The following is a 57,671-nucleotide window of genomic DNA, read 5'->3' on the forward strand; positions in this document are numbered from 1 at the left end:
TCGCCGGGGTGTGCGACGGCACGCTGAGCGCGGGACGCATTCTGGACGCCATCGCCCAGCTCGTCGGCGAGGACCCGGTCGCGCTGCGGGACCGGACGCCCGCGCAGATCCGGCTCCTGGTGGAGCAGGGCTTCCTCGAACCGGCGAGCTGACGGGGGCTCGCCCTCGGGCGACGGCGGCCCGTCCGGTCCCGTGGGCGGCCGGTACGGCCGGCGTGCGGCGAACCGTTCCGGACGAGGACGTCACCGTCCCGTGGGCGCCCGGCATCGCCCCTCGCGGCGGCCCCCCCGGGCCTGCGCGCGTCCGGCGCCGCCCGCCCGGTGCGCCCTCCCGCCCTCCGCCGTGCCGGTGCACCGCTCCCGGCCGCCCCGTGTTCACCCCCGGTTCGCCCGTCCGCCGGTCCTCCGTCCTCCCCGCCTGTCAGCCTCGCCTCGCCGGGCCGGGTGGCCCGGCGGGCGCGGCCCGGACGTGGGCGGCGGGACGGCAGGGGAGCGGGGCATGGAGAGCGGACCGGCGGTGTTCGCGGGGACGGTGTTCGCTCTGTTCGGGAGCGGCCTGCTGAGCTGGACCGTCGTGCGGCGCAGACGTGGCGAGGCGATCGCCGACGGTGTGAGTCCCGTCGCATCCACGACCCTCGCGGTCCTCAGCGGAATCGGCGCGCTCGCGGCGGCGGCGTGGTGCCTCACGCGGTGGTGAGCGGTCCGGTGCCCGGTGCGGTGAGAGCGGCCCCGCTCGCGGTCCCGCGCCTCACGCGGTGGTGAGCCGACCGGCGCGCACCACGGCGTGCGTCCTTCCTGCGTACGCCGCCGTACGTACCACCGGCTACGCCACCGTGCGCATTGCCCCGAGCGCCGGGGGCGGGCTCCCTCGTCCGAGGGCCGGAAGGGCCCGGACAAGGGGCGCCGGGCAAGTGGGAAAGGCTGCTCCGCTTCGACCACGCCGGGCCGTCACCCACTCCGGGCGGCAGGAATAGCACGAGTCGGGTTACCGTTCGAGTGGCCGTTGCGGGCTTTTCCCGTTTGACACGGGGGCGGGAGGTACCGTCACACTCCGCAGCGTCACCATGACGACCCACCCCCCGGGCAGTGGCCCGGGAGATGGAGCCCCACTGCGCCGACCGGAGAGAAGAGCGAAGTTGTCCCCGACCAGCGAGACCGCACAGGGCGGCCGCCGACTCGTCATCGTCGAGTCGCCTGCCAAGGCGAAGACGATCAAGGGCTACCTGGGCCCCGGCTACACCGTCGAGGCGAGCGTCGGGCACATCCGCGACCTTCCCAACGGTGCCGCGGAGGTGCCGGAGAAGTACACCGGCGAGGTGCGCCGCCTCGGCGTGGACGTCGAGCACGACTTCCAGCCCGTCTACGTGGTCAACGCGGACAAGAAGCAGCAGGTCAAGAAGCTCAAGGAGCTGCTGCGCGAGTCCGACGAACTCTTCCTCGCCACCGATGAGGACCGCGAGGGCGAGGCCATCGCGTGGCACCTCCAGGAAGTGCTGAAGCCGAAGATCCCGGTGCACCGGATGGTCTTCCACGAGATCACCAAGGACGCGATCCAGCAGGCCGTGCGCACCCCGCGCGAGCTCAACCAGAAGCTGGTCGACGCCCAGGAGACCCGCCGCATCCTCGACCGCCTGTACGGCTACGAGGTCTCGCCGGTGCTGTGGAAGAAGGTCATGCCGCGGCTCTCGGCGGGCCGCGTCCAGTCCGTCGCCACCCGGCTCGTCGTCGAACGGGAACGCGAGCGGATCGCCTTCCGCTCCGCCGAGTACTGGGACCTGACGGGCACCTTCTCCACCGGCCGCGCCGGTGACCCCTCCGACCCGTCCTCGCTCGTGGCCCGCCTGGCCAGTGTCGACGGACGCCGGGTCGCGCAGGGCCGCGACTTCGACTCCCTGGGGCAGGTGAAGAGCGGGCAGGTCCTGCACCTGGACGAGGCGAACGCCCGCGCCCTGGCCGCCGCCCTGGAGAACACCCGCTTCGCCGTCCGCTCCGTCGAGTCCAAGCCCTACCGCCGCTCGCCGTACGCCCCGTTCCGTACGACGACGCTGCAGCAGGAGGCGAGCCGCAAGCTCGGCTTCGGCGCCAAGGCCACCATGCAGGTCGCGCAGAAGCTGTACGAGAACGGCTACATCACCTACATGCGTACGGACTCCACGACGCTGTCGGACACCGCCGTGGCCGCCGCCCGCGCCCAGGTCACCCAGCTCTACGGGGCCGACTACCTCCCGGAGCGCCCGCGCACGTACGCCGGCAAGGTCAAGAACGCCCAGGAGGCGCACGAGGCGATCCGTCCCTCGGGCGACCGCTTCCGCACGCCCGCCGAGACCGGCCTGAGCGGCGACCAGTTCCGCCTCTACGAGCTGATCTGGAAGCGGACCGTCGCCTCGCAGATGAAGGACGCGACGGGGAACAGCGTCACCGTGCGCATCGGCGGCACGGCCGCCGACGGGCGGGACGCCGAGTTCACCGCCTCCGGCAAGACGATCACTTTCCACGGCTTCCTCAAGGCGTACGTCGAGGGTGCCGACGACCCGAACGCCGAGCTGGACGACCGCGAGCGGCGGCTGCCGCAGGTCGCCGAGGGCGACGCGCTGGGCGCCGAGGAGATCACGGTCGACGGGCACGCGACGAAGCCCCCGGCCCGCTACACCGAGGCGAGCCTGGTCAAGGAGCTCGAAGAGCGCGAGATCGGCCGCCCGTCCACGTACGCGTCGATCATCGGGACCATCCTGGATCGCGGCTACGTCTTCAAGAAGGGCACGGCCCTGGTGCCGTCCTTCCTGTCGTTCGCCGTGGTCAACCTGCTGGAGAAGCACTTCGGCCGGCTGGTCGACTACGACTTCACCGCACGCATGGAGGACGACCTCGACCGCATCGCCCGCGGCGAGGCACGCGCGGTGCCGTGGCTGCGGCGCTTCTACTTCGGAGAAGTCGAGGACGGCGCGGAGGGTGCCGACAGCGCTGCCGGTGCCGCCAGCGCGGCCGCGGCGGGCAACGGCGACGGGGACCACCTCGGCGGCCTCAAGGAACTGGTGACCGACCTGGGCGCGATCGACGCCCGCGAGGTGTCCTCGTTCCCCATCGGCAACGGCATCGTGCTCCGGGTCGGCCGGTACGGCCCGTACATCGAGCGCGGCGAGAAGGACTCCGAGCAGTACCAGCACGCCGACATCCCCGACGATCTCGCACCCGACGAGCTCGACGTGGAGTACGCGGAGGAACTGCTCGCCAAGCCGAGCGGCGACTTCGAGCTGGGCACCGACCCGTCGACCGGCCGCCCGATCGTCGCCAAGGCAGGCCGCTACGGCCCCTACGTCACCGAGGTGCTCCCCGAGGGCACCCCGAAGACCGGCAAGAACGCCGTCAAGCCGCGCACGGCCTCGCTGTTCAAGTCGATGTCGCTGGACACCGTCACCCTGGACGACGCGCTGAAGCTGATGTCGCTGCCCCGGGTCGTCGGCACCGACGCCGAGGGCCAGGAGATCACCGCGCAGAACGGCCGCTACGGCCCGTACCTGAAGAAGGGCACCGACTCGCGCTCCCTGCAGGCCGAGGAGCAGCTCTTCACGATCACGCTGGAGGAGGCGCTGGCGATCTACGCCCAGCCCAAGCAGCGTGGCCGGGCCGCGGCGAAGCCGCCGCTGAAGGAGCTGGGCGAGGACCCGGTCAGCGGAAAGCCGGTCGTGGTCAAGGACGGCCGCTTCGGGCCCTACGTCACCGACGGGGAGACCAACGCGACGCTGCGCTCCGGCGACAGCGTCGAGGAGATCACTCCGGAGCGCGGGTACGAGCTGCTGGCGGAGAAGCGGGCGAAGGGGCCGGCCAAGAAGACCGCCAAGAAGGCGGCGAAGAAGGCACCCGCCAAGAAGGCCACCGCCAAGAAGACGGCCGCCAAGACGACGACGGCGAAGAAGACCGCCGCGAAGAAGACGACTGCGAAGAAGACGGCCCCGGCCGAGTAGGGCAGCCGAGCGGAACGGTGGAGGGGCCGGGCGATGCGCCCGGCCCCTTCTTCCTGTTCTTCCTGGCTCACCGGCTGTCGCTTCGGCCGTCGCCGGCGCGCGGGCCCGCCCCGGCGCCACGCCCGGGCGGATCTTCCGCGTGCGGTACGGAAGACGACCGACGTCTCGTCAGGAGCCGTGCCTCCGCTGGGCGTTCCTCGCATACGAAGGTATGTAAATGCGAAGGCCGTGCGTACGTTCGGGTGGTTGCTTCGAGGTGTCGGCGCCTGCCGATAGTCTGAACGCATGACGCGAGCCGAGCAGCCAACGGCCCCCCGTACGAATTCCCAGGCCCCTGGCAGCGTGGACGGTGCCGACGACGCCCTGGTCGCCGACTCCCGCGAGCGCGCCGTGCGGGCGCTCTTGCGCAGGCCCCAGCTCAGGCGGCTGTGGAGCGCGCAGCTCGTCGGCGGGGTCGGGGACGCCCTGGGGCTGCTCGTCCTGATCGTGCTGGTCTTCCAGGCGGCGGCCGTACGCGGCTCCCTCGGCGGCGGCTACCACGGGGTGGCCTTCGCCGTCGCCTGCGTCCTCGGCGCACGCGTCCTCGCGACGCTTCTCTTCGGCGCCGTACTGCTCGACCCGCTCGGCAAGCTCACCGCGCCGGACGGTCCGCTCGACCGCCGCTGGACCATGGTCGGCGCCGACGGGCTGCGGGCCGCGCTGCTGATCGTCGCCCCCCTGTGGATCGACTGGACCGCGGACAACGCGCTCCTGCTGCTCCTGGTGACCGCCTTCGTCACCGGGCTCGCCGAGCGGTTGTGGACGGTGTGCAGGGAGAGCGCGGCGCCCGCGCTGCTCCCGCCGCCCCCGCCGGAGGGCGCCTCGGTGCGCCCGCTGCCCGACCACATGGACGCGCTGCGCCGGTTGTCCCTGCGCACGGGCTTCGTGTCCGTGCCGGTGGCCGCGGCCACGCTGGTCCTCGCCGGGCTGCTCAACAACCTGCTGGGCGCGGGCATCGAATGGTTCGCCCAGCACCAGGCGGCGCTGGCCTCCTACGTCGCCGCGGGCCTGTTCGCGGCCGCGCTCTCCCTGCTGACCGCCCTGGAACTGCCGGACACCCGCACCCCGCGTCCCCGCTCGCCGCTGGAGGGGCTGCGCCGCCCGCGGGTGGCCGCGGGGCCCGACAACAGCGTGGTCCCCGACAAGGGCCGCACCGGCGTGCTGACGTTGCTCGTCCTGGCCTGCGCCTCCGTCGCGGGCGCGATCGCGGCCGCCGTCGGCGTGAGCGTGCTGCACGCCGCCGACCTCGGCGGCGGACCCGTGCTCTACGGGCTCCAGGTGCTCGCCGTGACCGGCGGTGTCGTGATCGGCATCCGTACCGCGCCCGGGCTGCTGCCCGCGCTGTCCCGGCGCCGTCTGCTCGCGCTGGCGATCGCCCTCACCGGGCTGGCGCTGCTGGCCGCCGGGCTGGTCCCGGACGACACCACGGTCCTGCTGCTCCTCGCCCTGGCCGGCACCGCCGCCGGCGTCGCCGCGAACACCGGGCACACCCTGCTCGACCAGGAGACCGAGGACCAGCGCCGAGCCCGTACGACCGAACACCTGCACGCCGTCGTCCGCGTTTTCCTCGCGCTGGGCGCGCTGCTCGGCCCGGTGGTCGCCGCCGGCATCGGCCCGCACCGGCTGGTCAACGGCAAGTTCGTCTTCGCGCACGGCGGCGCCGCCTTCACCCTGATGCTGGTCGGCGCCCTGCTGCTGCCGGTGGCCGCCCTGGTCCTCGCCAAGGTCGACGACCGCTCCGGGGTCCCCCTCCGGCTCGACCTGCGGGACGCCCTGCGCGGCGGGGACGACCCCGTGCAGGCCCCCGCGACGAACGGTTTCTTCCTCGCCCTGGAGGGCGGCGACGGCGCCGGGAAGTCGACGCAGGCGGAGGCGCTCGCCGAGTGGATCCGCGCCAAGGGCCACGAGGTGGTCCTCACCCACGAGCCGGGCGCGACCCCGGTCGGCAAGCGGCTGCGCTCGATCCTGCTGGACGTCTCCAGCGCCGGCCTCTCGCACCGCGCGGAGGCCCTGCTCTACGCGGCGGACCGCGCGGAGCACGTGGACACCGTCGTACGGCCCGCCCTGGAACGCGGCGCGGTCGTCATCTCCGACCGGTACATCGACTCCTCCGTCGCCTACCAGGGCGCGGGGCGCGACCTGTCCCCGACGGAGATCGCCCGCATCTCCCGCTGGGCGACCAACGGCCTCGTGCCGCACCTGACCGTGCTGCTCGACGTCGACCCGCAGGCCGCGCGCGAGCGGTTCACGGAGGCGCCCGACCGGCTGGAGTCCGAGCCCGCCGAGTTCCACGCCCGCGTGCGCGCCGGATTCCTCACGCTCGCCGCCGCCGACCCCGGGCGCTACCTGGTCGTCGACGGAGGCCAGGAGCCGGAGGCGGTCACCACGGCCGTCCGGCACCGGCTCGACCGGATGCTGCCGCTCTCCGAGGCCGAGGTGAAGGCCCGGGAGGAGGCGCGCCGCAAGGCCGAGGAGGAGGCCCGGCGCAAGGCGGAGGAAGAGGCGCGCCGCAAGGCGGAGGAGGAGCGTCTGGAGCGCGAGCGGCAGGAGCAGCTCGCCAAGCTCCGTGCCGAGGAGGAGGAGCGCAAGCGCCGGGAGCTGGAGGAGGCCCAGCGGCGCGAGGCCGAACGGCAGGCCGAGGAGGCCCGGCAGCGGGCCGAGGAGGCGCGCCGCAGGGCCGAGGAGGAGAAGGCCCGGCTGCTCGCGGAGGAGAAGGCGCGCGCCGAGGAGGAGGCCCGGCGCAAGGCCGAGGAGGAGCGGCTGCGCCGGGAGGCCGAGGAGGAGGCCCGGCTGCGCGCCGAGGCCGAGGAACGGCGCCTGGAGAAGCAGCGCAAGGCCGAGGCCGCGCTGCTGCGGGCGGAGGAGGCCCGCCGGGCCGCGGAGGCGGCGGCCGCCGCCGCGGCGGCCGAGACGGCGGCGAGGAACGCGCGGGCGGCGGAGGAGCGCGCCAGGGCGGCCGCGGCGACGGCCGCGTCGGCCCCGACGGCGAACCCGGCCGAGACCGCGGGCGACGCCGCGGACGAGACGGCGGTGCTCCCCCCGGTGACTCCCGAGGGTCCCGAGGGCTCAGCGGGTTCAGAGGGTCCCGACTCCGAGACGACCACGCAGATGCCCCGCCCGCAGATCCCGGAGACGGGCACCACGGACGACGCGGACGCCGACGAGACGACCGTCCTCCCGGCGGTGACGCCGGACGCGGACGAGACGGCGGTGCTGCCGCCGGTGCGGGACCTCGACGGTGACGACGGCGGTGACCGTGGTGATCACGGTGACCAGGACCCCGCGGACCGGGTCCCGCCCGGCTACTTCCGCGACGAGCCCGCCGCACCGCGCCCCGACGGCCTGGAGGACCGCACCCGCGAGCTCCCCCAGGTACCCGCCGAGGAACCGGCCCCCCGCCGGGGCCGCCGCAACCGACGCCGTCCGGACTGGGCCGAGGAGACCCCGCTCGACGACCTCCCCACCCTGGCCGACGAACTCCTCGGCCCGCGGGAGGACGAGGACAACGGCGGCGGCAGGCGCAGGTCGTGAGGGCGTAGGAGGCGGCCCGCGCGGCAGGCGGCCGGGGGCCGGTACGGGCTCCCCCCGCCTCCCGTTGTCGGTGCCCACCCGCACAATGGGAACCGACAGCCTCCGTACGACCCGAAAGGCGGCGGCCCGTGCCCGTATGGGACGACCTCGTCGGCCAGGAGCGGTTGAGCGCCCAGCTCGCCGCCGCCGCCCGCGACGCCGACGCGTTCGTCACCGCCGCGGCGACGGGCGCGCCGCCCCCCGAGGCGTCGAGCATGACGCACGCCTGGCTGTTCACCGGCCCGCCCGGCGCCGGCCGTAACCAGGCGGCCCGCGCCTTCGCCGCCGCCCTGCAGTGCGTCAGCCCCGACCGCGCGCTCGGCGGCACCCCCGGCTGCGGCTTCTGCGAGGGCTGCCACACCGCCCTGATCGGCACGCACGCCGACGTCAGCTCGGTGGCCGCCGTGGGCGCCCAGATCCGCGCCGCCGACATGCGCGACACCGTCCGCAAGTCGTTCACCTCACCGGCGAACGGCCGCTGGCAGGTGATCCTCGTCGAGGACGCCGAACGCCTGAACGAGCAGTCGGCCAACGCGGTCCTGAAGGCCGTCGAGGAGCCCGCCTCCCGCACGGTCTGGCTGCTCTGCGCGCCCTCCGTCGAGGACGTCCTGCCCACCATCCGCTCGCGCTGCCGCCACGTGAACCTGCGGACGCCCCCGGTGGAGGCCGTCGCGGACCTGCTGATCCGGCGGGACGGCGTCGAGCCGGAACTCGCCCATGCCGCCGCCCGCGCCACCCAGGGCCACGTGGACAACGCCCGCCGCCTCGCCACCGACGAGCGGGCCCGCGCCCGCCGCGCGACCGTGCTCAAACTGCCGCTCCGCCTCGGTGACGTCGGCGGCTGCCTCAGGGCGGCCCAGGAACTGGTCGACGCGGCCGCCGAGGACTCCAAGCAGCTCGCCGAGGAGCGCGAGGCCAAGGAGACCGAGGAGCTGAAGGCGGCGCTCGGCGCGGCCCAGGGCGGCCGGCTGCCGCGCGGCACCGCGGGCGTGATGAAGGAACTGGAGGACGACCAGAAGCGCCGCAGGAGACGCGTCCAGCGCGACAGCCTCGACGTCGCCCTGCTCGACCTCACCGGTTTCTACCGCGACGTCCTGGCCCTCCAGCTGGGCACCCGGCTCGCCCTGGCCAACACGGACGCCGAGGACGCGCTGGAGCGGATCGCCCGCGACAGCACGCCGGAGGCCACGCTGCGCCGCATCGAGGCGATCGCCGCCTGCCGGGAGGCGCTCGACCGCAACGTGGCCCCGCTGCTCGCGGTGGAGGCGATGACGATGGCGCTGCGCGCGGGCTGAGGCCCCCGACGCCGCCGCGGGCGCGCGTTGACGGCCTCACCCGAAAGGGGATCGTTCACTGCCCTTCGTGAGCAATCGGCGACGCACGGTTACGCTCGCGGGATGCACCTCAGGCGCTCTCCCGCACCCCGCACCCCACTGCCCGGCCCCGGCTCCTCCCGACGCCGGATCCTCTTCCGTGGCACCCCGGTGGCCGCCGCGCTCGCCCTGCTGTTCTCCGCCGCCTGCTCCGCCGGGCACTCGGCGACGCCCGCCGTGCCCTCCACGGCGCAGGCGGCGCCGGCCGCCCTGGCCGCGCTGCCCCGGTCCACCCCCGCCGCGCTGACCTCGTACTACGACCAGAAGCCGGCCTGGCGGGCGTGCGGTGTGCCGGGGTTCCAGTGCGCCACGGTCAAGGCGCCGCTGGACTACGCCAAGCCCTCCGCCGGTGACGTCCGGCTCGCGGTGGCCCGGAAGAGGGCGACCGGCCCGGGCAAACGCCTCGGCTCGCTGCTGGTCAACCCGGGCGGCCCGGGCGGCTCGGCGGTCGGCTACCTCCAGCAGTTCGCGGGCATCGGCTACCCGGCCTCCGTCCGCGCCCGCTACGACATGGTGGCCGTCGACCCGCGCGGCGTGGCCCGCAGCGAGCCGGTCGAATGCCTCACCGACCGGCAGATGGACGCGTACACGCAGACGGACGCCACCCCCGACGACCGGAAGGAGACCACCGGGCTCGTCGACGAGTACAAGAAGTTCGCGAAGGGCTGCGGCAAGCGCGCGCCGAAGCTGCTGCGGCACGTCTCGACGGTCGAGGCGGCACGCGACATGGACATCGTCCGCGCGGCGCTGGGCGACCGGAAGCTGAACTACGTGGGCGCCTCGTACGGCACCTTCCTCGGCGCGACGTACGCGGGCCTCTTCCCCGATCGCGTCGGCCGCCTCGTCCTGGACGGCGCGATGGACCCCTCCCTGTCCGCGCGCAGGCTCAACGAGGACCAGACGGCCGGATTCGAAACGGCGTTCCAGTCCTTCGCCAAGGACTGCGTACACCGCTCCGACTGTCCTCTCGGCACCGCGCGCACCACCCCGGCGCAGGCCGGCGACCGCCTGGAGGCGTTCTTCCGGCAGGTCGACGCGAAGCCGCTCGCCACGGGCGACGCGGACGGCCGCAGGCTCGGCGAGTCCCTCGCCACCACGGGCGTCATCGCCGCGATGTACGACGAGGCCGCCTGGGCCCAGCTCCGCCAGGCGCTCACCTCCGCGATGAAGGACAAGGACGGCGCCGGGCTCCTCGCCCTCTCCGACAGCTACTACGAACGCGACGCCGAGGGCCACTACACCAACCTGATGTACGCCAACGCCGCCGTGAACTGCCTCGACCTGCCCCCCGCCGCACGGTCCACCACAGAGGTGGACAAGTCGCTCCCGGCCTTCGAGAAGGCCTCCCCGGTGTTCGGTCCGAGCCTGGCCTGGGCGTCACTGACCTGCGCGTACTGGCCGGTGAAGCCGACGGGCAAGCCCCACCGCATCGAGGCGAAGGGTGCGGCGCCGATCGTGGTCGTCGGCACCACCCGGGACCCGGCCACCCCCTACCGCTGGGCGAAGTCCCTGGCCGGGCAGCTCTCCTCCGGCCGCCTCCTCACCTACGAGGGCGACGGCCACACGGCGTACAACCGCGGCAGCCGCTGCATCGACTCCGCGATCAACACCTACCTGCTCCGCGGCACCCCGCCGGCCGACGGCAAACGCTGCACCTGACCACCTCGCCGACCCCCACCGCCCCCCCCGTGCCCCGGCCCCGGGGGCGGTGCGGAGCACCCCCGGAAACTGTGTAGACTTACCGTCGTCGCTGATCGCACCATGGTGCGCACGGCCGACTCGCCGCCTTAGCTCAGATGGCCAGAGCAACGCACTCGTAATGCGTAGGTCTCGGGTTCGAATCCCGAAGGCGGCTCCACCGAAACCCCAGCCCGGATCCAGTCCGAGCTGGGGTTTTCTCGTGCGGCGGAGGTCGTACTCGCTCAGACGTGCAGTTCCCGCGGGAAGCCCGTCCAGCGGAGGTCGGCCGGGAGGTGGCCGGTGTCGTTGAAGAGGAGGAGTGCCGGGGGGCGGCCGGGGGCGTAGCGGATGACGGTCAGGGCCGCGTTGGCGTGGTTGACGCCCAGCCAGCGCCACCTCGGCGCGTCGAGGGCGGCGCGGACGAGCCAGCCGGTGAGGAAGTTGTGGGTGACCACGAGTTCGTGGCGCGGTTCCCCGCCGGGGACGGTGCCGGTGAATTCCGCGAGCGCCTCCGCCGCGAGCCGGGGGCCGTCCTCGCGCTCCTGGTCCGTGAACTGGTCCAGGAAGCCGAGCCAGGTGTCGGCCGTCTCGGGCGGGAGTTCCTCACGGGTCGGCAGATACGGGATGTAGTCGCCGGCGGCGGCGGAGGGCCGCACGGGGACGCCGTCGAGCTGTTCGCCGATCAGCCGGGCGGTCTGGGCGGCGCGGGCGAGCGGCCCGTGGTGGACAGCCGCCAGCGGAACGCCTCGGAGCCGCTCGCCCAGCAGGGCGGCCTGGCGGCGGCCCGCCTCCGTCAGCTCGGTCTCCTCCGGCGAGGCCTCGCCGTGGCGGGTGACGTAGAGGTAGCGGGCGGCGGTACCGGTCATGGGTGAGTCCTCCAGCGCGGGACAGCATGGCACGGCGCATCGCGGTGCGGTGTGTGCGGTGCGGTCGATCTCGTGGGCCGGGGGGAGGGACGCCGGCCTGCGGGGAGCGGTTCCGGGGGCGGGGCCGGGGCGTCTCTCAGCCCCGGCCCCGCCCCCGGTGTCACCGCCGTTCCGCGCGAGGGTCCGGCTCAGGCGGCCGACGGCCCCGTGTTGGTCCGGGACCTGACGACCTCGACCACGTGGGCCACGGCCTCCTCCAGCGGGACCCCGTTGCGCTGCGAGCCGTCCCGGTAGCGGAAGGACACCGTGCCGCCGTTGACGTCGTCGTCGCCCGCGATCGCCATGAAGGGGATCTTCTGCTGCTGGGCCGTGCGGATCTTCTTCTGCATCCGGTCGTCGGAGTGGTCGACCTCGGCCCGGATGCCGTGCTCCCTGAGCTTCGCGACGAACTCGGCGAGGTAGTCCGCGTGGTCCTCGCGGATCGGGATGCCGACCACCTGCACCGGGGCCAGCCAGGCCGGGAACGCGCCGGCGTAGTGCTCGGTGAGCACGCCGAAGAACCGCTCGATCGAACCGAACAGCGCCCGGTGGATCATGACGGGCTGCTCCCGGCCGCCGTTGGCCGCCGAGTACTCCAGCCCGAAGCGCTTCGGCTGGTTGAAGTCGACCTGGATGGTCGACATCTGCCAGGTCCGGCCGATCGCGTCCTTCGCCTGCACACTGATCTTCGGGCCGTAGAAGGCGGCGCCGCCCGGGTCCGGCACCAGTTCGAGACCGGACTCGGCCGCCGCCGAGCGCAGCGCCTCGGTGGCCTCCTCCCAGTCCTCGTCGCTGCCGATGAACTTCGGCGAGTCGTCGCGGGTGGACAGCTCCAGGTAGAAGTCGTCGAGACCGTAGTCGCGCAGCAGCGCCAGCACGAAGCGCAGCAGCGAGGTCAGCTCGCCCGCCATCTGCTCCCGGGTGCAGTAGATGTGCGAATCGTCCATCGTCAGACCGCGGACCCGGGTCAGTCCGTGCACCACGCCCGACTTCTCGTAGCGGTACACCGTGCCGAACTCGAAGAGCCGGAGCGGCAGTTCCCGGTACGAGCGCCCCCGCGACTTGAAGATCAAGTTGTGGAAGGGGCAGTTCATCGGCTTGAGGTAGTAGTCCGCGCCCTCCATCTCGATGGGCGGGAACATGGTGTCCGCGTAGTACGGCAGGTGACCGGAGGTCTCGAAGAGCTTCCCCTTGGTGATGTGCGGGGAATTGACGAAGGAGTAGCCGGCCTCCTCGTGCTTGACGCGCGAGTAGTTCTCCATCTCCCGGCGGACGATTCCGCCCTTGGGGTGGAAGACCGCGAGGCCGGAGCCGATCTCGTCGGGGAACGAGAACAGGTCGAGTTCGGCGCCGAGCTTGCGGTGGTCGCGGCGCGAGGCCTCCTCCAGCAGCTTCAGGTACGCCTTCAGCTCGTCACGGCTCGGCCACGCGGTGCCGTAGATCCGCTGCAGCTGCGGGTTCCGCTCGTTGCCCCGCCAGTAGGCCGCCGCCGAGCGCATCAGCTTGAAGGCGGGGATGTGCCGGGTCGAGGGCAGGTGCGGGCCGCGGCACAGGTCGCCCCAGACGCGGTGGCCGTCCTTCGGGTCGAGGTTGTCGTACGCGGTGAGTTCACCGGCGCCGACCTCCATGACCTCCTCGGCGTCCACCTCGCCCTTGAGGTCCACCAATTCCAGCTTGTACGGCTCCTTCGCCAATTGGTCCTTGGCGTCCTCGAGGGAGTCGTAACGGCGGCGCTGGAATCGCTGACCCTGCTTGATGATTTCCTGCATGCGCTTTTCGAGCCGCTTCAGGTCATCCGGCTGGAACGGCTTGGCGACGTCGAAGTCGTAGTAGAAGCCGTTTTCGATCGGCGGGCCGATGCCGAGCTTCGCCTCCGGGAATACGTCCTGCACCGCCTGTGCCAGCACGTGCGCGGTCGAGTGCCGCAGCACGTTCAGGCCGTCCGGCTCGTCCAGGGCGACGGGGGTGACCTTGGTGTCCAGTTCCGGCACCCAGTCCAGGTCCCGCAGCCGGCCCGCGGAGTCCCGCACCACCACGATCGCCGTCGGACCGCTCTCCGGCAGGCCCGCGGCACTCACCGCCTCGCCCGCCGTCGTCCCCGCCGCGACGACGAGAGAGCCGGCCAGAGCAGGTGGACGAGGTGCAGACACGATGGTTCTCCTTCGGCGAGCGCGGTCCGGCGAGTCCGGGCCGTCAACCATGCTATCGGCCTGGGACGGCGCGCGTTGCGGTGCGGGCGGCGGGGCCTCCGGTAACGGTGAGCATTTCCTGAGCAGTTGTCCGGGCAATTCCGCGCACAGTTCGGATCGTATGTCGTCGGGTGTCCGAGAAACGGTTCATGTTTTCGCTGTTTCCCGCGCCGCGCCATTCCCGACGGGGCCGTGCGGTTCGAAGGGTGAATATCACGGCACGAGTCCCGTCGAGGGAAAGGGAAGGGAAAGGGGAAGAGAAAGGGAAGGCGAGGCGGGGGGCGCGGCTCTCGCGCGGGGTCAGCCGTGCGCCTGCTGGGAGTGCCGGGGCAGGAGGCCCACCAGGGAGAGTGTCAGCAGGTTCAGGGCCGCGGCGAGGGCGAACACCAGTTGGGCGGCGGTGAGGCCCGAGTGCGGGGTCAGATGGCCGGCCCGGGCGTAGAACACCGTGCCGAGGGCGGCGACGCCGAGCGCGCCGGCGAACTGCTGGACGGCGTTGAGGAGGCCCGCCCCGGTGCCGACCTCCTCCGGGGTGGCGTCGCCGATGATGAAGTCGGTGAGCGGGACGAAGACCAGGCCCGAGCCGAAGCCGGTGAGCAGCAGCGCCGGGGACAGCGTCCAGACGGTGAGGCCGGTGTCCCAGTGGGCCACGGACCACCACAGGCCGAGCAGCCCGAGGACGGCCAGGGAGAGTCCCAGGTGCAGCGCGGCCCGGCCCAGCTTCTCCGCGAGTACGGCGCCCGCGAGCAGCACGGCGACGGCGGTGCCGAGGGCCCAGGGGAGCAGGGTGAGGCCGGTGCGCAGCGGGGTCCAGTGCATGCCCTGCTGCAGCATCAGGTTGACGACCAGTACGAAGGCGCTGAGCGAGGCGTAGAACCCGGCGACGATCACCAGGCCGACGACGAAGCTCCGCTTGCGCAGCAGCGTGGGCGCGACGACGGGGTGGGGGCTGCGCCGCTGGGAGACGGCGAACAGCGCGAACAGCACCAGGCCGGCGGCCATCATCGCGTAGGTCCATACGGGCCAGCCGAGTTCGCGGCCCTGGATGAGGGGGACGACGAGCAGGGCCGAGGCCGCGGTGAGCAGGCCGATGCCGGTCAGGTCGAGGCGGGCGTCCGGGTCCTCGCCGCCGCTGCGGGGCATGACCCGGCTGCCGAGCAGGGCGGCGACGAGACCGAAGGGCACGTTGATCAGGAAGATGGAGCGCCATTCGGCGCCGAACAGGTTCAGGTGGAGCAGCCAGCCGGCGAGGACGGGGCCGCCCACCATCGTGAGCCCCATCAGCGGGCCGACCGGGGTCAGCGCCTTGCGCAGGTGCTGGGGCGGGAAGACGACCTTCACCAGGGCCAGGCCCTGCGGGATCATCACCGATCCGCACAGGCCCTGCAGTGCCCGGGCGACGATCAGGAAGGTGGCGTTCGGGGCGAGGCCGCAGGCCAGTGAGGTCAGGGTGAAGCCGGTCATGCCGAGCAGGAAGAGCCGCCGGCGGCCGAGCAGGTCGCCGAGCCGCCCGGAGGTGACGAGGCCGAGGGCGAAGGTCGCGGTGTAGGCGCTGAGCACCCACTGCACCGTGACCTGGCCGCCGCCGAGGTCGGCGTGGATGGACGGGCCGGCGAGGTTGGCGATGCTCGAGTCGATGAGGTCCATGAGGTCCGCCAGCACCACGACGACCAGGACGAGCCAGGCGGCGCGTGAGGGGCGGGCATCGGAGAGGCGGGCATCGGGGCGGGAGTCGGGGGTGGGGGCCTGCGGGGGAGAGGCTTGGGGTGTGGTCACGAACACCGTTCTACTCCAGAACAGTGTTCGCGGCAAGGCGAACAGTGTTCCTCGAGGGTGGGAACACTGTTCGTTCGATGGGTAGACTTGCCGTCATGTCACCGACTCCGCAGGAACGGCGCGCCGCACGCCATCAGCTCGGCGCCGGGCCGAACACCTCGGGAGCCCGCCGGGGACCCGGCGGGCGCAGGCGGCCGATCACGGTCGACGCGATCATCGACACCGCGTTCGGCATCGTGGAGCGCGAGGGCTACGAGGCCCTGACCATGCGGCGCGTGGCCGCCGCGCTGGAGACGGGGCCGTCCTCGCTCTACGCCCACGTGGTCAACAAGGAGGACCTGGACGAACTGCTCATCGGCCGGCTGTGCGCCGGGATCGACCTCCCCGAACCCGACCCCGCCGACTGGCGGCGGCAGCTCATCGGCGTCTGCACCCAGCTCCGCGACCAGTACCTGCGCTACCCGGGCATCTCCCGCGCGGCCTTCGCCGCCGCCCCGTCCAACCTCGACACGCTCCGCGTCAGCGAGGGGATGCTGGCCCTGCTGCTGGCCGGGGGCATCGAACCGCGGGCCGCCGCCTGGGCCCTCGACGCGCTCGTGCTCTACGTCAACGCGTACAGCCTCGAGGTGTCCATGGTGAACAGCCGTCTCGCCGGGGGCGAGCAGCACTGGGTGGTCGGGCGGGAGGAGCTGATGCGCCGCTTCGCCGCGCTGCCCGACACCTTCCCGCACACCAAGCGGCACGCCGCCGAGCTCACCGCCGGGACCGTCCCCGACCGCTTCGACTTCACCCTGGGCCTGATGATCGACGGACTCGGGGGCGCGCGACGGGACGCGTGAGTCGCGCGCCCGCCCTCGCGCCCCGAGGGGGCCCCGCGCTTCCTCTCATTTCCTCCCGCGCTGCCGCCTGATCGGCTCGCCCACCCGGTGCAGATGGGTCAGGGCCTCGCGGTACGAGCGCAGCAGACCCGTCTCGTGGTACGGGACGCCGATCTCGGCGCAGTAGGCGCGAACGAGGAGCCGGGCACGGCGCAGGTGCGGTGTCGGCATGCTCGGGAACAGGTGGTGCTCGATCTGGTAGTTGAGGCCGCCGAGCATCAGATCGGTGAAACGGCCACCGCGCACATTGCGCGAGGTCAGCACCTGGCGGCGCAGGAAGTCGGGCCGGTCCTCGCCGGTGAGCGTCGGCATGCCCTTGTGGTTGGGGGCGAAGACGCAGCCGAGGTAGACGCCGAACAGGCACTGGTTCACGGCGAGGAACGCCAGCGCCCGGCCCGGCGACAGCACCAGGAAGAGCGCGGACAGGAACGCCGTCAGGTGCAGCAGGAGCAGGGCGGCCTCCAGCGGCCGCTGCCTCATCGACGGGGAGCGCAGCGCGCGCAGACTGGAGACGTGCAGGTTGAAACCCTCCAGCGTCAGCAGCGGGAAGAACAGCAGCGCCTGGTGGCCGCCGAGGAAGCGCGCGATTCCCCGGCTGGAGCGGGCCTGGTCGGTGGACCAGACCAGGATGTCCGGGGCGACGTCCGGGTCCAGTTCCTCGTGGTTGGGATTGGCGTGGTGGCGGGTGTGCTTGTTCATCCACCAGCCGTAGCTCATGCCGACGCCGAGGTTGCCGAACAGCCGGCCGCCGATCTCGCTCGGCCGACGGCGCCGGAAGATCTGCCGGTGCGCCAGGTCGTGGGCCACCAGGGCGATCTGGCCGAAGACGAAGGCCAGGAAGGCGGCCACCGTCAGCTGCCACCAGGTGTCGCCGAGTGCGAAGAAGGCGGCCCAGCCCGCCGCGAAGGCCGCGGTGACCAGGGTCAGGCGCAGGGCGTAGTAGCCGGGGCGCCGCTCCATCAGGCCGGCCTCGGCGATGCGGCGGGAGAGGCGGGCGAAGTCGCTGCCGGGACCGGAGCCGGTGTCCGGACCGGTGTCCGGGTCGGTGCCCTGGCCGGAGTGGGCGCCGGTGCCGGTCCCGGATGCGGTCCCGGTGGGCACGGGTGGGCCGGGGGCGGGGCGGCTGTCCGTCGGAATCGTCATGCCGTCGAGTCTGTGGACCGGCGGTCCCGGGCGGCAGCCTGCTGATCCCCGTATCGCGGCGGTGCTGTCCCCCGCGCGCGTGCGGGGGTTGTCACCACCTACGGGCCGACGACCTGCGCGGACGGGAGGCGGGAGGCGTCGGCGGCCTCGGAGCGGACGTCGGGCGCGGGCGTTCCGCCGCGCGGGAGCGGTGATCCGGATTGCATGAAAATGCGAAGCAGTGCATACTCTTGCTATGTCCAAGGTTCTCACCTCCCTGCCCACCGGCGAGCGCGTCGGTATCGCCTTCTCGGGCGGCCTCGACACGTCGGTCGCCGTCGCGTGGATGCGTGACAAGGGCGCCGTGCCCTGCACGTACACCGCCGACATCGGCCAGTACGACGAGCCCGACATCGCCTCGGTGCCCAGCCGTGCGACGTCGTACGGTGCGGAGATCGCGCGCCTGGTCGACTGCCGCGCGGCGCTGGTCGAGGAGGGCCTGGCCGCGCTCGCCTGCGGCGCGTTCCACATCCGCTCCGCCGGACGCGCGTACTTCAACACCACGCCGCTGGGTCGCGCCGTCACCGGCACCCTGCTGGTCCGGGCGATGCTCGAGGACGACGTCCAGATCTGGGGCGACGGCTCCACCTTCAAGGGCAACGACATCGAGCGGTTCTACCGCTACGGCCTGCTCGCCAACCCGCACCTGCGCATCTACAAGCCCTGGCTCGACGCGGACTTCGTGACCGAGCTCGGCGGGCGCAAGGAGATGTCGGAGTGGCTGCTCGCGCACGGGCTGCCCTACCGCGACAGCACGGAGAAGGCGTACTCGACCGACGCCAACATCTGGGGCGCCACGCACGAGGCCAAGACGCTGGAACACCTGGACACCGGCATCGAGACCGTCGACCCCATCATGGGCGTCCGGTTCTGGGACCCCGAGGTGGAGATCGCCCCCGAGGAGGTGACGATCGGCTTCGAGCAGGGCCGCCCGGTGACGGTCAACGGCAAGGAGTTCGCCTCCCCCGTCGACCTCGTCATGGAGGTCAACGCGATCGGCGGCCGGCACGGGCTCGGCATGTCCGACCAGATCGAGAACCGGGTCATCGAGGCCAAGAGCCGGGGCATCTACGAGGCCCCCGGCATGGCGCTGCTGCACATCGCCTACGAGCGGCTGGTCAACGCCATCCACAACGAGGACACGGTGGCCGCGTACCACAACGAGGGCCGGCGGCTCGGCCGGCTCATGTACGAGGGCCGGTGGCTGGACCCGCAGGCGCTGATGGTGCGGGAGTCGCTGCAGCGGTGGGTCGGCGCGGCGGTGACCGGTGAGGTCACGCTGCGGCTGCGGCGCGGCGAGGACTACTCGGTCCTCGACACGCGGGGCCCGGCGCTCAGCTACCACCCGGACAAGCTCTCCATGGAGCGCACCGAGGACTCGGCGTTCGGCCCGGTGGACCGGATCGGCCAGCTCACGATGCGGAACCTCGACATCGCGGACTCGCGGGCGCGGCTCGAGCAGTACGCGAGCATCGGCATGGTCGGCGCGGACCACCCCGCGCTGATCGGCGCGGCCCAGGCGGCCGCGACCGGGCTGATCGGCGCCATGCAGACGGGCGGCGCCGAGGCGATCGCCTCCCGGGGCGAGGTGTCCGAGGAGGACGAACTCCTGGACCGCGCGGCCATGGAGTCCGGCACGGACTGACAGGACAGACACCCAAACACTCAGGCGGCGGGGCTCACCCCCGCCGCCTGAGTGTTTCCCCTTCCCCACCGGACGACGGCGCCTTCCCCCCTCCGGCCGCCTTCACCCCCCAAGAGGCGCGGGGAACCGCGCGCCCAGCCCCACGGACCCGCACCCGCCAACGCCTCCTCACCACCCCACCCCTCCCGCACCCCGCACCACCCCGCCCCTCACTTCGCCTCCGCGTAACACCCCACGACAGCCGTCGTGAACGGCACCCGCACCGGTACCTCGCCGAAGGCGAGCCGCGTGGCCAGCCGCGAGGCCTCCTCCAGCACCGTCACCACCGCGTCCGCCTCCTCCACCGGGCAGTGCACGATCACCTCGTCGTGCTGGAAGAACACCAGCTCCGCCGCCAGCCCCGCGCACCCGCGCCGCAGCGCGGCCAGGAGCAGCAGGGCCCAGTCCGCCGCGCTGCCCTGCACCACGAAGTTGCGCGCGAACCGGCCCCGCGCGCGGGCGTCCCCGGGCACCGAGCGGCTCCCGTCACCGGCTTCCTCCTGCGGGATACCGGCCTCCTCCGCCGCGTCCTCGCCGGCGCCCGCCGCCGGGGGACACGTACGGCCGAGCCACGTCCGCACCAGCCGCCCCTCCTCGCCCGCGCGGGCCGCCTCGTCGACGTACGCCACGGCGCGCGGGAACCGGCGGCGCAGCGCGGCGAGGTTCTTCAGGCCGTCCCCCTTGGTCTGGCCGTAGATCGCGCCGAGCACGGCGAGCTTGGCCTGGGCGCGGTCGCCGGAGAAGGCCCGTTCGGAGACCGACTGGTAGAGGTCGTCCGCACGGGCGGCGACCTCCATCAGCCCGGGGTCGCGGGAGATCGCCGCGAGGACCCGCGGCTCCAGCTGCGCGGCGTCGGCCACGACCAGGCAGTGGCCCGGGTCGGCGACCACCGCCCGCCGGATGACCTTGGGTATCTGCAGCGCCCCGCCGCCGTTGGTGACCCAGCGGCCGGTGACCGTGCCGTGCGCGTGGAACTCGGGACGGAACCGGCCGTCCCGCACCCAGTCCTGCAGCCAGCTCCAGCCGTGGGCGACCCAGATGCGGTAGAGCCGCTTGTACTCCAGCAGCGGCCGCACGGCGGGGTGGTCCAGGGACTGGATCTCCCAGCGCCGGGTGGAGCCGACCCTGATCCCCGCCCGCGCGAACGCCTTGACGACGTCGGCCGGCAGATCCGGCCGCACCCGGTGGCCGAACGCGGCCGACACCTCCTCCGCGAGTTCCGCCAGCCGCGTCGGCTCGCCTCCGCCGGGATACCGCTCGCCGAGCAATTCCCGCAGCACCTCGCGGTGGACGTCCGCGCGCCAGGGCAGTCCGGCGGCGTTCATCTCGGCGGCGACCAGCATCCCGGCCGACTCCGAGGTGAGCAGCAGCCGCGTCCGGTCGGGATGCGAGGTGGCATCGGTCCGGCGCCGCTGCGCGGCGTACACCTCGGCGAGGTCCTCCGGGGACACCCGTTGCCGCGCGGGCCGCGCGTCGAAGAGCGAGGACTGTATGCCGGGTTCGGCGGGGCGCGCGGGCGGGTCCGGGGGCACGGGGGTGCCGCGCAGCCGGGCCAGCGCGGCGGCCGCGGACCGGGGCTCGCCCAGCCGGCCCTCGTGGCCGAGCAGCAGCGTCTCGGCGTCCTCCACGTCGTAGCACCGCTCCACCCGCACGCCGGCGGCGAGCAGCCGCGGATAGATCTCGTCGGTGGAGCGCCACACCCAGCGGGTGACCTCGGGGCGGCCGCGGACCGCCGCCACCAGGTCCGGCTCCTGCCGTACGGGTCCCGCGGGCAGCCCGTCCGGACCGAGGGGGGCGAGGCGCGCGCCGCCGTCCTCGGCCGGGACGATTACCCAGTGGCCGGTCACGTGCCCGAGTGTCGCAGGAGGGTCCGACAGCCAGGGCCGGACAGCCTGCGAGGACGCGTTGTCGGACCCCCGTGTCACGATCGAGGGGTGAGCGACCCGACCACCGACCCGACCCCCGATCCGAGCACTGACCCGAGCACCGTGGAGCGCGCCTTCGCGGCCGCCCTGTACGCCGGGACCGACACGGCCCTGGACACCGGCGCGTCCCTGCTCGCCGCCGACCCGGGAGCCGATGCCGAGCTGACCCGGCGCGGCGAGCAGTTCCTCGCCGCGGCCTGGCGGCGCGGGTGGCAGCCCGCCGATGTCGTCCGGTACGTCCGCCGGGAGCTGGACGAGACGCACGTGCGGCTGGTGTCGGCGCTCGTGCTCGGCGAGGCCGGGGGGCGGCCGGCGCCCCACCCCCGCTGGGCCGCCCAGCTCGCCGAGCTGGCCGAGCAGGCCGGTGCCCCCGCCCCGCGCACCGACCGCTTCTCACGGGCCACCGCCGTCCTGGAGCTGTACCGGCTGCTGCTCGCGCTCCCCGCCCTCGAGCCCCTGGACCCGCCGCGCCGAGCCGCCTCCTCCGCCGCGGGTTCCTCGTCGACGTCGGGCTCGGGCTCGAACTCCCGGATGCTCGCCCGGATCCGCGCCCTGCTCGCCAAGGCTGAGGCGACCGGTTATCCGCAGGAGGCGGAGGCCCTCAGCGCCAAGGCGCAGGAGCTGATGGCCCGGCACAGCATCGACGAGGCCGTGCTCGCCTCCGGCGGCACCGCCGCGCGGGACGGTGGCGGGGACGCGCCCGGGGCCTGCCGCATAGGCGTCGATCCGCCCTACGAGACGGCCAAGGCGGTCCTGCTCGACGCGGTCGCCTCCGCCAACCGCTGCCGCGCGGTGTGGCACGAGGAGTTCGGCTTCTCCACGGTGGTCGGCTTCGAGGCCGACCTGGAGGTGGTGGAGCTGCTCCACACCTCGCTGCTGGTCCAGGCGACGGCCGCGATGACCGCGGCGGAGGCGGCGCAGCGCGCGGGCGGCCGCAGACGTACGAAGACGTTCCGGCAGTCGTTCCTGGCCGCCTACGCGCACCGCATGGGGGACAGGCTCGCGGCCGCCGTGCGCGAGCAGACGGCCGAGGCGGCGGGGGAGGGGGGCCGGGACCTGCTGCCGGTCCTCGCGGCCCGGGACGTGGCGGTGACGGAACACCTGGAACGAATGTTCCCGAAGACCGTCACCACCCGTCTGCGCGGTGTCTCCGACGAGGCCGGCTGGCACCAGGGCACGGCCGCGGCCGACCGGGCCCGCGTGGAGCGGCACCGCCCGCTGCGCTGACCGGAACCGGTCCGCACGTGCGGCCGCGTCGCAGCGCGTCGTAGGGCGTCGCAGGGGAAGAAGGGTTCAGTCCCCGGCGGTCTGGAAGGGACTCACCGTGGCGTCCAGGCCCGCGCCCTTCTCGGCGATCACGCCGTAGGTCCACTTGGCGGTCTTCGCCACCGTGTCGCCGGAGCCGCCGGGCAGGGCGATCCGCAGGGTGTCCGCGGCACCCTTGCCGCCCGCCTCGCCCCGTACGTAGGTGAGGGTGAACGTGGCCGACTCGTCCTGGTGCAGGGTCAGCTTCGCGGGCTGCGCCGCCTTCTCCCGGGCGACGGTCCACGAGGTGTCGCCGGCCAGCAGCCCCACCTCGGGGAAGCCGTCGAGCGTGCAGGCGCCGGCCTTGGTGTTGGTCAGGGTGACGGGCAGGTTGCCGGTGTCGCCGACGGCCGGGGCGGCGTTGGCCGGGCCGATCTCGAGGCCGAGCTCGGCGAAGCCGCAGGCGGTGCCGGCGGCGGCCGTGCCGGTGCCGTTCTTCCCGGCGGTGTCGGTGCCGTTGTCACCGCCGCTGTCGCAGGCGGTCAGGGCGAGGGCCGCCGCGAGGGCGGTCACGGCGAGGGGCAAGGTGGCGCGCATGGGGTCCTTCGGCGGTTCGTGACGGTGACACGGCGTTCGTGCCGGTGCGTCGGGACCACGATCATCACGCAGGCGCACATGTCCCGCACGCGCGCCCCCGGCGTACACGCACCCTCGGCGCACATGCGGCCCTGGCGTACCCGCGGCGCCCGCGCACACACTGCCTGCCGTACCCGCGGCCCGGACGGTACGCACTGCTCCGGCCTGTGCGCGGCACCTCGGGCACGCGGCCTCACGACCCGGACGGGTCCGGCAGGGGGAAGCCGCTGGGCATGCCGGTGCCGTCGGACTTCCGGTACGTCTCCGTGCCGGCGCCCCCCTTCCAGGTGATCTTCAGCGACGTGGCGGTCACGGAATCCACCGTGCCGGTCTTCCGGCTGTCGTCACCCGTGCCCTGACACTCGGTCAGGTGCACGGTCCAGGTGCCCGACTCCTTGCCGGCCGTGCCGCTGCAGACGGTGCCGCCGGTGGCGAACAGGCCGGCCTGCTTCCCGGTCACGACCAGGGCGACCGCCTTGCCCCCGGCGGTCGTCAGCCAACTCCCCTCCAGTTTTCCGGCCGTGCCGCCGGGGGAGGCGGAGCCGGTCGCGGCCGTGGAGGTGGAGGTGGTGGTGCCGGGGGTCGCGGAGGCGCCCTCGCCCGAGTCGTCGCCGCTGCAGGCGGTGAGGGCGAGGGCGGCCGTGAGGGCCGCGGCCGCGGCCGTCGTGGTGCGGAGGGAGAAGGGCGCCGACGTCACATGTGCCTCCAGAGGATTGCCGGTGCCGCTGCCGGCTCCGGGCGGAGTGGGCGGCAAGTTACCAGCCGGGACGCTGGGGTGGGTGGGGGTGTTGTGCGGGTTCGTCGCGGCTTGTCGCACGGCGCGCACGGCCTGCGTGTGCGCGCGGGGGCGCTCGTGCGGCGGTCCCCCGGCGAGGGGGGCGTGCGCGGGGGAACGGGAGCGGGATCGCGCACGTCTTTCCTCACGTACGCGGAAAACCGGCCAGTCCTGAGGCGTTGCCGCATGTCGGGCGGGGGTCTGGGCAGACGCGTGGGGCAGTGGTCAGTCAAGGGACCGTAAAAGCTGTAACCGGGGGGATACCGCGCGTGCACGTGCATCTGCGCATGCATCTGCAGGTGAACGGAGCTATGATCCGGGGCAGTTGACCACTGCATCAATGGCCACATCAGCCAATGCACCACCCGGGGAGCGACCTGTGGACCACGACGTGTGCGACGTGGATGACGTGTACAACGGCATGGCTGCGACCGAGTTGCACGGAGTGGCCTGGCAGAAGAGCAGGCACAGCAATTCGCAGGGCTCCTGCGTCGAGTTCGCCAGGCTGCCCGGCGGTGACGTGGCCGTGCGGAATTCGCGCTTCCCCGACGGGCCCGCGCTCGTCTACACGCGCGCCGAGATCGAGGCCATGCTGCTGGGCGTCAAGGACGGCGAGTTCGACCATCTGATCGCGTGACACGCGTCAAGTGACGCCGCGGGAGCCCTGAGCCCGGAGTGCCGGCCCGGAGCCCGGAAACCCGGAGCCCGCCGCGGGCGCGGGATGACCGAGCCGCCGAGCCCGTGCCTCCCGCCCCGCGGCGGGTTCTCCGGGGGCCCGTTCTCCGGGGGCCCGTTCTCCGGGTACTCCGGGGCCGGGCCCCCGGGGGTCTCAGTCCTCCACGGGTGTCAGGCGGAACATCGCCCACACCACCTTGCCGCCGAGCGTGCCGGCCAGCGGGTGCCAGCCCCAGCCGTCGGCGAAGGACTCGACGAGGAGCAGTCCGCGGCCGCACTCCGCCGAGAAGTCCTCGGTGGCCGCCTCCGCCTCCCGCGCGACGGGACTCTCCCGGCTGGGATCGCGCACCGCGCAGACGAGCCGGGTCGCCCACCGCATCAGGTGCAGCCGCACCGGGGCGGCCTGCTCGGGGCCGACGGGCAGGTCCGCCGGCAGCGCGTGCCGCAGCGCGTTGGTGACGAGTTCGGAGACCACCAGGCAGACGTCGTCGAAGAGGTCGCCCCGCTCCCACTGGTCCAGGGTCCGACGGGTGAACCGTCGTGCCTCGCGCACCGCTTCGTACCGGGCGGGCAGGCCGCAGGAGGTGGCGGTGGACACGGCCGCGGGGTCCAGCGGCGGAAGTCCCTGCCGTAAGGGCTCGAGCATGGTCGATCCATTCGTCCCCATGCGAGGCACTCCCGAGTGTTCGCGGTCGTGGCGATGCAGCGGTGGCGCGGGACCATGGTTTCGGATGCGTACGGCAGATGCAAGGGAAGATGCACGTGCACGCGCCGGAAATGGACCTTCCCGTACCGCTTGACACGCATTTCTTCCGCCACTTTCTTCCCTCCGTTCCTCCCCCGCTTCCCCTCTTGGCGCCCTCTCGGCGCCTTTCCGGCGTCCGTTCCCTGCCCCTGACGGCCCTTCCGGCCCTCCGCGGGACTCCGTGGCCCTGCCTCGCCCGACGCCCTGTTGTCCACTCCTTTTTCATTTCTGTAATCGCACGAGTACTGCTGGTCGTGATTTAGTGGCAGACTGCGCGTCCGAAAGACCGTTGGGGAGGGCTGACGAAGTGAGCGCTGGGGAGTCCACTAGCGGCTCGGTGGTGCGGCGCATGCTGCTGGGGTCGCACCTCCGGCGTCTGCGGGAGTCGCGGGGCATCACACGGGAAGCGGCCGGTTACTCGATCCGCGCCTCCGAATCCAAGATCAGCCGCATGGAGTTGGGTCGCGTGAGCTTCAAGACGCGGGACGTCGAGGACCTGCTGACGCTGTACGGCGTCGCCGACGAGGCGGAGCGCACCTCCCTCCTCTCCCTGGCCAAGGAGGCGAACGTCGCCGGGTGGTGGCACAGCTACTCCGACGTGCTGCCGAGCTGGTTCCCCACGTACATCGGCCTGGAGGGCTCGGCCCATCTCATCCGTTCCTACGAGGTGCAGTTCGTGCACGGCCTGCTGCAGACCGAGGCGTACGCGCGGGCCGTGGTCTCCCGCGGCATGCGCGGCGCGGGCGCGGCCGACATCGACCGCCGGGTGGCGCTGCGCATGGAGCGCCAGAAGTGCCTCGTCGCCGAGAAGGCCCCCGAGTTCCACATCGTCCTGGACGAGGCGGCGCTGCGCCGGCCCTACGGCGACCGCGAGGTGATGCGCGGGCAGCTCCAGCACCTCATCGACCTCTCCGAGCGGCCCAACGTGCGGCTCCAGGTCATGCCGTTCGGTTTCGGCGGCCACTCCGGCGAGAGCGGTGCCTTCACGCTGCTCAGCTTCCCCGAGTCCGACCTCTCCGACGTCGTCTACCTCGAGCAGCTCACCAGCGCGCTCTACCTCGACAAGCCCGAGGACGTCGCCCAGTACGAGCAGGCCCTCAAGCAGCTCCAGCAGGACAGCCCCTCGCCCGAGGAGAGCCGCGACCTGCTGCGCGGACTGCTCCAGCTCTCCTGAACGGCGTCCGCGCGGCGCCGGGACAGCTCCGGATCAGCCCTCCCCGGGGCGGGACCCGGGCCTGCCCACCCTCCGGGTGCCGCCCGATCCCTCCCAACTCCCCTGTCGCACACGTACGATGACGTTCGATCGAACAGGTGTCGATCGATCGGTCGATCGAATGACTGCGACGGCTGTCAAGGCAGCGACAGGGGATCGAGGGAGAACATGTCGTCCTACTTCACGGACCTGGCCCAGCAGTACATCGACGGCGAGTGGCGTCCGGGCACCGGGGCCTGGGAGATCATCGACTGCAACCCGTACGACGGCGAGAAGCTCGCGGCGATCACCATCGCCACCGTGGACGAGGTGGACCTGGCCTACCGCGCCGCCGAGCGCGCCCAGCGGGACTGGGCGGCCACCAACGCCTACGCCCGGCGCGCGGTGTTCGAGAAGGCTCTGCGGCTCCTGGAGGAGCGCGAGGCGGAGATCGCCGAGGTGATCATCGCCGAGCTGGGCGGCACCCGCACCAAGGCCGGCTTCGAACTGCACCTCGCCAAGGAGTTCCTGCGCGAGGCGGCCCAGCTCGCGCTGACCCCGCAGGCGCGGATCCTCCCCTCGCCGACCGAGGGCAAGGAGAACCGCCTCTACCGCGTGCCCGTCGGCGTCGTCGGGGTCATCAGCCCCTTCAACTTCCCCTTCTTGCTGTCCCTGAAGTCCGTCGCCCCGGCGCTCGCGCTCGGCAACGCGGTCGTCCTCAAGCCGCACCAGGACACCCCCGTCACCGGCGGCACCCTGGTCGCCAAGCTTCTCGAGGACGCCGGACTGCCCGGCGGCCTGCTCAACGTGGTGGTCACCGACATCTCGGAGATAGGCGACGCCTTCCTGGAGCACCCGGTGCCCTCCGTGATCTCCTTCACCGGCTCCGACAAGGTCGGCCGGCACGTGGCCACCGTCTGCGCCTCGCACTTCAAGCGCACGGTCCTGGAACTCGGCGGCAACAGCGCCCTCGTGGTGCTCGACGACGCCGACCTCGACTACGCCGTCGACGCGGCCGTCTTCAGCCGGTACGTCCACCAGGGCCAGGTCTGCATGGCCGCCAACCGGATCCTGGTCGACCGCTCGGTGCTGCCGGAATTCACCGAGAAGTTCGTCGCCAAGGTGAAGTCCCTCAAGGCGGGTGACCCCCGGGACCCGGCCACGGTCATCGGCCCGGTCATCAACTCCTCGCAGGCCGACGCCCTCACCGGCGCCGTCGACCAGGCCGTCGAGGCGGGCGCCACCGCCCTGGTGCGCGGCCGGACCACGGACAATCTGGTCGAGCCGTCCGTCCTCACCGACATCCCGGCGGGCTCCCCCCTGCTCCGGCAGGAACTCTTCGGCCCGGTGGCGCTGCTCCTGCCCTTCGACGGCGAGGAGGAGGCCGTCCGCCTCGTCAACGACACCCCGTACGGCCTCAGCGGCGCCGTCCACACCGGGGACGTCGAGCGCGGGGTGGCCTTCGCCCAGCGGATCGACACCGGCATGTTCCACGTCAACGACGGCACGGTCCACGACGAGCCGCAGGTCCCCTTCGGCGGGGAGAAGCACTCCGGGGTGGGCCGGCTGAACGGCGAGACCACGGTGGAGGCGTTCACGACGCAGAAGTGGGTCTCGGTGCAGCACGGCCGCAGCCACTTCCCGTTCTGAGCGGCCCGCAGGACCGTCGCAGGGGGCGCGCAGGGCATCCTGGTGGGACCCGTGGAACCTGCCGGGGACACACTGCGTTGATAGCTTTGACCGGCCGCACCTCGCTGGGTGCGGCCGTTACCCCCTCACTCCTCGGGAGCCCGGAACCGTGCAGACGCTTGCCCTCGGACCGAGCTGGCTGGATCCGAATCACCTCCTCGACTCGTTCGGCATCTGGGGCCTGCTCCTCGTCGTCTTCGCCGAGTCGGGCCTGCTCATCGGCTTCTTCCTGCCGGGCGACTCGCTGCTGTTCACCTGCGGCCTGCTGATCACCTCGCACCAGATGGACTTCCCTCTGTGGGCGGCCATCGTGCTGATCTGCGTCGCCGCGGTCCTGGGCGACCAGGCGGGCTACATGTTCGGCAAGAAGGTCGGCCCCTCGCTCTTCAACCGGCCGGACTCCCGCCTGTTCAAGCAGGAGAACGTCGTCAAGGCGCACGAGTTCTTCGAGAAGTACGGCCCGAAGTCGCTCGTCCTCGCCCGCTTCGTGCCCGTCGTCCGTACGTTCACGCCGATCATCGCGGGCGTCAGCGGCATGCGGTACCGCTCCTTCGTGGTGTTCAACGTCATCGGCGGCGTCCTGTGGGGCGCGGGCGTGACGCTGCTCGGCTCCTGGCTGGGAAAGATCGACTTCGTCAAGACCAACATCGAGTTGATCCTGATCCTGATCGTCCTCGTCTCGGTCGTCCCGATCGCCATCGAGTTCCTGCGCGCCCGGTCCAAGGCGAAGAAGAACCCCACCGAGGCCGCTCCCCGGCCGGTCCCCGCCGGGCAGGCCGCCCACGGCCACCCCCAGCACCCGCCGATGGACGCCGCCACGACCCAACTGCGCGCCGTCACCCCGGCCCACCAGGACCAGCACTACGGCAACGGGAACGGCACCGCCGGGCCCCAGCAGCCCTACGGCGAGCAGGCCCACGGCGGGCAGCGGCAACAGGGGTACGGAGACCAGCAGGGCTACGGGAACCAGCAGGGTTACGGAGACCAGCAGGGTTACGGAGACCAGCAGGGCTACGGGAACCAGTACTACGACGACCGCGACAACCAGCAGGACCACGGCTACCGGAACCACGGTCACGGGCAGCAGCCCCCGCGGTACCAGGACGGTGCGCAGCAGCCCTACGGCTACGACCAGCGGCAGTACCCGTACGAGGACCGGGGCTGACGACCGGGGCCGGCGGACAGGGACTGACGGACAGGGCTTGACGGACAGGGGCGGGGCAGGGCCCCGTTCGCTCTAGAAACCGCGGGTCCGCTTCGCCGCCCGCCGTCCCTCGGCCGACCCGACCCGCAGGAACAGCCGGGAGACCTCCGCCCCCAGGTTTACCCCGATCGCGATGGCCATGGACAGCGCCACGGCCTTGGTGAGCGACACCAGGCCGTCGTCGATGTGGTTCTGCGCGATGCCCAGGAGCCCGAAGTACGTCGCCGAACCCGGCAGCAGCGGGCCGATCGCCGCCGTGGTGTACGGCAGCGCGGAGGCGAACCGGTAGCGCGACAGGAGCTGCCCGAAGAGGCCCACCAGCCCGGCCGCCGCGGCCGTCGAGGCCACCGGCGACAGGTCGCCCGCGTAGCGCATCGCGCCGAACACGGCCCAGGCCACCCCGCCGTTGAGGGTGACGAGCAGCACCGTGGAGCGCTCCTGCTGGAGCAGCACCGCGAAGGTCAGCGACAGCAGCATGGCGGCGGCGAGCTGCCACCCCGGCCGCTCGACGTTGCCGAGCGCCGCGTCCGGGTTGAGGTTGGCGCCCAGCGTCACCCCGAAGTAGAGGACCACCAGCACTCCGACAACGATGCCGGTGAAGAAGTACATGACCTCCAGCAGGCGCGCGGAGGCGGTGATGTAGAAGCCGGTCAGCCCGTCCTGCACGCCCGCCACCAGCGCACGTCCCGGCAGCAGCGCGAACAGCCCACCGGTGATCACCGCCGAGGCCTTCACGTCGACGTCCGCGAGGGTGAGGGCCACGCCTATCGCGGCCGGGGGCATGGCGGCCACCGTGAACTGGTAGAACTCCGGCAGGCCGCGCCCGGCGCACAGCCAGGCCAGCCGGTCGCCGAGCATCGCGCCGACCGCCGCCGCGAGGAACACGAACAGCCGGCCGCCGACCAGCACCGAGGCGGAGCCCGCGAGCAGCCCGCTCGCCACGGTCAGTGCCCAGCCGGGGTACGGGTGCCTGTTGCGCCGTATCTCCGCGAGCCGCCGGTAGGCCTCCTCCAGGGAGATCTCCGTCTCCTCGTCGCTGAGGTCGTCGACGAGCTGGAAGACGGCGGAAAGCCGGGTGTAGTCGGTGCCGCGGCGGCGCACCACGCGGGAGGCCGAGACCGGGTCGTCGACCAGGGAGGGCTGGTACGAGACCGACAGCAGCGTGAACGTGACGTTGGGCTCGCAGCGGTCCAGGCCGTAGGAGCGGCAGACCGCGAACATGGCGGCCTCGACGTCCTCGGCTCCCTCCCCGCCCGCGAGCAGCAGCTCGCCGATGCGGAGGGTGAGGTCGAGGACGCGCGGCACGGCCGGACCCGGCTCGTCCGAGCGCCGCGCCGTCTCCAGGGCGGGGCGCTCGGTGACGGACATGCGCAGCATCGCCCGCATCCGGTCCTGCCAGGGCGCCTCCTTGGTGAGCTTCACCAGGGGCACGCCGGCCGGCGGCGTGAAGGCGGGCGGCGCCTCCCGGGCGTTGTACGTGCGCGGGTGGCTGAACGCGGACTTCTCGGGTTCGGCGGGCGGGACCTGCGGTACGTCGAGACCGTTCGGCAGGGCGAATTCCGAGGTGGTCTCCGGCTCGCCCACGGGCACCTGCGGTACGTCCAGGCCCTTGGGGATCGCGAACTCGGACGTCGTCGACGACTCGTTGTCACCCGCCGCGCCCGAGGCGCCGCCCGGCCCCGTCACGACCGCCGCCGGGGGTACGAACGCGCTGCGCGCCTCGTCCGACCGCGGCTTGCGGTCGTCCGTCTCGCCCTCCGCCACCAGTCGGCCCCCTCTCCTCGTCTCCCGTCCGTGGGCTCCGGCCCCGCGATCTCGGTACGGGTACTCCCCGCACGCCTCAGTATGCGCACGACAGACCAACGGGCCGCGTCACCCACAGGGGTCACGCGGCCCGATTCGGTACGGCGGGGGGAGGGGAGGTCAGTGACCCCCGTGCTCCTCGGCACGCTTGTACGACCGCTCGATCTCGGCCTCGGCGTCCGTGCGGCCGACCCAGTTGGCGCCCTCGACCGACTTGCCGGGCTCCAGGTCCTTGTACACCTCGAAGAAGTGCTGGATCTCCAGGCGGTCGAACTCGGACACGTGGTGGATGTCCCGCAGGTGCTCCACGCGCGGGTCCGAGGCCGGGACGCACAGCAGCTTGTCGTCGCCGCCGGCCTCGTCGGTCATGCGGAACATGCCGATCGTGCGGCACTTGATGAGGCAGCCGGGGAACGTCGGCTCCTCCAGCAGGACCAGCGCGTCCAGCGGGTCGCCGTCCTCGCCGAGGGTGTTCTCGACGAAGCCGTAGTCGGCCGGGTAGCTGGTCGAGGTGAAGAGTCGACGGTCCAGGCGGATCCGACCGGTCTCGTGGTCCACCTCGTACTTGTTCCGCGAACCCTTCGGGATCTCGATCGTGACGTCGAACTCCACCGGTGGCTCCTCCATGATCAACACATAGTTCTGGTGGTTAAGTGTCCCTCACGCACGTGTGTGATCGCGAAAGGGGCTGGTGGTCGTGCCGGAGCTGAGGGCCTGGCCGGCCGCGTATCCGCGCCCGGCGCGGTTCGCGGGGGCCGTGCCGGAACAGAGGGTGGCACGAACCGAGCACACCGTGACACAGCGTGTGGCGCGGATCACGAGTGAGGGGGGCGACTCGTGACGCGAATCACAAATGGGGAGCACGTGCCGGAGCCGGAGAGAGAGGGCTCCCCGGCGGCCGGCCCCGCCGGGGAAACGGCCGGGGGAGCCACCCCGCCCGAACCTGCCGGGGAAACGGCCCGGGGAGCCACCCCGCCCGCGCCCGCCGGGGAGGACCGCACCCCGGCCGCCCCACCGAAGCCGGCCCCCCGGACCGGGACGGACGACGTGACGCCGGACGCCCCGAGGGCCCCGAAGCCGCCTTCCGCCTCGCCCGCTCCGGACCCTGCGCCGTCGGATGCCCCGACGGCCCCGAATACGCCCTCCACCACGCCCGCGCCGGACCCGGCGACGCCGGACGCCCCGGCCGGGGCCGGGCCCGGCGGCGAGCCGGGGACGGACGGGGGCGCGCAGCGCGAGGAGGGCGCGGACGCGCACGAGGAGGGCGCGGACGCGCACGAGGAGGCGACCACCCCGGAGGACGCCCCCGAGGACACCCCGGCCACGGCGGCCTCAACCTCCGGGGCCCCGGCCGCCCCGGCCGGGGCCGCAGCCGTCCCGGCCGGGGCCGCAGCCGTCCCGGCCCCCGAGTCCTCGGGGGCCGCGAGGTCGGCGGCCGAGGGGTCGGGGGCCGAGGGGTTGGGGGCCGAAGCCGCCTCCGGCGACCCGGCCTCCGGGGCCTCAGCCGCCGGAGGGTCCGCCCCCTCGGCCGACCCCGCGAGCGAGCCCTCGGCCGCTCCGGCCGACGGGTCCTCGGCCGTCCCGGACGCCCAGGCTCCGGCCGCGGCCCCCAGCGAGTCCCCGGCCACCGCTCCCCGCGAGTCCCCGGCCGTCCCGGCACGCGAGGCCTCATCCGCCCGCTCACGCGAGGCCTCGTCGGCCCGCGCACATGAGGCTTCGACGGCCCGCTCACGCGAGGCCGCGGAGCGCGCGGCCGAGCCCACGGCCGCAGTGAGGTCCGAGGTCCCGACCGCCTCGCGCCCCGCCACCGCCTCGCGCCCCGCCACCGCCTCGCGCCCCGCCACCGCCTCGCGCCCCGCCACCGCCTCGCGCCCCGCCACCGCCTCGCGCCCCGCCACCGCCTCGCGCCCCGCCACCGCCTCGCGCCCCGCCACCGCCTCGCGCCCCGCCACCGCCTCGCGCCCCGCCACCGCCTCGCGCCCCGCCACCGCCTCGCGCCCCGCCACCGCCTCGCGCCCCGCCACCGCCTCGCGCCCCGCCACCGCCTCGCGCCCCGCCACTTCGGACGCCGCCGACGCGGCTTCCTCGAGCGCCCCCGCCCCCGAGAGTCACCCGGCCCCCGGTGGTGGCCCCCTTGCCGAGGCCGTGGCGTGGACGCGTGCGGTCGTCGGGGCGCGCCTCGCGGGCCTTCTCGGCGGCGCGCGGCCCTACGTCTCGCGCGCCGCGCGGGGCGCGAGGGTGCGTCTCGGGGGAGGCGTGCGCGCGCTGCGCACGCGCTCCCCGCGGGCCGGGACCGCCCGGTTCGCCCTCGTCGCCTCCGCCCTCGGCGTGGCGGTCGCCGTCCTCGCGGTGACGGTCGCCGGTCCCTGGGGCGCCGGCGGCCGGCGCGTCGCCGAGCGGGAGCGCGCCGCCGCGGCCGCCACCGGCGCCGCGCACGGCTCCGGCAGCCGCGCGGGCGCCCCCCGTCCGGCCCCCAGCGCCGCCGCCGTCCTGACCGGCCTCGACCGCCCCGGAGCCACCGGCGAGAGCCTCGCCGGCATCCTCGACCCGCTGCTGAGCGACCCCTCGCTGGGCGACCGGCGCGGGGCCGCCGTCGTCGACGTCTCCACCGGCCGGCGGCTGTACGCCAAGGACGCGGACGCCGGACTCACCCCCGCCTCCACCACCAAGATCGCCACGGCCGTCGCCGCGCTCTCCGCCCTCGGCCCCGAGCACCGCCTCACCACGCGCACCGTCCTGGAACCCCGGACGAGGAAGGTCGTCCTGGTCGGCGGCGGCGACCCCACCCTCACCGCGCGCAAGAAGACCGGCGGCTGGGCCGGTCTGCGCGCCCTCGCCGACTCCACGGCCGCCGCGCTCAAGAAGCGGCACCTGACCTCCGTGACCCTGGCGTACGACACCTCGCTGTACGCCGGCACCACCCGCCACCCGATCGGCGTCAACGAGAACCTCGCCGAGGTCACCCCGCTGACGGTCGACGAGGGCCGCCTCGACGATTCCGGCAGCGGCCCCGCCACCCGCACCCCCGACCCGGCCGGGGACGCCGCCCACCGCTTCGCCGCCCTGCTGGAGACCCACGGCGTCAAGGCCGCCGAGAAGGGCTCCGCCCGGGCCACCGGCCGGGCGAGGACCCTCGCTTCCGTCCAGTCGCCGCCGCTCTCCGCCGTCGTCGAACGCATGCTCACCAACAGCGACAACGACATCGCCGAGGCCCTGGCCCGCCACACCGCCCTCGCCACCGGCGGCGAGGGGAGCTTCGAGGGCGGCGCGGCCGCCGTCGGCGCACAGGTGAAGAAGCTCGGACTGCCGGTCGGGGGCGCGGAGTTCCACGACGGCAGCGGCCTCGACCGCCGCGACAAGCTCACCGCCCGCCTGCTGACCTCCCTGCTCACGCTGGCCGGCTCGGCGGACCACCCCGAACTGCGCACGGTCCTCACCGGCCTGCCGATCGCCGGCTTCACCGGCACCCTCAGCGACCGCTACGAGGGCACCGACACCCACGCCGGCACCGGCGTCGTACGGGCCAAGACGGGCTCCCTGACCGGCGTCAACACCCTCGCCGGGACGGTCGTCACCGCCGGTGGCCGCCTCCTCGCCTTCGCCTTCCTGACCGAGAACTCCATGGACCAGCCGACCGCCCGGGCCGCCCTGGACCGCGCCGCCGCCCGCCTGGCGGGCTGAGGGTGCCGGAAAAGGGCCGTTCCCTCCTCCACTGCCCGCAACGGCGGCCCTCCCGTACCGTTGACACATGACGAGCATCGGTGGTGCAGCATCGTCCGGGATGATCGACTGGAATCTCGCGGTGGCGACCGCGACCCGCTTCGTGCGGCCGGGCCCCGAGGTCAGCCGTGACGAGGCGCGGGCCGTCGTCGCGGAACTGCGCAAGCACGCCAAGGCCTCCGAGGAGCATGTCCGGGGCTTCACCCGGCTCGGCGAGGCGGGCACGCACGACACCCCCGTCCTGGTCGTCGACCGCCCCGGCTGGGTGCGGGCCAACGTCGCCGGATTCCGCGAGCTGCTCAAGCCGCTGCTGGACAAGATGCAGGAGCGGCGCGGCAGCAGTCCCGGCGGGGCCGTCCTCGGCGCCGTCGGCGGCAAGGTCACCGGCGTGGAGGTCGGCATGCTGCTGTCCTTCATGTCCTCCCGGGTCCTCGGCCAGTACGAGACCTTCGCCCCGGCCTCCCGTGACCTGCCCGGGGCCGAGGAGGGCGGCGGCCGGCTGCTGCTGGTCGCGCCCAACATCGTCCACGTGGAGCGCGAACTCGAGGTCGATCCGCACGACTTCCGGCTGTGGGTCTGCCTGCACGAGGAGACCCACCGCACCCAGTTCACGGCGGTGCCCTGGCTGCGCGACCACCTCCAGGGCGAGATCCAGTCCTTCCTCGGCGAGACCGAGATGGACCCCATGACGGTCCTGGAGCGCATCCGCGAGGCGGCCCAGTCCCTGGCCGGCGGCCGCCCCGAGGGCGAGCGGGACGAGGACGGCGGCCGCTCCCTGGTGGAGCTGGTGCAGACGCCCGCCCAGCGGGAGATCCTCGGCCGGCTGACCGCGGTGATGTCCCTGCTGGAGGGCCACGCCGACTTCGTGATGGACGGCGTCGGGCCCTCGGTCGTGCCCTCCGTCGCCGAGATCCGCGAGAAGTTCCAGCAGCGCCGCGCCAAGGGCGCCTCCCGCCTGGACCTCGCGCTGCGCCGGCTGCTCGGCCTGGACGCCAAGCTGCGGCAGTACCGGGACGGCGAGCGGTTCGTCCGCGCCGTCGTCGAGGAGGTCGGCATGGACGGCTTCAACCGGGTGTGGACCTCGCCGAACACCCTGCCCACCAAGGCGGAGATCGCCGCCCCGGGTGACTGGATCGCACGGGTGCACCGGACGCCGGAGTCGTAGTCGCAAGGGGGGCGGATCCGGGACGGGCCGACGACGGACCGACACCGAAGCGGCGACGGACCGGTGTTGGTCCGGTCCATGACAGCAACTGCCGGGTCCTGACAGCACTCGTCCGCGGGTGAACGTTTCCGGTCGACGGCAGGGTAACGCCCTCTCAATCACCCGTCCGAGGGACCGTCGGCCCCGGGAAGGCGTGCAATGCTCGGGAAACGCCCCGGTTCTGTCACCATCTACACACTCTGCGTGACCGAACCCGGGGCCAACCCCCCCGAAAACTTCATGAAGGGAACCGGACATGGGTCCCCACCCCGCGGTCGCGGCGATACGCCTGGCGGTCCGCCGCGTCCTCCACGACATCCTCACCGCACACGCCACCGAGGCCCCTGACGGCGCCGAGGCCCTCCGTCGCGCCCCCGCCCCGCTGGCCGGCGCCGGACACGCCACCTCGGCCGCCCCCGCCGCGCGCGCCGCCGAGGCCGGCCGGCCGGTCGCCCCGGGCCCCACGCGCCGCGCCCCCGGCGCCTTCCCCGCCGTACCCGCCCCGCTCGGCCCCGGCCGCACCGGGCCGCTCGTGCTCGTGGCCTGCTCCGGCGGCGCCGACTCGATGGCCCTCGCCTCCGCCCTCGCCTTCGAGGCACCCCGGCTCGGCATCCGCGCCGGAGGCGTCACCGTCGACCACGGCCTGCAGGCAGGCTCCGACCAGCGTGCCGAAGAGGTCGCCGAACGGCTGCGCGCCCTCGGCCTGGACCCCGTCGAGTCGATCGCGGTCTCCGTCGGCCGCGACGGAGGCCCCGAGGCCGCCGCCCGCGACGCCCGCTACGCGGCGCTCGACGCCGCCGCGGACCGGCACGGCGCCACCGCAGTCCTCCTCGGCCACACCCGCGACGACCAGGCCGAGACGGTCCTGCTCGGCCTCGCCCGCGGCTCCGGCATCCGCTCCCTGTCCGGAATGGCGGCGGTCTCGGGGGCCGCCGGCCGTTACCGCCGCCCCTTCCTGCGGCTCGACCGGCAGACCGCCCGCACGGCCTGCATGGCCCAGTCCCTGCCCGTCTGGGACGATCCGCACAACGCCGACCCCGCCTACACCCGCTCCCGGCTCCGCCACGAGGGCCTGCCCGCCCTGGAGAAGGCACTCGGCAAGGGTGTCGTCGAGGCCCTCGCCCGCACCGCGCAGCTCTCCCGGGACGACGCCGACGCACTCGACGCCTGGGCCCGCGAGGCCGAGCGGGGCGTACGGGACGAGTCCGGGCGGCTGGAATGCGCCAAACTCGACGTACTTCCTCCGGCCGTGCGCCGCCGCATCCTGCGCCGGGCCGTCCTCGACGCGGGGGCCCCGGGCGGCTCGCTCTTCGCCCGTCACATCGAGGAGATCGACCGCCTGGTCACCGCCTGGCGAGGTCAGGGGGCCATCAATCTCCCGGGCAGAGTCGTGGTCCGTCGCCAGGGTGGCAGACTGGTGATTCGGCAAGGCTGAATCCGGGCCCCTCCCACCGGACCCTCCGCAGGGGTCGCGAAGTGGCCCGGAATGGCCGGTGGGACGACCGAAAGTGATGCGGGTGGACGCGAAAGACATGGGCACCGACCTCAAAGAGGTGCTCATCACCAAGGAAGAGATCGACGCGAAGCTGGCGGAGCTGGCCGCGAAGATCGACGCGGAGTACGCGGACAAGGACCTGCTGATCGTCGGCGTCCTCAAGGGCGCGGTGATGGTCATGGCGGACCTCGCCCGGGCGCTGTCCACCCCCGTCACGATGGACTGGATGGCGGTCTCCTCCTACGGGGCCGGCACCCAGTCCTCGGGTGTGGTGCGGATCCTCAAGGACCTCGACACCGACATCAAGGGGCGGCACGTCCTGATCGTCGAGGACATCATCGACTCGGGCCTGACCCTGTCCTGGCTGATCTCGAACCTGGGCTCCCGCGAGCCCGCCTCCCTCAAGGTGTGCACGCTGCTGCGCAAGCCGGAGGCGGCCAAGGTCGCGATCGACGTGGAGTGGGTCGGCTTCGACATCGCCAACGAGTTCGTCGTGGGCTACGGGCTCGACTACGCCGAGAAGTACCGGAACCTTCCGTTCGTCGGTACGCTCGCGCCCCACGTGTACGGCGGCTGATCCCGCGGCGGCAGGGTTCCCGCGCGCTTTCCGCGGGACGGCCGGGAACCCCTGCGGGGTCCGCGCCGTTGAAGCATGCGAGGACGGGATCGCGGGAACTCCGCTGCGGCGTCGGGTGACAATCCTGGGGTACCGTCCGAAGAACAGTCTTTATCAAACTCACTATGGCAGGAGGGACGGGGCGGCACCGCTCCGTATGGATGGACGTGAAGCGATACTTCCGTGGGCCGGTCATGTGGATCGTGCTGGCCGTCCTTGCCGTGGTCGTGTTGATGCAGGTCGTCGGCTCCTCCGGCGGCTACAAGACGGTGGACACCGGCCAGGTCGTCCAGGCGATCAACCAGAACAAGGTCGAGTCGGCCAAGCTCACCACCGGTGACGACCAGGTCATCAAGGTCCAGCTCAAGGACGGCGTCAAGGTCGAGGGCAGCTCGAAGATCCAGGCGAGCTACATCGGCGACCAGGGCGTCAACCTGGCCAATACTCTTCAGGACAAGTTCCAGAACAAGCAGATCCCGGACGGCTACACGGTCTCGCCGTCGAAGCAGAACCCGTTCCTGGGCATTCTGCTGACGCTGCTCCCCTTCGTCCTCATCGTCGTCATCTTCCTGTTCCTGATGAATCAGATGCAGGGCGGCGGCTCCCGGGTCATGAACTTCGGGAAGTCCAAGGCGAAGCTGATCACCAAGGACACCCCGAAGACGACGTTCTCGGACGTCGCCGGGTCGGACGAGGCCGTCGAGGAGCTCCACGAGATCAAGGAGTTCCTCCAGGAGCCGGCGAAGTTCCAGGCCGTCGGCGCCAAGATCCCCAAGGGCGTGCTGCTGTACGGCCCGCCCGGAACCGGCAAGACGCTGCTCGCGCGGGCCGTCGCCGGTGAGGCCGGGGTCCCCTTCTACTCGATCTCCGGTTCCGACTTCGTCGAGATGTTCGTCGGTGTCGGTGCCTCCCGGGTCCGTGACCTGTTCGAGCAGGCCAAGGCGAACGCCCCGGCGATCGTCTTCGTCGACGAGATCGACGCGGTCGGCCGCCACCGCGGCGCCGGCCTCGGCGGTGGTCACGACGAGCGCGAGCAGACCCTGAACCAGCTCCTCGTCGAGATGGACGGCTTCGACGTCAAGGGCGGCGTGATCCTCATCGCGGCCACCAACCGGCCCGACATCCTGGACCCGGCGCTGCTGCGTCCCGGCCGGTTCGACCGGCAGATCGCCGTCGACCGTCCGGACATGCAGGGCCGTCTGGAGATCCTCAAGGTCCACCAGAAGGGCAAGCCGGTCGCCCCGGACGTCGACCTCTCGGCCGTCGCCCGCCGCACCCCCGGCTTCACCGGTGCCGATCTGTCGAACGTGCTGAACGAGGCCGCGCTCCTGACGGCCCGCAGCGACCGCAAGCTGATCGACAACCAGATGCTGGACGAGGCGATCGACCGCGTGGTCGCGGGCCCGCAGAAGCGGACCCGGATCATGTCGGACAAGGAGAAGAAGATCACCGCGTACCACGAGGGCGGTCACGCCCTGGTCGCGGCGGCCTCCCCGAACTCCGACCCGGTCCACAAGATCACCATCCTGTCCCGCGGACGGGCCCTCGGTTACACGATGGTCCTGCCCGAGGAGGACAAGTACTCGACCACGCGCAACGAGATGCTGGACCAGCTCGCCTACATGCTGGGCGGCCGGGCGGCCGAGGAACTGGTCTTCCACGACCCGACCACGGGCGCGGCCAACGACATCGAGAAGGCCACGTCCACGGCCCGCGCCATGGTCACCCAGTACGGCATGACCGAGCGCCTCGGTGCCATCAAGTTCGGCGGCGACAACACCGAGCCGTTCCTCGGCCGTGAGATGGCGCACCAGCGCGACTACTCGGAAGAGGTCGCCGCGCTGGTGGACGAGGAAGTCAAGAAGCTGATCGAGAACGCGCACAACGAGGCCTGGGAGATCCTGGTCGAGAACCGCGACGTGCTCGACAACCTGGTGCTGGCCCTGCTGGAGAAGGAGACGCTGGGCAAGGAGGAGATCGCCGAGATCTTCGCCTCCATCCACAAGCGTCCCCCGCGTCCCGCGTGGACCGGTTCCTCGCGCCGCACGCCGTCCACCCGCCCGCCGGTGCTCTCCCCGAAGGAGCTCGCACTGACGAACGGGGCGAACGGCACCACGGCGATCAGCACCGCCAAGTCCACGGCGGCGGAGCCCGCCCCGGCGGCCGAGCCGGCCCCGGAGGACCGCCGGGACAGCTGAGCCCACGGCCCGTCGGCCGCCCGCCGGGCCCGGAACAAATGCCGCGCCTCCCAGGTTCTAGCCTGGGAGGCGCGGCATTCGTCGTATGCCCGCGCGTATGTGCCCGCGTACGCGCGGCCGGTACGCACGACGCGTGGCAGACCCGGAACGCGTCACAGGCTCAGGAACGAGGCACCACATGACCGACCCGGTGACGCTGGACGGCGAGAGCACGATCGGCGAGTTCGACGAGAAGCGCGCCGAGAACGCCGTGCGCGAGCTCCTCCTCGCCATCGGCGAGGACCCGGACCGCGAGGGACTCAGGGACACCCCGGGGCGGGTGGCCCGCGCCTACCAGGAGATATTCGCGGGTCTTCGGCAGCGTCCGGAGGACGTGCTCACCACGACCTTCGACCTGGGCCACGACGAGATGGTGCTGGTGAAGGACATCGAGGTGTTCTCGACCTGCGAGCACCACCTGGTGCCCTTCCGGGGCGTGGCGCACGTGGGGTACATCCCCTCGGCCAACGGGAAGATCACCGGCCTGTCGAAGCTGGCCCGGCTGGTGGACGTCTACGCCCGCCGCCCCCAGGTGCAGGAACGGCTGACCACCCAGATCGCCGAATCGCTCATGGAGATCCTCGAACCGCGCGGTGTGATCGTCGTGGTCGAGTGCGAGCACATGTGCATGTCGATGCGGGGCATCCGCAAGCCCGGCGCCAAGACCCTCACCTCGGCGGTGCGCGGGCAGCTGCGCGACGCCGCCACCCGCAACGAGGCGATGAGCCTGATCATGGCCCGCTGAGCCGGGGGCCGAGTCGAGCCGGCGCCGCGAGGGCTCAGGCGGGGGCCGCGTTGCCGTCGTTCTTGTCCTCGTCCCCGTCCTCCGGGAGCTTGCAGACGCGCTCCAGGAAGAAGGCGGCCGCTATGACCCCGATGCCGGCGACCACGGAGGAACCGGCGTAGATCGCCTGGTCGCGGCGGCTGGGGATGTCGAGGTACTCCAGCAGGAAGACGCCCACACCGCCGTACATGCCGGAGACGAGCGCGGCGACCAGGGCGCTCGCCTGGCCGAAGACGACCGAGCGGGCGGCCATCAGCGGGTCGACGCCCTTGGCCCCGGGCCGGCGTTCGCGCTGGGCCCGCAGCCGGGAGCGCAGGGACAGCGCGGTGGCCAGCAGGACCGCGGCGATCAGCGCCAGGACGACGGGCGCGGCCGGCGGGACGCCCGGGAGGGTCCCCACCGCCGTCCACAGCCGGGCACCCGCCCAGGACAGCACCCCGGCCACCACGAACACCGCCGCCAGCGTCCTGATGCGCAGCTCTTTCACGGTGCCCCTTCGTCGGTGTCGCGCGGTCGTTCCGGCTCGATAGACCTTAACGACTACTCGGGCAACCGGAGTTCCAGGTCCGCGCGCGGCGTCACTCCGTCCCGGGTGAGCGCGTCGAGCAGCGCGGCCACGGGGCCGTGGCCCGGGAGCGCCGCCGCGGGGTCCACGTCGTACCAGGGCGCCAGGACGAAGGCGCGCTGGTGGGCGCGCGGGTGGGGGAGGGTCAGCACGGGGTCCTCGGAGACGGCGTCCTCGTAGGACACGATGTCCACGTCGAGCGTGCGCGGGCCCCAGCGCTCGTCCCTGACCCGGTGGAAGGCCTCCTCCACGGCCTGCGCCCGCTCCAGCAGCGAGGACGGCGGCAGCGTCGTCCTGAGGACGACCACCGCGTTGAAGTAGGAGGGCTGGCTGCCCGGCTCGACGCCCCACGGCTCCGTCTCGTAGACGGGCGAGACCGCCTTGACGCGGACGCCGGGCGTGTCCTCCAGGGCGTCGACGGCGCCCTGGAGGGTCTCCAGGCGGTTGCCGAGGTTGGAGCCCAGGGAGAGCACCGCGCCCCGGGGGTTCTGCAGGGTGCTGTCGGCGGCGTCCACCCGCGCGGTGACGGAGGCGGGCACGGGCTGGACCACGGGGTCGCCGGACTGGGGGCTGAAGGCTGTCATACGCGGCTCCGGGTGATGGTGACGGTCACGTCGTCGAACGGCACGGTGATGGGGGCCTCGGGCTTGTGCACGCACACCTCGACCTCCTCGACCCGTTCGTGCCGCAGGCAGGACTCGGCGATGCGTTCGGCGAGGGTCTCGATCAGGTCGACGGGGTCGCCCGCGACGAGGGCGGCGACCTCCTCGGCGACGATCCCGTAGTGCACCGTCCTCGTCAGGTCGTCCTCCGCCGCGGCGGGCCGGGTGTCCAGGCCGAGGACGAGGTCCACGACGAAGGTCTGGCCCCGTTCGCGTTCCTCGGGGAACACACCGTGGTGGCCGCGGGCCCTCAGCCCGCGCAACGCGACACGGTCCACGCGCCTCACTCCTGCCGGTCGGTACGGAGCGGCCGGGCGACGGCCGCCGGGGCCATATGCGGGCGGCATACCGGCCACGAACGAATCTACCCGTGCCCACCGACAGCACCCCCGCCCGGGGACACGGGCCCGAGGACGGCCGGAAGGGGTCGCTCCGGCCTTCTCACCTGGACGAAGGCTCCGGCGGGCGGGGCAGTGCCCCGGGGGTGGGTGATTCCCCCCACGTCCGGAGTGCGGAAGGACGAACCGGGGCATTCGCTCCCGTACCGGCGGTCCGGCCGGGTCCGTTCGGGCCCTCGGCCCGGTCAGGCCCTCCGGTCCGGGGTGCCGCCGTTCCCGCCGGCTGTGCCGTCCTCGCCGTTCCCGTCCTCGGATTCGGCCAGGACGGGCGAGGCGTGGTGGGACCACAGCCGCCAGCCGTCCGGGGTGCGGCGGAAGACGTTGGTGGCGACCACGAGCTGCCCGACCAGCGGCCCCGGCTCGTCACCGCCCTCGGGCGCGGGACCGCCGCTGAGGATGTTCTCGGTGCAGGTCACGACGGCGGTGTCCCCGGTCACCGAGACGTGCACGTCGGTGAGGAAGAACTGGATGTACTCCGTGTTCGCCATGATCAGCGCGTACGAGCGCAACACCTCGCCGCGCCCGGTGAGCACCGGCCAGCCCGGGTGGACGCAGGAGATCACCCCGGCCTCGGCCGGGTCGTGGTACTCCTCGTCGACGCCCACGTCGGACGGGCTCAGCCACATCGAGGACAGCTCCTCGAAGTCACCGCGCTCCATCGCCTCGTAGTAGGCGGTGTTCGCGTGCTCGACCTGTTCGACGTCGAGATGGGGGGCGGTCACCGGGCTCCTTCCACGGCGCGCGCCACGCGCACGGCGTCGGCGGTCGCGCGCACCTCGTGCACCCGGACCGCCCAGGCGCCCGCCTCCGCGGCCAGCGCGGACACGGCGGCGGTGGCGGCGTCCCGCTCCCGGGCGGGCGGCGGGGCACCGTCGGGACCGGCCAGCACCCGGCCCAGGAAGCGCTTGCGGGAGGCGGCCACCAGCAGCGGGTGGCCGAGGCCGAGCAGCCGGTCCAGGCGGGCGAGCAGGGCGAGGTCGTGGTCGACGTCCTTGGAGAAGCCGAGTCCCGGGTCGACGACGATCCGGTCGGGGGCGACGCCGCCCTCGAGGACGGCCTCCACGCGCGCCCGCAGCTCCTCGGTGACCTCGGTGACGACGTCCCGGTAGACGCCCCGGATGTTGCCGCCCTCCAGGAAGCCGCGCCAGTGCATGACGACGAAGGGGACGCCCGAGGCGGCGACGGCGGGGACCATCGCCGGGTCGGACAGGCCGCCGCTGACGTCGTTGACGAGGGCGGCACCCGCGGCGACCGCCTGTTCGGCGACCCGGGCCCGCATGGTGTCCACGGAGACGACGACGCCCTCGGAGGCGAGACCCCGCACGACGGGGACGACCCGCCGCAGCTCCTCCGCCTCGTCGACGCGGGTGGCGCCGGGCCGGGTGGACTCGCCGCCGACGTCGACGAGGTCGGCGCCGCCGGCGACCAGGTCCAGGCCGTGCTTGACGGCGGCGGTGGTGTCGAACCAGCGGCCGCCGTCGGAGAAGGAGTCGGGCGTCACGTTGACGACGCCCATGACCGCACAGCGGTCCCATGTCGGCAGTCCAGCCACGGGGCTCCGCCCGGTCTTGTCGCGCATGTGTTCAGCGTAGGCGGCGCACCGCGTGCGGACGTACCGCGCGAGGGCCCGCCCGCGCCCGCCCCCGCTCCCACGACCGCCCAACGCACCGCCCGCGTGCGCCCCGACGCGCCCCACGCCCGTCCGCCTTGCCCGCCTCTATCCTGATGCACTCCGTTCTCTCCCGAAGTGCTCCCCCGCACCTCCCGGGACCCGGCACAGGCGAAGGGAGGCCGATGGGCCTCACCGGCACCAGCACCCTCACCGCCGCCGTGCTGTCCGCCGCCGCGCTGTTCGCCGGCACCGTCTGGTGCTGGCCCCGGCTGGCCCGCCGCTCCTGGCGGGCCGTCGGCGGACGCGTCGGCCTGCTGCTCGCCACCCAGCTCGCCCTCTTCGTCTGCGTGGCCCTGGCCGCCAACCGCGGCTTCGGCTTCTACGCGAGCTGGGCCGACCTGCTCGGCCGGGAGCGGGGCGAGGGCGTGGTGGTCGAGCACACCCCCGGCGGCGCGGACGGGGCGGGCGGGCCGCTGAGGGTCGTGGGCCTCGCGAGGGCCGAGGGGCTCGCGGGGCGGGCGGCGGCCGCCGGGCAGATCCAGCGCGTGCGGATCGTCGGCCGCACGACCAGGATCGCCACGCCCGCGCTGGTCTACCTGCCGCCGGAGTACTTCCGGCCCCGGTACCGCACCCGTACCTTCCCCGTCGCCGTGGTGCTCACCGGCTATCCCGGCACGGCCGAGGCGCTCGTACGGGGGCTGCGCTATCCGCAGACGGCCCACCGGCTGGCCGCGGCGGGACGGATGCGGCCGATGGTGCTCGTGATGCTGCGGCCCACCGTGGCGCCGCCGCGCGACACGGAGTGCGTGGACGTGCCGGGCGGCCCGCGCACCGAGTCCTTCTTCGCCGAGGACCTGCCCGAGGCCGTCCGCGCGCACTACCGGGTGGACCGCGCGCCCGGCGGCTGGGGCGTCGTCGGCGACTCGACGGGCGGCTACTGCGCACTGAAACTGGCCATGCATCACCCGGGTGCCTACGCCGCCGGCGCGGGCCTGTCGGCGTACTACAGGGCACCCGTGGACCGCACCACCGGCGACCTCTACGGCGGCGACCGGAACCTGCGCCACCGCGCCGACCTGTGGTGGTGTCTGGAGAACCTGCCGGCGCCCGACACCTCACTGCTCGTCAGCAGCAGCCGTGAGGGCGAGAACAACTACAAGGACACGCTGGAGTTCCTGAGGCGGGTGAAGGCCAAGGGGCTCACCCGGATCTCCTCGATCATCCTGGACAGCGGCGGCCACAACTTCCACACCTGGCGGCGGGAGATCCCGGCGACGCTGCGCTGGATGAGCGGTCGGCTGAACGCCCGTTAATCCGGCGGGAAATGGCGGACGGGGTCTCTTCGCAGGTCGGAGGGGGTGCGAAGGGTGGGAATTCCTCTCGTGGACCGTTCTCGGACAGCCGCGGAAATGATCTTGAAAGGGGGATGTCGGAACCCGCGTGCACCGCGTCCGCACTTCCGGCCCGCACTCCTGGGACGGCTGATGCATCGAGAAGGTTTCGGTGTGGCCGTGTTTTTACCGCGCGGGGCACCATCATTCGCCTACGCGCGGTAAGTTTCTGGCCATGCCACGTGGTCGTCACCGTCATTCCCCGCCCCTGCACCGGCTGTTGCCCCCCTCGGTGATCGCAGGCGTCTCGGTCGTCTGCGCCGTGGGGCCCTGGTTGTTCACGGACGCCGTGCTGCTCCGCGCGCTCGCCGCGGGTGCCGCGGTGACGACGGGCGTCGGCACGTTCGTCATGCGCCGCTGGGACGTCGCGGCCGGAAAGCGCGTCGCCGACCTCACGCGCGCGCGGGCGAGCGACGAGTGGCGGCACGAGGAGCGGGTCGCGGAACTCGAGACCGACCTCGAGGAATCGCGCGAGCTGCGCCAGAAGCTGGAGCACAAGCTGCGCGCCAAGCGCACGGAGCTGGCCCGGCTGCGCAACGAGCACGCCGCGCTGCTGCGCCGGTACGCCACGGCGGAGACGGAGCGCGCGAGCGCCCTGGAGGGACGCCGCCTGCTGGAGATCGAGGCGGCCCCAGAGCCCGCGGAGCCCGCGGAGCCCGCGGAGACCACGGCGGCCGGGGACACGGACGCGCCCGTGCGCGAGGCGGCCGCCTCGGCCGAGGACGCCACCAGGACCGAGGCCGCGGGTGCGGCCGGCATGCCGGATGCGGAGGCGCCGAAGGCGCCGAAGGCGTTCTCCCCGTCCGGTGACACGCTCTTCCGGCTGGCCAACTCCGCCCTGGAGCGCCTCGCGCGCGCCGGGGCCGGCGAGAAGACCACCGAGGGCACCGAGGTCCCCGAGGCCCCCGAGGACGCGGCCCCGGACGCCTCTGCCGAGACCGCCGAAACCGAGGCCGTGACCGAGGCCGCCTCCGGTGCCTCCGGCGCCTCCGCCGAGGACACCGAGCCGTCCCGGGACGCCGGGGTCACCGCGCAGGCCGCGGGTTCCGCCGAAGCCGCGCGCGGTGACGCCCCCGTGGAGCGGGCCACCGACGCCGACGCCCCCGAGGACCCGCCGACCCCGCCCACCCCGCCGGCCCGCGCTCCCCGGCAGCGGTCCGCCGAGGACGCCGCCGCGGCCACGGAGGCCGCCGAGGCTCCCGCGCAGGACACCGCCGCCCACGGGCCGACCGACTCCGCGGCCCCCGCCCCGGCGGCCGCCGCTCCGCTGACCCGGCCCACCGGGCCCGGCCACTTCACCGTGCCGACCGCGGTCGCCGTCGTCCCGACCGAGGCGCCCCGGCGCCCCTCGGTGCAGGGCGGCTTCGACTTCTTCGGCACCCAGAAGACGGCCCCCGAGCGCACGGCGGACTCCGTGCAGAACGAGGACCTCGCGGACGTCGTCGGGCAGGAGGCGCTCGCGCTGCACAAGGCGGAGGCCGAGTCCGGGTTCAAGCCGGCCGGTCCCGAGGCGCGGGCCGGCCAGGTCATCGACCTGACGGCGCACGACGAGACCGAGCAGATCGACATCGAGGGACTGCGCACGGCCGCCTCGTAGGCCACCGGGCGTGCCGTGAGGCGGTAGGGCACCGGCCGTTCGCGCAAGGCGGTAGGCCTCCGGGCGTCGCGTGAGGCGGTAGGGCACGGGCCGTTCCGTGAGGCGGTAGGCCACCGGCCGTCCCGTGCGGTACAGGGCGCACCGGCCGTCCCCCCGGGGCCGGGGGTTCTCACGCCATCCAGCGGTCCGGTGGCGCGGCCCGGCGTCCGGTGCGGGAACGGTCCGCCTGGGCGCGCAGCAGCTCCGCGGCCTCGTCCGCGTCCCGCAGCCGGGCCGAGACGGTCCCGCCGGCGCCGTTGTCCACGTGCACCGAGGCGAGCCCGTGCAGCCGGGCCCACGGCCCCTGCGTCAGCCGCACGCTCTGCACCTTCGCGTGCGGGACCAGGGCGAGCCGGCGGCCCAGCAGCCCGTGCCGGGCGGCGAACACCGTCTCCGTCACCGCGAGCCCGTGGCCGCGCCACCACAGCGGCAGGCAGCGGCCCGCCCGGCGCGGTGGGCGCGACAGCGCGGCCGGCACGGTGACCCCGGGCAGTATCCGTGTCACCACCGCCTCGGCGAGCGCGCGCGGGGCGACCGGCACCAGCACCGAGTTGGAGGAGCCGGCGACCTCCAGCTGCACCCGCACCCAGTCGCGCCGCCGCCACAGCACCGGTTGCACGATCCGCACCGTCTGCACCCGTCCCGGCGGCACCGTCTCGTGTGCGCGGTCGAGCAGCCCGCGGTCGATGCGGAGGCCGTCGGGCGACTCGCCGACCGTCCAGTCGTACTCGGCGGCGAAGCGGCCCACGCTGCGCGCGCCGGCCGCGCCGAGCAGCGGCAGCGCGGTCGCCAGCACCGTCCACAGGTTGTGGGTGGCGAGCCAGAGCAGGGCCGGCACGACCAGTGCGGCGAGCAGGGTGACCCAGGTGGCGGCGGTCAGCGCGAGCGACACGGCGAGCATGCCGGGCGGCACCCGCAGCAGCCCCCGGGACGGGGCCTCGCCCACCTCGTGGGCGGTCTCGGGAGCGAACCCGGCGGCGCGGGCGAGGAGTTCGGCGCGCAGCGCGCGGGCCTCGGACTGGCCCAGGTAGGCCAGCTCGTCCTTCTTGTCGACCCCTATGACGTCCAGCCGCAGCTTGGCCACGCCCGCGATCCGGGCGAGCAGCGGCTGGGTGACGTCGACCGCCTGCAGTCGTTCGAGCCGGATGTGCGCGGTGCGGCGGAAGAGCAGCCCGGTGCGGATGCGCAGTTCGCTCTCGGTGACCGAGAAATGGGTGAACCACCAGCTCAGGAAGCCGTACAGGGCGGCCGCCGGGACGAGGACGGCGAGCGCGAGCAGCAGGGTCGTGGTGGCCAGCCGGTCGAGCTGGCGCTGCGTCTGGTCGGGATCGTGCACCGCCCAGCCGAAGACGACGGCGAGGGGCGCCCAGGCGCGCCGGAAGGGCGTGACGGGGTGCAGCCGGCGCTCCCCGGGCCGGAGCCCCGCCCCGTCGTGCGCCTTCGGCGCGGAACCCGCCCGCGCGCTCGTCACAGCCCCGCCGATCGGGCCTCGCCGAGCCGGGTGAGGTGGTCGCGCAGACGTTCCGCCTCGGCCGGGACGAGGCCCGGGATCGTCGCGTCCGTCGCCGCGGCCGCCGTGTGGAGTTGCACGGTCGCCAGCCCGAACCGCCGCTCGACGGGTCCGGAGGTGACCTCCACGAGCTGCATCCTGCCGTACGGCACCACGGTCTCCTCGCGCCACAGCACGCCCCGGCTGATCAGCAGGTCGTCGGCGCGCTCGGCGTACCGCCAGGAGCGCCAGTTGCGGCCGAGCAGCACCCAGCCCCAGGCCAGCGCGGCGAGCGGCAGCAGCGCGAAGAGCGCCCAGCCGGGCCCGGCCAGCATCCCGGGCAGGAGCCCGGCGGCGAGGGCCGCCGGCACCAGCCACAGCGCGAGCACCAGCCGCCGTACCCGCAGCAGTCCGGGCGGCAGCGCCCGCCACACCGGCGCCCCTTCGCCGACGGCGCCGCGCTCGCCGGCCCCGCCCTCGGCTCCGGCTCCGTCGTTCTCCGCCGCGGTGCCGCCCGCGGTGCTCCCCAGCTCCATGCCGCAAGCGTACGTACGAGAGACTGTCGCCATGACTCCCACGACGGAGACCACGGTCGGTATCGGCGGCGCCGCGGAGAGCACCGACATGGTGCTCAACATCGGGCCCCAGCACCCGTCCACGCACGGCGTGCTGCGGCTGCGGCTCGTGCTGGACGGCGAGCGGATCGTCACCGCCGAGCCGGTGATCGGCTACATGCACCGGGGCGCGGAGAAGCTGTTCGAGGCGCGCGACTACCGGCAGATCATCGTGCTGGCCAACCGCCACGACTGGCTGTCGGCCTTCGCCAACGAGCTGGGCGTGGTCCTCGCCGTCGAGCGGATGCTCGGCATGGAGGTCCCCGCCCGCGCCGTGTGGCTGCGCACCCTCCTCGCGGAGCTGAACCGGGTGCTGAACCATCTGATGTTCCTCGGCTCGTACCCGCTGGAACTCGGCGGCATCACGCCGATGTTCTACGCGTTCCGTGAGCGCGAGGAGATCCAGCACGTGATGGAGGAGGTCTCCGGCGGCCGCCTGCACTACATGTTCAACCGGGTCGGCGGCCTCAAGGAGGACCTGCCCGCGGGCTGGACCGGGCGCGCGCGGGCCGCCGTCGCCTCCGTCCGCTCGCGCATGGACGTCTACGACGACCTGGTGCTCGGCAACGAGATCTTCCGCGGCCGGACCCGCGGGGTCGGCGTCCTGGCGCCCGGGGCGGTGCACGCCTACGGGGTCAGCGGGCCCATCGCGCGCGCCTCAGGGGTCGACTTCGACCTGCGGCGCGACGAGCCGTACCTGGCCTACGGGGAACTCCAGGACGTGCTGAAGGTGGTCACCCGGGAGGAGGGCGACTGCCTGGCCCGCTTCGAGTGCCTCCTCGAGCAGACGCACAACGCCCTCGACCTCGCCGATGCCTGCCTGGACCGGCTCGCCGAACTGCCGCCGGGGCCGGTCAACCAGCGCCTGCCCAAGGTGCTCAAGGCCCCCGAGGGCCACACCTACGCCTGGACCGAGAACCCGCTCGGCATCAACGGCTACTACCTGGTCAGCAAGGGCGACAAGACGCCGTACCGGCTCAAGCTGCGCTCGGCCTCGTACAACAACATCCAGGCGCTCACCGAACTGCTGCCGGGCACGCTGGTCGCGGACATGGTGGCCATCCTGGGGTCGATGTTCTTCGTGGTCGGCGACATCGACAAGTAGCCGGGACCCGTGGCCGGGACCCGTAGACGGGACCCGTAGACGGGACCCGTAGCCGGGACCCGTGGGCAGGACACCCGGGCGGGCGGGGCGCCCGGTCTCATCCGGCCAGGGGCACGTCCGCGAGGCCGACGGGCTGGAGCAGCCACCCGAAGTCGCCGAGTCCGCCCCTCGCCGTCAGCTCGGCGGCCTCCCCGGCCGAGGCAAGGGCCCGTACGTAGGCCGCCGGGTCGGTGGTGGCGAGGGCGAGCGGCGGCCGGGCTCCGGTGACTCCCAGGGCGCCCAGGGCCTCCCGCTGGCTCAGCAGCAGGGCGCCGGGGCCCGCGCAGGCGTCCAGCGCCACGTGGGCGGTGAGGTCGTGGCGCCCGTCCGGCACGGGGCGCGTCTGACGGCCCTCCCGGAACCCGGTGAGGGTCCCGAAGGGCGGCCGGGCCTCCCTCGTGTGCGCGTAGTCGACGGCGACGGCCAGGCCCCGGGCGAGCGAGCCGGCGGCGGAGGCCCAGGCGAGGTCCCGGGGCAGCCCGATCTCGGCCCGCAGCCCGGTGCCGGCCGGTCCGGTGCCGGCGTGGGGGCCCGTGTCGCCCGTGCCCGTGTGCGGGGCCGGCTCCGGGGGCGAGGGCCACCACCGCTCCAGCCAGTCCGCCTCCGCCCCGGTGACGGGCTCCCCGAGCCGTTCGGTGCCGTCCCGCCGTACGAGGACCCGGCGCCGTACGCCCGCCGTGTCGGTCTCGGCCACGTCCACGGGCACGTTGTCGAGCCACTCGTTGGCGAACAGCAGGCCCGTGACGCCGGCGGGGGGCTCGGCCGACCACGCGATCCGGGGGTCGAGCCCGGCGGGCCGGCCGGCGAGCTCCACGGCGTGCACACGCGTGCGGGCCGCCAGGGCGCCGGGGAGCGCGGCGAGCACCCCGGCGGCCAGTTCGCCGCGGCCGGCCGCCATGTCGACGAAGGTCAGCTCGGCGGGCCGGTCGAGGGCCGCGTCGACCCGGGCCAGCAGCCGGGCCACGGCGGCCGCGTAGAGCGGCGAGGCGTGCACGGACGTCCGGAAGTGACCCGCGGGGCCCTCGGGCCGCCGGTAGAAGCCCTCCGGGCCGTACAGGGCCTCCTGGGCCGCCTCCCGCCATCCGCGCCACTCGCGCCGGCCGTGCGCCGCTTCCCTGTCCACCCGCACAGGCTATGCGCGGGCACGCGGCCGTACGGAGCGGGCCGTGCGGGGGCGGGGCGGGTGTGCCGGGGCGGGCCGGTCCGGAGCGGCTCAGTCGAGGCGGATGTGCCGCAGGCCGACGCGTGCCTGGCGCACCCGGGTGCGCAGCCGCCCCTCGCGGTTCGGGCGGAGGGTGAGCCCGGCCAGGACGGCGATCCGGTCGGCGGTCTTCGGCACCGTCGAGTGGTCGGTCCACAGGTGCTCGGCGAACTCCGGCTCGCGCAGCCGTTCGAGGCAGTGGTCGAGCTGCCGGACCGCCCAGCTCTCCCGGCGCGGCCCGGTCCGCCGGCCCGCGGCACGCCCCAGCAGGGCGCCGGGGCCGCGCTCGCGCAGCCGCCGCAGTACGGTCTCACGTTCGGCGAGGAGCGAGAAGTGCCGGACGTCGTGGCCGAGTTCGCGCAGCCGGCCGACGGTCTCGGCGAAGTACCCCGGGTCGGTGACCGTCATGGGGACGATCACCACGCCCTCGTGCCCGGTGAGCGCGAGGTCGAGCACCTCCACGACCCCTTGCCGCCAGGAGGCGAGGTCCTGGAAGTCGCCCCGCAGTTCGGGCGGCAGCACGCGGCGCAGCCCGAAACCGGCGTGCTCGGGATCGCAGACGACGCTGCCGGGCAGCCGTCGCCGTATCTCGTACGCGGTCTGTGTCTTGCCGCCCCCGAAGGGCCCGTTGATCCACAGAAGCATGCGCGCACCCTAGTGCCACGGCGCCGGGCACCGGCCGGGTTCGGCCGATCCGCCGCGGCGGCCGCCCCCGCGGGATCAGCCGTTGCCGCCCGCGCGCACCAGCCCCGTCTCGTAGGCGAGGACCACGACCTGTACCCGGTCCCGGAGGCCCAGCTTGGTGAGTATGCGGCCCACGTGCGTCTTCACCGTGGCCTCCGACAGCACCAGCCGGGCCGCGATCTCGCCGTTCGACAGGCCCTGGGCGACCAGCACCATCACCTCGCGCTCGCGCTCGGTCAGCCGCTCCAGGCCCTCGTGGCGGGGGCGCTGGTTCGTGTCCGGCAGCATCGGCGCGAAGCGGTCGAGGAGCCGGCGCGTGGTGGAGGGGGCCACCACCGCGTCCCCGCTGTGCACGGAGCGGATCGCGGCGAGGAGCTCGCCCGGCGGGACGTCCTTGAGCATGAACCCGGAGGCGCCCGCCTTCAGCCCGGAGAAGGCGTACTCGTCCAGGTCGAAGGTGGTGAGGATGAGGACCTTCGGCGGATCGGGCTGGGCGCAGATCCGGCGGGTGGCCTCCACTCCGTCCAGCTTCGGCATGCGGACGTCCATCAGGACGACGTCGACCGCGGTGGCGCGCAGTGCCTGCAGGGCCGCGACGCCGTCGCCCGCCTCCGCGACGACCTCCATGTCCGGCTGCGCGGCGAGCACCATGCGGAAGCCGGTGCGCAGCAGTTCCTGGTCGTCGACGAGCATCACGCGGATCGGCATGGTGGTGTCCTCACCCCTGTCCTGACGGCGGTCTGGTGGCGGTCTGGTGGCGGGCCGACGGTGGCCGGCGGCGGTCTGGCGGGATCTCGAAGGTGCCGTGGCTCGAAACGTGCACGTGTCAGTGGGCGGGCTTGAGCGGCAGCAGGGCGCTGATGCGGAACCCCCCGCCCGGGCGCGGGCCCGCGTCCAGCGTTCCGCCGACCATACCGACCCGCTCCCGCATGCCGATCAGTCCGTGCCCCTGCCCGTCGAAGCCGCCCTCCTCGTACAGCTCGTGCGGGGCGCCCTTGCCGTCGTCCTCGATGAGCAGTCCGAGACCGTCGTCGAAGTAGACCAGGCGCACGCTGGCGCCCGTGTTCGGGCCGGCGTGCTTGCGCGTGTTGGTGAGCGCCTCCTGCACGATCCGGTACGCCGTCAGCTCGACGCCGCTGGGCAGCGGGCGCGGGGTGCCCTCGACCTTGAAGTCGACGGGCAGCCCGGAGGCGCAGCACTGCTCTATCAGGTCGCCTATCTGCTCGACGTCCGGCTGCGGCACGTACTCGCCGCCCTCCACGTGCTCGCCGGTGCGCAGCACACCCAGCAGGCGGCGCATCTCGGCGAGGGCCTGGCGGCCGGTGGAGGAGATCGTCTCCAGGGCGCCCTTGGCCTGCTCGGGCGCCGCGTCCAGGACGTAGGCGGCGCCGTCGGCCTGGACGACCATCACGGAGACGTTGTGCGCGACGACGTCGTGCAGCTCCCGGGCGATGCGGGCGCGCTCGGCGGCGACCGCGACCTTGGCCTGCGCCTCGCGCTCCTTCTCCAGCCGGGCGGCCCGCTCCTCCAGTTGCGCGAAGTAGGCGCGGCGGGTGCGCAGCGAGTCCCCCAGCACCCATGCGAGGGCGAACGGCACGGTCGTGAAGACGACGAGGGCGACGTGCCCCAGCGCGCTCGTGCGCGGCTCCGGCCAGCGGATCTCACCGATGGCGGAGGCGCACAGCCCGACGCTCAGGGCGAACCGGGAGGCCCACCGGGCGCCGTTCGCGGCCACCGTGTAGACGATCACCAGCATCGCGAAGTCCGAGGCCATCGGCGAGACGTCCAGCGCGAGCTGGACCAGCCCGACGGCCGTGGCGAGCAGCAGCATCCGCTCCGGCATGCGCCGGCGCAGCGCGACGACGAGGCACAGGACGGCGGACAGGCCGAGGGCCGGGGCGTAACCGCCCGGATGCCCTTGGGCCCTGTTGGTGCTCTCCACGCTCACACCGGCCAGGCCGAAGAGAACGACGGCCCAGAAGCTGTCGACCCATGTCGGGTGCCGGCGGAGGAAGTCGTAGAGGCGCTGCACGTAACCCAGCGTAGGGAACCGGACGGTATGCGGGAGTCAACCGGAGGGCCGATCCGTGAGCCCGGCACGTACTCCCCAAGGTGGACACCGCCGGTGCCGCAGGGACCGGAGGGACCCTGCGGCACCGGGCGGGAGGCCCGTGGGGCCGGGGATCGCGTTAGCATGACGAGAAATCGTCCGGTACCCCTCGCGGACTGGAACGGGAAGGTCACCCTCGCGTGAGTACAGTCCAGCAGCCAGACCCACGGGACCGCCCCGCCCGGCTCACCGTCGGTGTCGTGGGCACCGGCCGGGTGGGCCCGGCCCTCGCCGCCTCCCTCGGGCTCGCCGGCCACCGCCCGGTGGCCGCGTCCGGCGTCTCCGACGCCTCCCGCCGCCGCGCCGAGGCCCTGCTGCCCGGCGTCCCCCTCGTCGGCCCGGAGGAGGTCCTGCGCCGCGCCGAGCTGGTCCTGCTCACCGTGCCCGACGACGCGCTCCCCCCGCTGGTGGCGGGCCTCGCCGAGACCGGCGCCGTCCGCCCGGGGCAGCTCCTCGTGCACACCTCGGGCCGCTACGGCACGAAGGTGCTGGAGCCCGCCCTGCGGGCCGGCGCGCTTCCGCTCGCCCTGCACCCGGCGATGACCTTCACCGGCACCCCGGTGGACGTCCAGCGGCTGGCCGGCTGCTCCTTCGGCGTCACCGCGCCCGAGGAGCTGCGGCTGGCCGCCGAGGCGCTGGTGATCGAGATGGGCGGCGAGCCCGAGTGGATCGCCGAGGACAGCCGCCCGCTGTACCACGCGGCCCTCGCGCTGGGCGCCAACCACCTGGTCACCCTCGTCGCCCAGTCGATGGAGCTGCTGCGCACGGCCGGGGTCACGGCACCCGACCGGATGCTCGGCCCCCTGCTCGGCGCGGCCCTCGACAACGCCCTGCGCTCCGGCGACGCGGCCCTGACCGGTCCCGTCGCGCGCGGGGACGCGGGCACGGTGGCCGCACACGTCGCCGAACTGCGCCGGCACGCCCCGGCGGCCGTCCCGGGCTATCTCGCCATGGCGCGCACCACCGCCGACCGGGCGCTGGCCCACGGGCTGCTCAAGCCGGAACTGGCGGAGGACCTGCTCGGGGTGCTCGCGGGAGCGACGCCCGACGGCCCCGCGGACTCCCACGACCCGGAGAACCCGGAGAACCCGGAGAACCCGGAGAGCCCGGAGAGCCCGGAGAGCCCTGACAACCCCGACAACCCCGGAAAGGGGGACACCCAGTGAGCCCCCGTACCAGCGACGGACGGCCCGCCGGGCAGGGCCTCGCCCTGGCCCCGACCGTCCACGATCTGAGCCGACTACGTGCCGAGCGCGCGGTCCCCGGCAGCACCACCGGCGTCGTGATGACCATGGGCGCCCTCCACGAGGGTCACGCCACGCTCGTCCGGGCGGCCCGCGCACGCGTCGGCGCCGAGGGACTCGTCGTGGTCACCGTCTTCGTCAACCCGCTGCAGTTCGGTGCGGGCGAGGACCTCGACCGCTACCCGCGCACCCTGGAGGCCGACCTGGCGGTCGCCGAGGCGGCCGGCGCGGACCTCGTGTTCGCGCCCTCCGCCGAGGAGGTCTACCCCGGCGGCGAGCCCCAGGTGCGGCTGAGCGCCGGCCCCATGGGCGGCCGTCTCGAGGGTGCCGTCCGGCCCGGGCACTTCGACGGCATGCTCACCGTCGTCGCCAAGCTGCTCCACCTCACCCGGCCCGACGTGGCGTTCTACGGGCAGAAGGACGCCCAGCAGCTCGCCCTGATCCGCCGCATGGTGCGCGACCTGAACTTCGGCGTGGACATCGTCGGCGTGCCCACCGTGCGCGAGGCGGACGGGCTGGCGCTGTCCAGCCGCAACCGCTACCTGTCCGCCGCCGAGCGGCGCACCGCGCTCGCGCTGTCCCGCGCCCTGTACGCGGGCCGCGACCGGCACGCCGCCCAGGAGGCGCTGCGCGCGCGGGCGCGCGAGGTGCCCGCCACTCCGGCGCGCGCCCAGGCGCTCGACGCCCTGGGCGAGTCCCGGGCCGCCGCCGACGCGCACGCCGTCGCCCGCGCCACCCCCTGCGGGCCGGCCGCCGTGCGCGCGGCCGCCCGCGCCGTCCTGGACGAGGCCGCCCGTACGGACCCGCCGCTCGTCCTGGACTACCTGGCCCTCGTCGACCCGGCCGACTTCACCGAGGTGCCGGACGACTTCACCGGCGAGGCCGTCCTCGCCGTCGCCGCCCGGGTCGGCGCCACCCGGCTGATCGACAACCTCCCCCTCACCTTCCAGGCCCCCGCCCCCGAAGCGGTCGCCGACCCCGACAACCGCGGAGCCGCCTCGTGAGCAGCACAGGCACCAGCGCCGGCAGCACAGGCACCGGCATAAGACTGCACGCCCCCGCCCCCGGCTGGGCCCTCACCGCCGACGTCGTGGTCGTCGGCTCCGGCGTCGCCGGACTGACCGCGGCCCTGCGCTGCGAGGCGGCGGGCCTGGACACCGTCGTCGTCACCAAGGCCCGCCTCGACGACGGCTCCACCCGCTGGGCGCAGGGCGGCATCGCCGCGGCCCTCGGCGAGGGCGACACCCCCGAGCAGCACCTGGACGACACCCTCGTCGCCGGCGCCGGGCTGTGCGACGAGGAGGCGGTACGGATCCTCGTCACCGAGGGTCCGGACGCCGTACGGCGGCTGATCGGGACCGGGGCGCACTTCGACGAGTCCGAGCGCGGCGGCCTGGCGCTGACCCGCGAGGGCGGCCACCACCGGCGCCGCATCGCGCACGCGGGCGGCGACGCGACCGGGGCCGAGATCTCCCGGGCGCTGGTCGAGGCGGTGCGCGCCCGCGGGCTGCGCACGGTCGAGAACGCGCTCGTCCTGGACCTGCTGACCGACGAGGAGGGCCGCACCGCCGGCGTCACCCTGCACGTGATGGGGGAGGGCCAGCACGACGGAGTCGGCGCCGTCCACGCGCCCGCGGTCGTCCTCGCCACCGGCGGCATGGGCCAGGTCTTCTCCGCCACCACCAACCCGCCCGTGTCGACGGGCGACGGCGTCGCCCTCGCGCTCCGGGCCGGCGCCG

At 73.7% G+C, this 57,671-nt stretch carries 46 protein-coding genes and 1 tRNA gene (2 of these 47 running past the window's edge); 26 read left to right on the plus strand and 21 right to left on the minus strand.

All coding sequences use genetic code 11. The annotated features are described in order from the left end of the window. From OHB09_RS18230 to OHB09_RS18260, 7 genes are all read left to right on the plus strand, one after another. Positions 1 to 152 carry the end of a class I SAM-dependent methyltransferase gene (locus tag OHB09_RS18230; RefSeq protein ID WP_328922255.1) on the plus strand. 1,393 nt of this gene lie to the left of the window's left edge, so the window shows 152 of its 1,545 coding nt (coding positions 1,394-1,545); the start codon falls outside the window, past its left edge; the stop codon is at positions 150 to 152. Positions 153 to 498: 346 nt separating this feature from the next. Further along, on the plus strand, positions 499 to 696 hold the full coding sequence (locus OHB09_RS18235; protein WP_006142053.1) for a hypothetical protein: 198 nt from the start codon (positions 499 to 501) through the stop codon (positions 694 to 696). A 439-nt stretch (positions 697 to 1,135) separates the two neighbouring features. Continuing rightward, entirely contained in the window at positions 1,136 to 3,961 is a 2,826-nt protein-coding gene (topA, locus tag OHB09_RS18240) for a type I DNA topoisomerase (protein ID WP_328728803.1), read from the plus strand. A 285-nt stretch (positions 3,962 to 4,246) separates the two neighbouring features. Further along, a complete protein-coding gene (tmk, locus tag OHB09_RS18245; RefSeq protein WP_328922256.1) occupies positions 4,247 to 7,531 on the plus strand; it encodes a dTMP kinase in 3,285 nt (1,094 codons plus the stop codon). 128 nt (positions 7,532 to 7,659) lie between these two features. Beyond that, positions 7,660 to 8,865: a DNA polymerase III subunit delta' gene (locus tag OHB09_RS18250; protein ID WP_093597001.1), complete on the plus strand. Its 1,206-nt coding sequence runs from the start codon at positions 7,660 to 7,662 to the stop codon at positions 8,863 to 8,865. 102 nt (positions 8,866 to 8,967) lie between these two features. After that, positions 8,968 to 10,602 carry an alpha/beta hydrolase gene (locus OHB09_RS18255; protein ID WP_328922257.1) on the plus strand — a complete coding sequence of 545 codons (1,635 nt, stop codon included), beginning with the start codon at positions 8,968 to 8,970 and terminating at the stop codon, positions 10,600 to 10,602. Positions 10,603 to 10,724: 122 nt separating this feature from the next. Next, positions 10,725 to 10,801: transfer RNA gene (locus OHB09_RS18260), tRNA-Thr, on the plus strand. 64 nt (positions 10,802 to 10,865) lie between these two features. Here OHB09_RS18260 and OHB09_RS18265 read toward each other — a convergent pair. The 3 genes from OHB09_RS18265 to OHB09_RS18275 form a co-directional block, all read right to left on the minus strand. Continuing rightward, positions 10,866 to 11,489 carry a histidine phosphatase family protein gene (locus OHB09_RS18265; RefSeq protein WP_328922258.1) on the minus strand — a complete coding sequence of 208 codons (624 nt, stop codon included), beginning with the start codon at positions 11,487 to 11,489 and terminating at the stop codon, positions 10,866 to 10,868. A 188-nt stretch (positions 11,490 to 11,677) separates the two neighbouring features. Continuing rightward, on the minus strand, positions 11,678 to 13,678 hold the full coding sequence (thrS, locus tag OHB09_RS18270) for a threonine--tRNA ligase (RefSeq protein WP_006142061.1): 2,001 nt from the start codon (positions 13,676 to 13,678) through the stop codon (positions 11,678 to 11,680). A gap of 339 nt (positions 13,679 to 14,017) precedes the next feature. After that, positions 14,018 to 15,493, minus strand: a complete 1,476-nt coding sequence (locus OHB09_RS18275) for an MFS transporter (RefSeq protein WP_309486353.1) — start codon at positions 15,491 to 15,493, stop codon at positions 14,018 to 14,020. A 95-nt stretch (positions 15,494 to 15,588) separates the two neighbouring features. Between OHB09_RS18275 and OHB09_RS18280 the strand changes: the two genes are divergently transcribed. Further along, on the plus strand, positions 15,589 to 16,332 hold the full coding sequence (locus tag OHB09_RS18280; protein ID WP_006142063.1) for a TetR/AcrR family transcriptional regulator: 744 nt from the start codon (positions 15,589 to 15,591) through the stop codon (positions 16,330 to 16,332). 45 nt (positions 16,333 to 16,377) lie between these two features. On the opposite strand, the gene OHB09_RS18285 is transcribed toward OHB09_RS18280, so the two are convergent. After that, positions 16,378 to 17,514, minus strand: a complete 1,137-nt coding sequence (locus OHB09_RS18285; RefSeq protein WP_191852540.1) for a fatty acid desaturase family protein — start codon at positions 17,512 to 17,514, stop codon at positions 16,378 to 16,380. A 235-nt stretch (positions 17,515 to 17,749) separates the two neighbouring features. On the opposite strand from OHB09_RS18285, the gene argG reads away from it, so the two are divergent. Then, on the plus strand, positions 17,750 to 19,198 hold the full coding sequence (argG, locus tag OHB09_RS18290) for an argininosuccinate synthase (protein ID WP_006142065.1): 1,449 nt from the start codon (positions 17,750 to 17,752) through the stop codon (positions 19,196 to 19,198). Positions 19,199 to 19,407: 209 nt separating this feature from the next. Here argG and OHB09_RS18295 read toward each other — a convergent pair whose 3' ends face one another. Beyond that, positions 19,408 to 21,084 carry a bifunctional 3'-5' exonuclease/DNA polymerase gene (locus tag OHB09_RS18295; RefSeq protein WP_328922259.1) on the minus strand — a complete coding sequence of 559 codons (1,677 nt, stop codon included), beginning with the start codon at positions 21,082 to 21,084 and terminating at the stop codon, positions 19,408 to 19,410. A gap of 87 nt (positions 21,085 to 21,171) precedes the next feature. Between OHB09_RS18295 and OHB09_RS18300 the strand changes: the two genes are divergently transcribed. Beyond that, the gene (locus OHB09_RS18300) at positions 21,172 to 22,389 is read left to right on the plus strand and encodes a DUF2786 domain-containing protein (RefSeq protein WP_328922260.1); all 1,218 of its coding nucleotides are present in this window, start codon (positions 21,172 to 21,174) and stop codon (positions 22,387 to 22,389) included. Positions 22,390 to 22,455: 66 nt separating this feature from the next. Here OHB09_RS18300 and OHB09_RS18305 read toward each other — a convergent pair whose 3' ends face one another. Further along, a complete protein-coding gene (locus OHB09_RS18305; protein ID WP_319116911.1) occupies positions 22,456 to 23,004 on the minus strand; it encodes a DUF4232 domain-containing protein in 549 nt (182 codons plus the stop codon). Between the two features lie 232 nt (positions 23,005 to 23,236). Beyond that, entirely contained in the window at positions 23,237 to 23,740 is a 504-nt protein-coding gene (locus tag OHB09_RS18310) for a hypothetical protein (protein WP_319116910.1), read from the minus strand. Positions 23,741 to 24,197: 457 nt separating this feature from the next. Between OHB09_RS18310 and OHB09_RS18315 the strand changes: the two genes are divergently transcribed. Continuing rightward, the gene (locus tag OHB09_RS18315; protein WP_006142070.1) at positions 24,198 to 24,455 is read left to right on the plus strand and encodes a DUF397 domain-containing protein; all 258 of its coding nucleotides are present in this window, start codon (positions 24,198 to 24,200) and stop codon (positions 24,453 to 24,455) included. A gap of 192 nt (positions 24,456 to 24,647) precedes the next feature. On the opposite strand, the gene OHB09_RS18320 is transcribed toward OHB09_RS18315, so the two are convergent. Continuing rightward, a complete protein-coding gene (locus tag OHB09_RS18320) occupies positions 24,648 to 25,160 on the minus strand; it encodes an ATP-binding protein (protein ID WP_191852544.1) in 513 nt (170 codons plus the stop codon). Between the two features lie 427 nt (positions 25,161 to 25,587). Here OHB09_RS18320 and OHB09_RS18325 point away from each other — a divergent pair, with 427 nt between their 5' ends. The 3 genes from OHB09_RS18325 (at position 25,588) to OHB09_RS18335 (ending at position 29,284) form a co-directional block, all read left to right on the plus strand. Continuing rightward, on the plus strand, positions 25,588 to 26,412 hold the full coding sequence (locus OHB09_RS18325) for a helix-turn-helix domain-containing protein (RefSeq protein ID WP_050811267.1): 825 nt from the start codon (positions 25,588 to 25,590) through the stop codon (positions 26,410 to 26,412). Between the two features lie 207 nt (positions 26,413 to 26,619). Further along, on the plus strand, positions 26,620 to 28,080 hold the full coding sequence (locus OHB09_RS18330) for an aldehyde dehydrogenase family protein (RefSeq protein ID WP_006142073.1): 1,461 nt from the start codon (positions 26,620 to 26,622) through the stop codon (positions 28,078 to 28,080). A gap of 148 nt (positions 28,081 to 28,228) precedes the next feature. Continuing rightward, on the plus strand, positions 28,229 to 29,284 hold the full coding sequence (locus OHB09_RS18335; RefSeq protein WP_328918650.1) for a VTT domain-containing protein: 1,056 nt from the start codon (positions 28,229 to 28,231) through the stop codon (positions 29,282 to 29,284). Between the two features lie 72 nt (positions 29,285 to 29,356). On the opposite strand, the gene OHB09_RS18340 is transcribed toward OHB09_RS18335, so the two are convergent. Beyond that, positions 29,357 to 31,087, minus strand: a complete 1,731-nt coding sequence (locus OHB09_RS18340; RefSeq protein ID WP_006142075.1) for a threonine/serine exporter family protein — start codon at positions 31,085 to 31,087, stop codon at positions 29,357 to 29,359. 159 nt (positions 31,088 to 31,246) lie between these two features. Continuing rightward, positions 31,247 to 31,738 carry an inorganic diphosphatase gene (locus OHB09_RS18345; RefSeq protein ID WP_006142076.1) on the minus strand — a complete coding sequence of 164 codons (492 nt, stop codon included), beginning with the start codon at positions 31,736 to 31,738 and terminating at the stop codon, positions 31,247 to 31,249. A 1,533-nt stretch (positions 31,739 to 33,271) separates the two neighbouring features. Here OHB09_RS18345 and dacB point away from each other — a divergent pair. The 6 genes from dacB to folE all read left to right on the plus strand — a co-directional run bounded on the left by dacB (position 33,272) and on the right by folE (position 41,143). Continuing rightward, a complete protein-coding gene (gene dacB, locus OHB09_RS18350; protein WP_407077364.1) occupies positions 33,272 to 34,807 on the plus strand; it encodes a D-alanyl-D-alanine carboxypeptidase/D-alanyl-D-alanine endopeptidase in 1,536 nt (511 codons plus the stop codon). 67 nt (positions 34,808 to 34,874) lie between these two features. Next, positions 34,875 to 36,011, plus strand: a complete 1,137-nt coding sequence (locus OHB09_RS18355; protein WP_006142078.1) for a zinc-dependent metalloprotease — start codon at positions 34,875 to 34,877, stop codon at positions 36,009 to 36,011. Between the two features lie 295 nt (positions 36,012 to 36,306). Then, entirely contained in the window at positions 36,307 to 37,485 is a 1,179-nt protein-coding gene (gene tilS / locus OHB09_RS18360; protein WP_328922262.1) for a tRNA lysidine(34) synthetase TilS, read from the plus strand. 76 nt (positions 37,486 to 37,561) lie between these two features. Next, positions 37,562 to 38,122 (plus strand): hypoxanthine phosphoribosyltransferase, encoded by a 561-nt coding sequence (hpt, locus tag OHB09_RS18365; protein WP_030378606.1) that lies wholly within the window; start codon positions 37,562 to 37,564, stop codon positions 38,120 to 38,122. A 200-nt stretch (positions 38,123 to 38,322) separates the two neighbouring features. Beyond that, complete coding sequence (gene ftsH, locus OHB09_RS18370) at positions 38,323 to 40,359, plus strand: ATP-dependent zinc metalloprotease FtsH (RefSeq protein ID WP_040896163.1); 2,037 nt, start codon at positions 38,323 to 38,325, stop codon at positions 40,357 to 40,359. 178 nt (positions 40,360 to 40,537) lie between these two features. Beyond that, positions 40,538 to 41,143 (plus strand): GTP cyclohydrolase I FolE, encoded by a 606-nt coding sequence (gene folE, locus OHB09_RS18375; protein WP_006142082.1) that lies wholly within the window; start codon positions 40,538 to 40,540, stop codon positions 41,141 to 41,143. A gap of 34 nt (positions 41,144 to 41,177) precedes the next feature. Here the strand turns inward: folE and OHB09_RS18380 are convergent, their stop codons facing one another. The 5 genes from OHB09_RS18380 to folP all read right to left on the minus strand — a co-directional run bounded on the left by OHB09_RS18380 (position 41,178) and on the right by folP (position 44,386). Next, on the minus strand, positions 41,178 to 41,669 hold the full coding sequence (locus OHB09_RS18380; protein WP_006142083.1) for a DUF3180 domain-containing protein: 492 nt from the start codon (positions 41,667 to 41,669) through the stop codon (positions 41,178 to 41,180). 53 nt (positions 41,670 to 41,722) lie between these two features. Then, complete coding sequence (gene folK / locus OHB09_RS18385) at positions 41,723 to 42,331, minus strand: 2-amino-4-hydroxy-6-hydroxymethyldihydropteridine diphosphokinase (protein ID WP_006142084.1); 609 nt, start codon at positions 42,329 to 42,331, stop codon at positions 41,723 to 41,725. Further along, positions 42,328 to 42,687 (minus strand): dihydroneopterin aldolase, encoded by a 360-nt coding sequence (gene folB / locus OHB09_RS18390; RefSeq protein ID WP_006142085.1) that lies wholly within the window; start codon positions 42,685 to 42,687, stop codon positions 42,328 to 42,330. The genes folK and folB overlap by 4 nt, the downstream gene beginning before the upstream one ends. A 305-nt stretch (positions 42,688 to 42,992) precedes the next feature. Next, a complete protein-coding gene (locus OHB09_RS18395; protein ID WP_006142086.1) occupies positions 42,993 to 43,529 on the minus strand; it encodes a nuclear transport factor 2 family protein in 537 nt (178 codons plus the stop codon). After that, the gene (gene folP, locus OHB09_RS18400) at positions 43,526 to 44,386 is read right to left on the minus strand and encodes a dihydropteroate synthase (RefSeq protein WP_328922263.1); all 861 of its coding nucleotides are present in this window, start codon (positions 44,384 to 44,386) and stop codon (positions 43,526 to 43,528) included. The genes OHB09_RS18395 and folP overlap by 4 nt, the downstream gene beginning before the upstream one ends. Positions 44,387 to 44,601: 215 nt before the next feature. On the opposite strand from folP, the gene OHB09_RS18405 reads away from it, so the two are divergent. Next, positions 44,602 to 45,732, plus strand: coding sequence for an alpha/beta hydrolase (locus tag OHB09_RS18405; RefSeq protein WP_319119179.1), 1,131 nt, complete (start codon positions 44,602 to 44,604; stop codon positions 45,730 to 45,732). Positions 45,733 to 45,985: 253 nt separating this feature from the next. Beyond that, positions 45,986 to 47,407: a hypothetical protein gene (locus OHB09_RS18410; protein ID WP_328922264.1), complete on the plus strand. Its 1,422-nt coding sequence runs from the start codon at positions 45,986 to 45,988 to the stop codon at positions 47,405 to 47,407. A 169-nt stretch (positions 47,408 to 47,576) separates the two neighbouring features. On the opposite strand, the gene OHB09_RS18415 is transcribed toward OHB09_RS18410, so the two are convergent. Together OHB09_RS18415 and OHB09_RS18420 are read right to left on the minus strand one after the other, a co-directional pair. Then, positions 47,577 to 48,917: a PH domain-containing protein gene (locus OHB09_RS18415; protein ID WP_006142090.1), complete on the minus strand. Its 1,341-nt coding sequence runs from the start codon at positions 48,915 to 48,917 to the stop codon at positions 47,577 to 47,579. Next, entirely contained in the window at positions 48,914 to 49,471 is a 558-nt protein-coding gene (locus OHB09_RS18420) for a PH domain-containing protein (RefSeq protein WP_093597043.1), read from the minus strand. The genes OHB09_RS18415 and OHB09_RS18420 overlap by 4 nt, the downstream gene beginning before the upstream one ends. Before the next feature lie 31 nt (positions 49,472 to 49,502). Here OHB09_RS18420 and OHB09_RS18425 point away from each other — a divergent pair, with 31 nt between their 5' ends. Then, entirely contained in the window at positions 49,503 to 50,654 is a 1,152-nt protein-coding gene (locus tag OHB09_RS18425; protein ID WP_040896165.1) for an NADH-quinone oxidoreductase subunit D, read from the plus strand. 97 nt (positions 50,655 to 50,751) lie between these two features. Here the strand turns inward: OHB09_RS18425 and OHB09_RS18430 are convergent, their stop codons facing one another. The 4 genes from OHB09_RS18430 to OHB09_RS18445 form a co-directional block, all read right to left on the minus strand. Next, positions 50,752 to 51,816 (minus strand): SAM-dependent methyltransferase, encoded by a 1,065-nt coding sequence (locus OHB09_RS18430; RefSeq protein WP_093597049.1) that lies wholly within the window; start codon positions 51,814 to 51,816, stop codon positions 50,752 to 50,754. A 90-nt stretch (positions 51,817 to 51,906) separates the two neighbouring features. Continuing rightward, positions 51,907 to 52,539: an AAA family ATPase gene (locus tag OHB09_RS18435; protein ID WP_006142094.1), complete on the minus strand. Its 633-nt coding sequence runs from the start codon at positions 52,537 to 52,539 to the stop codon at positions 51,907 to 51,909. A gap of 75 nt (positions 52,540 to 52,614) precedes the next feature. Next, complete coding sequence (locus OHB09_RS18440; protein WP_006142095.1) at positions 52,615 to 53,286, minus strand: response regulator transcription factor; 672 nt, start codon at positions 53,284 to 53,286, stop codon at positions 52,615 to 52,617. A gap of 118 nt (positions 53,287 to 53,404) precedes the next feature. After that, entirely contained in the window at positions 53,405 to 54,610 is a 1,206-nt protein-coding gene (locus OHB09_RS18445) for a sensor histidine kinase (protein ID WP_006142096.1), read from the minus strand. Between the two features lie 218 nt (positions 54,611 to 54,828). On the opposite strand from OHB09_RS18445, the gene OHB09_RS18450 reads away from it, so the two are divergent. The 3 genes from OHB09_RS18450 to OHB09_RS18460 form a co-directional block, all read left to right on the plus strand. Then, the gene (locus OHB09_RS18450; RefSeq protein ID WP_328728784.1) at positions 54,829 to 55,854 is read left to right on the plus strand and encodes a Rossmann-like and DUF2520 domain-containing protein; all 1,026 of its coding nucleotides are present in this window, start codon (positions 54,829 to 54,831) and stop codon (positions 55,852 to 55,854) included. A 65-nt stretch (positions 55,855 to 55,919) separates the two neighbouring features. Further along, entirely contained in the window at positions 55,920 to 56,936 is a 1,017-nt protein-coding gene (panC, locus tag OHB09_RS18455; protein ID WP_319352071.1) for a pantoate--beta-alanine ligase, read from the plus strand. After that, a protein-coding gene (locus OHB09_RS18460) for an L-aspartate oxidase (RefSeq protein WP_006142099.1) crosses the window boundary here: on the plus strand, positions 56,933 to 57,671 show its 5' end (the start). Its footprint extends 1,040 nt past the window's final position; only the first 739 of its 1,779 coding nucleotides appear in the window; the start codon lies at positions 56,933 to 56,935; its stop codon lies off the right edge, out of view. Before panC ends, OHB09_RS18460 begins: the two co-directional genes overlap by 4 nt.

It is taken from the genome of Streptomyces griseoaurantiacus (assembly GCF_036189845.1).
GTDB classification, from domain to species: Bacteria; Actinomycetota; Actinomycetes; order Streptomycetales; family Streptomycetaceae; genus Streptomyces; species Streptomyces griseoaurantiacus.

Bases quoted from the DNA above. Each gene is read 5' to 3' on its own strand.
- OHB09_RS18235 (WP_006142053.1), top strand. From the start codon at position 499: ATGGAGAGCGGACCGGCGGTGTTCGCGGGGACGGTGTTCGCTCTGTTC.
- tmk (WP_328922256.1), top strand. From the start codon at position 4,247: ATGACGCGAGCCGAGCAGCCAACGGCCCCCCGTACGAATTCCCAGGCC.
- OHB09_RS18255 (WP_328922257.1), top strand. From the start codon at position 8,968: ATGCACCTCAGGCGCTCTCCCGCACCCCGCACCCCACTGCCCGGCCCC.
- OHB09_RS18265 (WP_328922258.1), bottom strand. From the start codon at position 11,489: ATGACCGGTACCGCCGCCCGCTACCTCTACGTCACCCGCCACGGCGAG.
- OHB09_RS18280 (WP_006142063.1), top strand. From the start codon at position 15,589: ATGTCACCGACTCCGCAGGAACGGCGCGCCGCACGCCATCAGCTCGGC.
- OHB09_RS18285 (WP_191852540.1), bottom strand. From the start codon at position 17,514: ATGACGATTCCGACGGACAGCCGCCCCGCCCCCGGCCCACCCGTGCCC.
- argG (WP_006142065.1), top strand. From the start codon at position 17,750: ATGTCCAAGGTTCTCACCTCCCTGCCCACCGGCGAGCGCGTCGGTATC.
- OHB09_RS18305 (WP_319116911.1), bottom strand. From the start codon at position 23,004: ATGCGCGCCACCTTGCCCCTCGCCGTGACCGCCCTCGCGGCGGCCCTC.
- OHB09_RS18320 (WP_191852544.1), bottom strand. From the start codon at position 25,160: ATGGGGACGAATGGATCGACCATGCTCGAGCCCTTACGGCAGGGACTT.
- OHB09_RS18325 (WP_050811267.1), top strand. From the start codon at position 25,588: ATGCTGCTGGGGTCGCACCTCCGGCGTCTGCGGGAGTCGCGGGGCATC.
- OHB09_RS18330 (WP_006142073.1), top strand. From the start codon at position 26,620: ATGTCGTCCTACTTCACGGACCTGGCCCAGCAGTACATCGACGGCGAG.
- OHB09_RS18355 (WP_006142078.1), top strand. From the start codon at position 34,875: ATGACGAGCATCGGTGGTGCAGCATCGTCCGGGATGATCGACTGGAAT.
- tilS (WP_328922262.1), top strand. From the start codon at position 36,307: ATGGGTCCCCACCCCGCGGTCGCGGCGATACGCCTGGCGGTCCGCCGC.
- hpt (WP_030378606.1), top strand. From the start codon at position 37,562: ATGCGGGTGGACGCGAAAGACATGGGCACCGACCTCAAAGAGGTGCTC.
- ftsH (WP_040896163.1), top strand. From the start codon at position 38,323: ATGGACGTGAAGCGATACTTCCGTGGGCCGGTCATGTGGATCGTGCTG.
- folE (WP_006142082.1), top strand. From the start codon at position 40,538: ATGACCGACCCGGTGACGCTGGACGGCGAGAGCACGATCGGCGAGTTC.
- folK (WP_006142084.1), bottom strand. From the start codon at position 42,331: ATGACAGCCTTCAGCCCCCAGTCCGGCGACCCCGTGGTCCAGCCCGTG.
- folP (WP_328922263.1), bottom strand. From the start codon at position 44,386: ATGCGCGACAAGACCGGGCGGAGCCCCGTGGCTGGACTGCCGACATGG.
- OHB09_RS18405 (WP_319119179.1), top strand. From the start codon at position 44,602: ATGGGCCTCACCGGCACCAGCACCCTCACCGCCGCCGTGCTGTCCGCC.
- OHB09_RS18410 (WP_328922264.1), top strand. From the start codon at position 45,986: ATGCCACGTGGTCGTCACCGTCATTCCCCGCCCCTGCACCGGCTGTTG.
- OHB09_RS18420 (WP_093597043.1), bottom strand. From the start codon at position 49,471: ATGGAGCTGGGGAGCACCGCGGGCGGCACCGCGGCGGAGAACGACGGA.
- OHB09_RS18425 (WP_040896165.1), top strand. From the start codon at position 49,503: ATGACTCCCACGACGGAGACCACGGTCGGTATCGGCGGCGCCGCGGAG.
- OHB09_RS18435 (WP_006142094.1), bottom strand. From the start codon at position 52,539: ATGCTTCTGTGGATCAACGGGCCCTTCGGGGGCGGCAAGACACAGACC.
- OHB09_RS18440 (WP_006142095.1), bottom strand. From the start codon at position 53,286: ATGCCGATCCGCGTGATGCTCGTCGACGACCAGGAACTGCTGCGCACC.